The organism is Roseovarius gahaiensis (assembly GCF_011601345.1).
Classification (GTDB): domain Bacteria; phylum Pseudomonadota; class Alphaproteobacteria; order Rhodobacterales; family Rhodobacteraceae; genus Roseovarius; species Roseovarius gahaiensis.
Map to the genome: position 1 here is coordinate 1 of NZ_JAAORB010000023.1, position 46,085 is coordinate 46,085.

Sequence of the window (46,085 nt, forward strand, 5' to 3'; positions counted from 1 at the left end):
ATGCGCCCTTCACGCCCAACCCCAAAGTGGCCTAATTTTGCGCCGCCCTTTGGTCGGGTTTTACTCCGCCGTTGACAACTAAAGCATTCACACGCCAAACAACGTGATATGGATCAAAGAATTCTGTATCTGGAATGTGGAATATTGCCGCTGAATTGAAGGAAACCCGATGCGATTGACGACTCGAACGAACTTGGCCGCGCGTGTCTTGATGTTCTGCGCGACCAATGATGGCCAACTGGTGCGGACCTCGGACATCGCAAACCGCTGCAATGCCTCGATCAATCACGTTGCGCGGGTTGTCCAGCAATTGCAGGTCGAAGGCTATCTAGAAACTCTTCGCGGGCGGACGGGTGGCATACGCTTGGCCAAACCGGCCAGCCGGATTTCGATTGGCGAGGTGTTTCGGATTTTTGAAACCGAAATCCCCTTTGCAGAGTGCTTCGATACAGAGCGCAACACATGCCCGTTGGCAGATACTTGCCGCCTCAGATCCTATGTCAGTCGCGCGCTTGAAGCCTTTTATCACGAGCTGGACATGGTCACCCTTGACGATCTGGTGGTTGGCAATTGCGGGTTGATGGAACTGCTTTCAATGAAGCCCACGTTCCCCGGTGCGTTTGCTGAGTGCAGCACACAGTGAACCAATCAGGCCAAAGGCCGGTTGCAAGCCCGGCAATACCCCCCAAGCCGTAAAAACAGGCGGGTCAGGCCCCGTCGCGCTTCCAGCGGTGCATCACGTCACCGCCCACGGCGCGGCTTTCGACCAAGCGGAACCGATGCGCGGCCTGCAACCGGTCAAGCCCCATCGCGCCGACACCGGGCAGCCCTTCGGCCCCGATAGCCAGACCGGCGGTAAAGCCCACCAGCTCATCCACCAGCCCCGCCCGCAGCAACGACGCCGCCAAGGCGCCGCCGCCTTCGCAGAACACGCGCGTCAGCCCTTGGTGCCCAAGGTTTTCCAGCACCGAGGCGATATCCAACTGCTGGCCCACCAAATCACATGCGATGCGGGCAGCGCCCACACCGTCCCATGCTTCGGCCAGTGCCGCATCCGGGTTGGGCCCATGGCACAGCCACAACGGCACATCACGCGCGCTGCGCGCCAATTGCGACATCAGCGGCACATCCAACCGGCGTGAGACAACCACACGCACCGGCTGTCGCACCGGGCCGTGACCGCGCACCGTCAGCATCGGGTCATCCGCCCGCGCCGTGCCCGCCCCGACCATCACTGCATCATGACGGGCGCGCAGCCCGTGCACCATGTGCCGCGCCTCGGGGCCGGTGATCCACTGGCTGTGGCCCGTCGCCGTGGCAATCCGTCCATCAAAGGATGTGGCCAGCTTCAGTGTCAGATGCGGGCGACCTGTGACCTCGCGTTGCAAAAACCCGCCCAGATCGGTCATCGCCTGTTCGGCGCACACCCCGGTTGTCACCTCGATGGCAGCGGCGCGCAGGCGTTCGAACCCCTTGCCCGACACCCGCGGATCACTGTCCGAGATCGGCGCGACAACACGCGCCACCCCGGCCGCGATCAACGCATCGGCACAGGGTGGGGTTTTGCCGTGATGGGCGCAGGGCTCAAGGCTGACATAGGCCGTGGCGCCGCGCGCGGCATCGCCCGCCCGCGCCAGCGCTTGGGGTTCAGCATGGGGCCGCCCACCCGGCGCGGTCCAGCCGCGCCCAACGATTCGGCCTTGCTGGACAATCACGCAGCCCACCGCCGGGTTGGGCCAGCACTGGCCCTGCCCCCGCCGCCCCAGTGCAAGCGCAAGGGCCATGAAACGGGCGTCGGCGTCGCGGCTCACTCGTCTTTTGACTTGGCTTCGGCGATGGCCTCGTCGGGGCGCAGTTCGCTTACGAATTTGTCGAAATCATCGGCGGCTTGGAAATTCTTGTAGACGCTGGCAAAGCGCACATAGGCCACGGTATCAATCCGCGCGAGGCTTTCCATCACGATCTCGCCTACGGTTTTCGACGGGATATCCGTCTCGCCCATACTTTCCAGACGGCGCACGATGCCGGAAATCATCTGCTCGATCCGCTCGGGCTCAACCGGGCGCTTTTGCAGCGCGATACGAATGGAGCGTTCCAGCTTGTCACGGTCGAAATCCTCGCGGCGTCCATTGGTTTTCACCACCACCAGATCGCGCAGTTGCACACGCTCATACGTGGTGAATCGCCCGCCACAGGCAGGGCAAAACCGGCGACGCCGGATTGAAACATGTTCCTCGGCGGGCCGGGAATCTTTGACTTGGGTGTCGATATTTCCGCAAAACGGGCAGCGCATCGGCCGTTCCCCTTTTCTTCATCTGCCTCTTGGTTGTGGGTCTGAAGCCCACTTATCCACAGCCACTATAGGACAGCCGCAAGGTTTTGGGTAGAGGGGAATTTCGACCGCAAGATAGGCATGGTGACCCGTGGGGTTTAACTCTCTCGCATAGGGGTTAGGTAGTTCGCAGGTATAGACAAACGAAAGGCCCAACCATGACGGAAAAAACTCTTTTCATCACCGGCGCATCCACCGGCATCGGGGCCGAGACGGCCCGTGCTGCCGCCGCCCGCGGCTGGCGCGTGGCCTTGATGGCGCGCAGCGCCGACAAGCTTGACGCGCTGGTTGAAGAGCTCGGAGCAGACCGCGCCCTTGCCATCGCGGGCGATGTGACCAACTACGACGACCTGACCGCTGCCGTGGACAAAACCACCGAAAATTTCGGCAGCATCGACGCGGTGTTTGCCAATGCCGGGCGCGGCCTTGATGCGGCGGGCATCGCCGAGGGCGACCGCGACGAATGGCGCGCGATGATGGAGATCAACGTCATGGGCGTTCTATGGACAGTCAAAGCCACCTACGACGCGTTGAAAGCCAGCAAGGGCCACCTTGTGTTGACCGGATCGGTCGCTGGCAACATTCACCTGCCCGGCTCGGTCTATGGCGCGTCGAAATGGTTTGTGCACGGCCTTGGCGGCAACCTGAGCGAAGAAATGCGCGAATGGGGCGGGCGCTGCACCGTTATCGCGCCGGGGATGGTCGATACCCCGTTCTTTGAGACGCCCAAACCCGACAAGCTGCAGCCGCGCGATGTGGCTGAAACCGTGGTGTTCGCATTGGAACAGCCCAAACGCGCCGATGTGCGCAAGCTGACAATCATGCCCACCGGCTGACCCTTAGCCCAGATGCGCCGCCACCTGTCGGACGTGCGGCGCATCGCGATGCTCGAACAGATAGATCCCCTGCCAAGTGCCCAGCACAGGCCGACCATCGCTGACCGGAATGCTCAGGCTGACAGGCATCATCGCCGCCTTGATATGAGCGGACATATCATCGGGGCCTTCATAGGTATGGGTGAGATAACCCATCGACGGGTCGGTCGTGGGCGGCACCAGCCGGGCAAAATAATTGCGCAGATCGGTCCGCACCTCGGGATCGGCGTTTTCCTGTATCAGCAAACTGGCCGAGGTATGGCGGACAAACAACGTCAGCAGCCCTAGGTGCACGCCCGCCTGCGCCACCCACGCGGTGACGTCGCCGGTAAATTCATACAGGCCCTGCCCGCGCGTTGCGATGGTGAATGTGGTTTGCTCTGTGCCCAACGCGGCCCCCGGTGCAAAAGCTTACGACCCGACTTTGACACGCGCCACTACAGGCCCGCCAGCGGTGGCGACCCTAGCGAAAGAGGCGCTCGCCCTGTTCGTCGATGACCTGCTTGGCCTTGCGCAAGGAAAACGCCTGCGCCTCGTCCAACGACCGCACTACATCCGCGCGCAGCAGGTGGTGGCGCTTGACCTCGCCATCAATCTCTTTCTCGATCACCGCGCCAATGCGATAGCCATCGGCATCCGATTGCGGCGCCGGGGTAATGCGGAATCCATTGTAGGATTCCGCCTCGACCTCGGGGGCCTTGCCCGCCTTGGATTTTCCACCGAAAAGCTTTGAAAACAGGGACATATCAGGCTCTATTGATCCAGGAAACTACGCAGTTTCCGGCTACGGCTGGGGTGTTTCAGCTTGCGCAGCGCCTTGGCCTCGATCTGGCGGATACGTTCGCGCGTGACGCTGAACTGCTGGCCCACTTCCTCAAGCGTGTGATCGGTGTTCATCCCGATGCCAAAGCGCATCCGCAGCACGCGCTCTTCGCGCGGGGTCAGCGAGGACAGAACCCGCGTCGTGGTTTCCTTGAGGTTGTCCTGAATGGCGCTATCCAGCGGCAGGACAACGTTTTTATCCTCGATGAAATCACCAAGCTGGCTGTCTTCCTCGTCGCCAATCGGCGTTTCCAGCGAAATCGGCTCTTTGGCGATTTTCATCACCTTGCGAACCTTTTCCAGCGGCATTTGCAGCTTTTCGGCCAGTTCTTCGGGCGTGGGTTCGCGGCCGATCTCGTGCAGCATTTGGCGGCCCGTGCGCACCAGCTTGTTGATCGTTTCGATCATATGCACCGGAATACGGATGGTGCGCGCCTGATCGGCGATCGACCGGGTGATGGCCTGCCGGATCCACCATGTTGCATAGGTGCTGAACTTGTAGCCCCGGCGATATTCGAACTTGTCCACCGCCTTCATCAGGCCGATATTGCCTTCCTGAATAAGATCAAGGAATTGCAGGCCACGGTTCGTGTATTTCTTGGCGATCGAGATGACCAGCCGCAGGTTGGCTTCGACCATTTCCTTCTTGGCCAGACGGGCCTCTTTCTCGCCCTTCTGCACCTGGCTGACGATGCGGCGGAATTCGCTGATATCCAGCCCGACATACTGGCCCACCTGCGCCATGTCGGCGCGCAATTCGGCCACTTTGTCGGGGTTGCGTTCCATGAACATCTGCCAGCCCCGGCCCGATTTGGCGGCCATATCTTCCAGCCAGTTGGGGTCCAATTCACGCCCGCGGTATTCGTCGATAAATTCGCGACGGTTGATGCGGGCCTGATCAGCCAACTTCACCATGGCGCTGTCGATCTGCATGATCCGGCGGTTGATACCATAAAGCTGGTCAATCAGCGCCTCGATACGATTGTTGTGCAAATGCAGAGAGTTCACCAGCTCTACTATTTCCGAGCGTAGCTTTTGATAGGTCGCTTCCTGCGTGTCGCTGAATCGGCCATCCTCGTTCAAGGTGGCCGAAATCCGGCTGTCTTGCATCTCACTGAGCATTTCGTAATCGGTTGCGATCCGATCCAGCGTTTCCAGCACACGCGGTTTCAACGCCGCCTCCATGGCCGCAAGGCTCATGTTGGCTTGTTCGTCCTCGTCGTCGTCTTCGTCTTTCGCAATCGGATTGCCATCGGCATCCAGTTCCGGCTGCTCATCGCTTTTGCTGTCCGCCGGGGGGCTGGTGACGTTGGCCGCCTCGACAACCGGTGCGCCCTCTTCGCCTTCTTCGCCCATCTGGTCGCCAAAGGTGGTTTCAAGGTCGATCACATCGCGCAACAGGATGTCTTCGCCCAGCAATTCGTCGCGCCAGATCGTGATGGCCTGAAAGGTCAGCGGGCTTTCGCACAGGCCCGCGATCATCGTGTTGCGACCGGCCTCGATGCGTTTGGCGATGGCGATCTCGCCTTCGCGGCTCAGCAACTCGACGCTGCCCATCTCGCGCAAGTACATGCGCACCGGGTCGTCGGTACGATCCAGTTTTTCGCCGCTGCCTGCGCCGAGGGTCAGCTCCCCCTTGCGGCCCACTTCGGCCACGGCGGTCGATTTCTGATCGTCTTCCTCGGCCTCGTCATCTTCGATGATATTGATGCCCATTTCACTCAGCATCGACATCACGTCTTCGATCTGCTCGCTGCCCACCTGATCCGGCGGCAACACCTTGTTCAGCTGATCATAAGTGATGTAGCCCTTTTCGCGCGCTTCCGCGATCATCTTCTTGACCGCCGCTTGCGACATGTCCAAAGACAGCTCCGTTTCCTGTTCTTCCGGCTTTTGGTCGTCGGTGTCTTTGGCGGCCATGAACGTCTCCTGCGCAGTGGGCGGTCGGGCGATTCGGATTGTCCGAATCATTACCGTCTTAAAGTGATTCGAAAACCCGTTTACCCTGTTTTCTTTATCTATTCCTCACCAAACCGCAATCAACGGGTCGGTTTGGTGTATCTTATCGTTTCCAAGAGCGCATCGAATTGCTCGCGCTCGTCGCGGCTGATTCGTGCGCCATTCTCGGCCAAGTCGTATTCAGCCTGATCCTCGGTCTGGTTGCGTAGGGCGCGTTGACGCTCTTCCGCCGCTTGTCCCAAACGCCATGTCAAAGCCTCGTCAGCCCACCCGGCCAAATCCTCTGCGGCCTCGCTGACCTCGGCACTCCAGCCCCGCTCGGCAGACAGCTTGGCCAGTTCCGCCGCAATCGTCATGCGCGCCACCTCGACATCGCCGGGACGGCGCACCGGGGGCGCAAGCGCGACATGGGGCAAGCGCAGCAGGTTTTCAAGGGCATGCGTGCCAAGCGCCTCTTCGATGCGGGTGCGCAGTGTGTCGGCCCCGGCGGTGGCGTGGCGCAAAATCAAATCGCGCAGCCTTGCATGCTCGGGGTCGGCGCAGGTCATCATCTCGATAGGTGCTTCAAACTCTTCGAAAACTTCGGGCGTGCACACCAAAGAGGCCAAAATCGCCGCCTCCCGCAGGCGAATTTGCGCCGCATCATCGGCGGCCACCAAAAGCGATGACTTGGTCGATGGCATCGCCGTCGGGATCGGCTGCCACTTGCCGCCCTTGTTCCATTTCGCAGCACCGGGTTTGAACGTGTCGCGGCGCGGGCTGAACAACTGCCACCGCATTTCCTTGAGCGCTTGCCCATAGTGGCCGCGGATCGAGGGATCACGGATCAGTTTGATCTTTTCGCGCAGCGCCTTGTCCAAGGCGGCCTTACGCTCGGGGCTGTCGTACACATGCCCCTCGGTCTCGCGCTGCCACAGCAATTGCACCATCGGCAAGGCATCGTCCAACAGCGCTTGCACCGCACTTGCCCCTTTGGCGCGCAACAAATCATCCGGGTCTTGGCCTTCGGGCATGATGGCAAAGCGCAGTGATTTGCCCGCCTCCAACAACGGCAACGCGATATCAATCACCCGATACGCCGCCCGCAAACCGGCGGTATCGCCATCTAGCGCGATGATCGGTTCATCGGCGATGCGCCACAGCATCTGCAATTGATGTTCGGTCACCGCCGTGCCAAGCGGCGCAACCGACGCCCCGAACCCCGCAAGCGCCAAGGCGATCACGTCCATATACCCCTCGGCCACGATCAGTGGCTGGCCTTTTCCCGCCGCCTCGCGCGCGGGGCCGTGGTGATAGAGCGTGCGGGATTTGTCGAAAAGCTCGGTCTCGGGCGAGTTCAGGTATTTCGCATTATCGTTTGGATCCATCGCACGCCCACCAAAGGCGATGCAACGCCCGCGCGGATCGCGGATCGGAAACATGATCCGGTTGCGGAAGGTATCATAGGGCCGCCCGCCCTTAAGGCTGGGCTTGGCCAACCCGCAGGCCATGATCAAATCGTCTTCGACGCCCTTGGCCTTCAGATGGTCCCACAGGCCCTGCCACCCATCCGGCGCAAACCCGATCTCGAACCGCGCGCAGGCGGTTTCATCCAGCCCGCGGCCTGTCAGATAATCCCGTGCCACGGCCCCCGCGCCGGTTTGCAATTGCAAACGGAAATGACCCACGGCCATATCCATCACCTCGGCCAGTTGCGTGCGGCGGTCGGCCTTTTGCTGGGCTTGCGGGTCGCGTTCGGGCATGGGCATGCCCGCCTCTTGCGCCAGAATGCGCACCGCTTCCATGAAATCCACATTCTCGGTCTCGCGCACGAACCCGATCGCGTCGCCTTTGGCGTGACAGCCAAAGCAGTAATAAAACCCCTTGCGGTCATCGACGTGGAAGCTGGCGGTTTTTTCCTGATGGAACGGGCACGGCGCCCACAGGTCGCCCTTGCCCTGATTGGACTTGCGACTGTCCCACATGACCTTGCGGCCCACCACTTGGGCAAGCGAGGTGCGGGTGCGCAGTTCGTCCAGGAATCCAGGGGGCAGGCTCATACGTTAGTATATGAGCAAAGCACCGTCCCGAGACAAGAGCCAGCGCCACCGATCACTGCGCGAGGCACTGCTCTTTGTAGGCGACGGCAACCGCATCGGTCAGCTGGTCTTCGGGCAAAGTGTAAACCCAATCGACAATCGGCTGAACCGCGCCCGTGTAGGCGCTGTCGGTGTCCATTGTGTCACGCACCGTGCTTGCGGCATCCTGCGCTGAGGCCCCATCGGCGCGCGCGGTTACGGCGTCATCGACAATCATAGCGGTATTTTCGCATAAATCTTGCTTGTCCTGCGCAGTAATAGGGGTGGCAGCAATAAGAGCGACGGCAATGGCGGCAAGGCGTGTCATTTGGACCTCGATGAAATATTTGTTCACGCCAAACCTAAAGGCGCGGTCTGAAATTTAAAGCCCTTTCAAAGGGGAAAGGCCCGGGCACGCCGTCACGATGGCGCACGCAGGCCAAAACGCGACGCGGGCCTGTTCAAAGCCCAAGCGCCCGATAGCTGGACGCGACCTTTTCGATCGAGACCAGATACGCCGCCGTGCGCAGATCGCGACAATCCTCGCGCCCGTGCCAGACCTCGCGCATGGATTGGTAGGCGGTGCGCATCGTGTCATCCAAGCCTGAGCGCACCAACTCCAACTCATCCGCGCCGCGCAGGTATTTCTGCTTGAATCCTGGCGACATCGTCCAGGCGTCGCCTAGATGGTCATCCAGTTTTTCCAGCTCCCGCACAATCAATTCGTGACGCGCTTCTTCCTGACGACGCCCCATCCGGCCAAAGCGGATATGGCTCAGGTTTTTGACCCACTCGAAATACGACACCGTCACACCGCCTGCGTTGGCATACATATCGGGAATGATCACCGTGCCCTTGTTCCGCAGGATTTCATCCGCCCCGGCTGTGACCGGGCCATTCGCCGCCTCGATGATCAGGGGGGCTTGGATACGGTCGGCGTTGTCCATATTGATCACCCCCTCCAATGCGGCGGGGATCAGGATATCGCACTCTTGCTCAAGATATTTCGCGCCATCGGCAATATATTTGCCGGACGGATAGCCATCCACCCCGCCATGCTTGGCGATCCAGTTGCGCAAGTCTTCGACATCCAGACCATCCGGATCGTAAAGCCCGCCGTCGCGTTCGATTACCGCCGTGATCTTGCAACCATCTTCATCGCTCAGGAATTTTGCGGCGTGATATCCCACATTGCCCAGCCCCTGCACAATCACCCTCTTGCCGTCCAGTGACCCGCTCAATCCAGCGGCCGCGATATCGTCGGGATGGCGGAAAAATTCGCGCAACGCGTATTGCACACCACGGCCAGTGGCCTCAGTCCGGCCCTGAATGCCGCCTGCATTCACTGGCTTGCCGGTCACGCAGGCGCGCGCGTTGATATCGGTGGTATTCATACGCCGGTACTGGTCAGCGATCCATGCCATTTCCCGCTCACCGGTGCCCATGTCGGGGGCCGGCACATTCTGGCTGGGATGGATCAGGTCGCGCTTGGCCAACTCATAGGCAAAACGGCGCGTGATGCGCTCCAACTCGTGCTCGTCCCATTCGCGCGGATCGACACACAGCCCGCCTTTCGAGCCGCCAAACGGAGCCTCGACCAGCGCGCATTTATAGGTCATCAACGCCGCCAGCGCCTCGACCTCATCCTGATTGACCTCCAGCGCATAGCGGATACCGCCCTTGACCGGTTCCATATGCTCGGAATGAACGCTGCGATATCCTACGAAGGTCTGCATCTGGCCGCGCAGTCGCACACCAAACCGCACCGTGTATGTCGCGTTGCAGACGCGGATCTTTTCCTCCATCCCCGGCGGCAGATCCATCAGCGCGACCGCACGGTTGAACATCAGGTCCACGCTTTCGCGAAAGGTCGGTTCTTTGGTGGCTGTCATCATGCGTCTCCCATTTACACACCGGTCAGGGCCGGTATTTTTGGCCGTGTCCGCGTTGCATACACGTATCTTCGCATGGTTAATGCCTGCGACAATTTTGTCCACCCATAGCGCCCGAAACTTAAGCACAAGTTAAATATAACGCCCCGCCGCACGTTGGATGACTCTGTGTCGCCCCTCTTCATTCGGCGTGTTGTGCCGATTGTCCGCAAGTTGCGCACAATCCATCAAAACCACCAGGTATTTTAATAAAAAAGGCTATTAATCAGCAGGTTAGAAACACAATCATGCCTTATTTTCGCCACGTCATTCGTTAATAAAACCTGTATAAGAGTCCGATTACCGGGATCAGTGCGCCCGAAAGGTGTGACCATGAAACACGTCCTTATGCCTCATGACGCCATGCGCAAATCAATTGCGCTCACGTTTGAAAAACTTAACGCCCGCTGCGCACATCGCGCACGTCGGTTCCGCACCGACGAGTCCGGGGCGGTGGTGGCTTTAGCCTTGTTCATCTTCATTTTCATGTTGGCTGTCGCTGGTCTGGGGATCGACCTGATGCGCCACGAAATGAAACGGACCCACCTGCAAGCCACGCTGGACAGTGCCGTGCTGGCCGCCGCCGGCACCAAGATCAAGGATGGCTCGAACAGTCCTGAAAACGACCTCCAACAGGTGATCAAGGACTACTTCGAGGCCGCGCAAATCGGTGGCTACCTTCAGGATTTCAATGACGACGACATCAAGATTGGCGATGGCAAGACCGAGGCTTTGGCAAGCGCCAAGCTGGAAATGGATACCTACCTGATGCGCCTTTCCGGCGTCGACACGTTGACAGCGTGGGCCACCACGCAAGCCGCGATCTTGGCCGAAACGCTTGAGATCGTCATGGTGCTTGACGTGTCGGGCTCGATGGAGGGAGAGCGCCTGACCGAACTCAAGAAAGCCGCCAAGAAATTTGTCACGACCGTGCTGGACAACTCGAACGGGATCGTGTCGTTTTCCGTGGTTCCATTCAATTCCAATGTCGTGCCCCCGCGCGAGATTTACGACAACCTGAAAGTGGCAGAACGGCACACCTATTCAACCTGCCTTGTGTTCCAAAGCGACGGTTTCAAAAATACCGCCATCGACCCCAATCAAACTTATGCGCAAAAAATCTTCACCTCGATGGACCGCAGCGGCTGGCACGAGGTGGATTTTGGCGAAGTGGGCCGTGAAAAAGAACCCGGTGAATATGTCGACCATCGTGAGGACACGTCCTATAACCGGTCATGCCATAATGACGAACGGTTCGAGATTTTGCCCTATGCAACAACCGAAGGGGCGGTGCATGACAAGATCGAGATGCTGACAGCGGCTGGCGGCACCTCGGGTGACATGGGCATGAAATGGGCCAGCGCCCTGCTTGATCCGGCCTTCCGCCCGGTTGTCAATGAGATGGGCAAGCTGCGCGTTAAGACGGACAGCGACGGCAACATCATGCGCGATGAAGACGGTAACGAAATAACCTATTCGCAGATCAGCAATGATCTTTTGGGCCTGCCCAAGGATTACCCGTCGAAAAATGACAGTGGACAAACCAACAACAACAAGATCATCGTGATGATGGGGGATGGGGTGAATGGCTGGGAGGTATCGCTGAAAGACCCGGCCAACATCTTGTCAAATCCTGACTATGCGTCAGACGTGAATTGGGATTATCGCGGCCCCGGCTCGACCCTGCACCGCGTGCGCTACTACGAGACCGAATTCAAAATCGCCCGGTTGGTCCGCTCGAACGGCCAGATCGTCCAATCGTCGAACGATCCTTCGGTGTGCGGCAAGGCTGTCTATCAATACTGGTATGGCTACCGGTATTACTACGGTGAATGGGAATGCGAGTATGAGGTGACCGAAAACGAGAAAACCGGCTATTACTTCTACGCCTCTCAAAAATCCAACAAGTATTACGACCCCGATCGCGACACGTATTTTTCAAGCCGCGATGCTGCGTTCCCGTATCTCGTGAAAGATCAAAACGGTCAGGAAATCGACGTCCAACTGGACTGGGAAGAAACCTGGGGCCTTGTCACCCCATGGCGCTACGCGCAAATCACCGGCGACTGGGGTCCGTATAATGAATATAACCCCAACAGCAGCTCAACCATCTCTGGCTACACCAAAGAAAACCGCATGACCGACATTTGCAGCGAGGCCAAGGAAAAGGGCGTTATAGTCTATACAATCGCCTTCGAGATGGGCGAAACAGACGGCAGCAACGCCAGCGCCTTGTCGTCCTGCGCGTCGTCGTCGGAAAACAGTTTTGCAGCGTCGCTTGATGGCAGCGTAGCGGGCGCCGACGGCACCGCCCGCACCATCGAAGAAGTGTTCGAAGTGATCGCCGCTTCGGTCAAAAAGTTGAGCTTGCGCCAATGATACGGTTCATCAAATCCCGCATCGCGCGCATGCGCGGCGAAGAATCGGGAGCAGCTAGTGTCGAGTTCGTTCTAGTGTTTCCAGTGTTCTTCATGTTCATGGTCTTTTCGGTCGAGTTAGGAATGATCACGCTTCGGCATGCGCTTCTGGAACGCGGCCTTGACCTGACGGTGCGCGGCATACGTCTCACGACTGGGGAAGATTGGCAGCATGACGACATCAAGGCCGGATTGTGCCAGGTCTCACTTCTGGGACCAGCCTGCATGAATGATCTCAAAATTGAGATGAAAAAGACCGACATTCGCAACTTCAGCGGCCTGGATCCAGTGGCGGACTGCACCGACCGCTCGGAAACGGCGGCACCGGTCTATAAATTCACCAACGGAGACAGCAACGAATTGATGCTGATCCGGGCCTGCCTGAAATATGATCCACTGTTCCCTGATGCCGTTTTTGGAAAGGTGATCAACAAGGACACCAGAGGACAAGGCATGATCGTATCGGTCTCGGCCTTTGTACAGGAACCTGATGAAGAATGGGAAAGCGACGCGGAAATTGCAGCGGGAGGTTCAGGATGATTTGGCTGAAAAAGCGCCTGTCGCAATTCCGCGACGACACCAGCGGCAATGTCACCGTCGAAACCCTGATCATCATCCCGATCCTGTTCTGCGCAGTCACGCTGACATGGGAATTTTTCGAACTGCATCGTTTTAAAAGCGTGCGGGAAAAGGCCAGCTATGTTGTCGTCGACATGATCTCACGCGAGCAGAACGGCATCGACACCATCTATCTGGACAACACGCTGTCCCTGTATGACGAAGTCGTCCGGCAATCCGGCAACAATCAGCTTCGCGTCAGTTCGATCATGTTTCGCGACAATGATCCCGACATTGACACGGATTACGAGTATATCGTTTTGTGGTCTGAGGTGCGCGGCGAAGGACCGATACAGCCCATAAAAACCAGCGAGATCAAGGATGGGGCCGATTTCATCCCCAGCATGGCGGATCAAAGCACCCTGATCATGATCCAGACGCTCTCGCACTATCAGCCAGCTTTCAAAGTCGGTCTGGGGGCAAATGTGCCGATTGACACTCACGTGTTCACCAGCCCGCGCTTCGTGGCGCAGGTGAACTGTTCGGATTGCAGCTAACTGGCTAGGGCTCGACTACGTGAACAGCCCCGCGCCTTATTGCCGCTCTTGCATCACGGCGGACAGGATTTCGGCCATCGCCTTGGCTTGATGGCCGGGTGTCACACCACCGACCCCCAACCGGCGCCCCAACCGCCACCATAGGCCCGGCTCCCAGCGTTTCGGGCCGGTTTTCGCGTCACGTTTCAGCACCAGGGTAAATCCGTTCGACGGTTTAAAGGCGAACGCCCCGCGTTCGATTGCTTCGACATCGGCCACATTCACCAGCACTTCGCCGGTGGAACTGCGCAGCGCGTCTCGCGTCAACTCTAACCGGTTGCCGGTTGCCCTGCGCATCCGGTCGGTCAACCACAGCGCGCCAAGCCCCAAGGCCAACAAGAACACGACCCAGCCCGGGTTCGACGGGGGCCGCAGCAAGGCCACGCAAATTGCCGTGACGCCCAGCACAAGGACCGACCCGACGCCGATCACCCGCCGTGGCGGCGACGCCGCGACAATCGCCAAAACCTCGTCTTTCATCGCTCTCTCCCTTTTCGCAGCGGCTTAGCCCGAAACCGCCGCCGATGCGAGTGGCTTTGTGAATTGCAAGCATCGCCGATTTTCACACAAATTCGCACAGCCCCGGTTCGCCCTGCCACAGACACGGCCATTGCGCAAAACCGTCGCAACAATATCTACATGTGGCGAAAGGAGATCCCTAATGTCCCTCAGACCCACGCTGGAAACCCGGCTTGCCCAACCCACGATGGAGGGCGCAGGCGTTCATTTGCACCGCGCCTTCGGCTTTCACAATCCGTCCGAACTGGACCCGTTCCTGCTATTTGACGATTTCCGAAACGAAGACCCGGCCAAGTTCGAAGCCGGTTTTCCGTGGCATCCGCATCGCGGGATCGAAACCATTACCTACGTCCTGTCCGGCTCGGTCGATCACGGCGACAGCCTTGGCAACACCGGAACCTTGGGCGCGGGCGATGTGCAATGGATGACCGCCGGGTCGGGTATCTTGCATCAGGAAATGCCCCACGGCAACGCGCAGGGCCAAATGCACGGCTTTCAGCTGTGGGCCAACCTGCCCTCCTCTCTGAAAATGACCGCGCCGCGCTATCAGGATGTCAAATCACCCGACATTCCTGAAATCACCGATGACGATGGCACCACCGTGCGCGTGATCGTGGGCGAATTCTGGGGCAAGCGCGGCCCGGTGGATGGCATCGCCGCCGATCCGCAATACCTTGATATCTCGGTGCCGCCGGGGGTGAAAAAGACATTCCGCATCGACACCTACCGCCGCGCATTCGCCTACGTGTTCGAAGGGGCCGGTGCCTTTGCCGATGCCAGCCAACCCGCCGGTGTGCTGCTGGAAAAAGAGGTGGCCGGCGAAGAGGTCAACATTCGTGACCTGTCCGGCGACCGCACGCTGATCCGCTTTGGCACCGGCGACGAGGTGACCGTGCAAGCTGGCGAACAGGGCATCCGCTTTTTGTTGGTGTCGGGCGCGCCCATTCAGGAACCTGTCGCATGGCACGGCCCGATCGTGATGAACACGACCGCAGAACTGCAACAGGCCATGGCCGATCTGCGCAACGGCACCTTCATCAAGCCCGCGCATTAGAATTGTAGCATCGGGCCGGTATTAGTCCGGCCCGAAGGCGGCCCGCAACTCTTGCGTCACCTGCTCCATCCGGTCTGCAGGCAATTGTGGCGGGATCGAATAGCCCTCGGGCCCGTCCTGTAGATAGGCTTGCGATGTCACGTCATGGACATCGTGCATAGGCACCACATGGGCATGCGCATGCGGCACATGAATGCCAGTATAAAACAGCGATACCCGCTCGACGCCGTAAATCGTTTTCATCCGCCGCGCCAAGGCCTGTGCGCAGGTGGTAATCCGCGTCGCCAAATCCTCGGGCAGATCCTCGAACCAGACGTGATGCGCTTTCGGGATGATCAACGCATGGCCCGCCCGGATCGGATGCAAATCCAGAAACGCCAGAATCTCGTCGTCTTCATATAGCCGATGGGCGGGCAACTCCGCCTTGGCAATCCGGCAAAACAGGCAAGTCTCGGTCATGGGATGGTCTTTCGTGTGATGATTGGTAGCAAGGGCACCGCCGCCGTTCAGCCTTGGCGCATTTCGGAGCAATCGCAAGCGGATCATGCGGCCACGGCTTTGCGCACCATGCCCCAGTAAATCTCTTCAACCTCCGGCAAGCTCAGCCGCCCTTCGTCGCGAAACCATGTGTTCACCCCGGTCAGCATGGCAATCACAGCCATCGCAGCAATCTTTGGCTCGGCCACATCAAATCTGCCTTCGGTCACGCCGCGCCGCAGGATGTCTTCAAGCTGATCTTCGTAACACCGCCTAAGCCCCTCGATGATCTCGAAATTCTCAGGGGTCAGATTGCGCAACTCCATGTAGGACACGAACACCGCTTCGGGCCGGTCATGATGAAACCGGATGTGAAACCGGGTGAACTGTTCCAAAGCGGCCAGCGGATCATCTGGCTGGGCACAGGCCGCGCGGGCCTGCAACAGATCATCCATATGCCCCCGCAACAGATCAAACAGCAGGCTTTGCTTGTCGGGTGTGTAATTGTAAAGCGCGCCCGCCTGAACACCGACCTCGCCTGCAATTTGCCGCATGGAAACGGCCGCATAGCCGTTTTGGGCAAACAGCCGCAACGCCGCCTCGCGCACACGCGGCCCGGTGATGTCAGAGTGGGATCCTTGGGTTCTGGCCATGCTTCAGAATTAACTGAACATATGTTCAGATCAAAGCCCCTGCTTGCCCCCCGGTGCCAAAAAGTGGCAAGAGGGAAACAACACCGCCCACCAAGGTTTACCGATCATGCGCCCCGGCAGCTTTGCTTTCCTGATCCTACCGGCCCTTCTGGCCGCGTCCTGCACGCAGTTTCCCGTGATCGAAGATCGGGTCGGCGAAGATGTGCGCGACGCGCCTTACATGGATCTGGTGCCCGTCGAAACTCTGCGCGCGGGTGTGCCCGCCACGCAGGTCACAGACACGGATATAACCGCCGTCGAGGCCCGCATCGCCCGCCTGCGCGCCCGCGCAGCCCGCCTCAGCGGCGCGGTGGTCGACAGCCAGACACGCGCGCGAATGTCCCAAGGCGTCGACTAACCGCATTGCCCGCGCAAAACCCGCGTTGCAAGGCCTGCACGAACCCGTTACATCGCCCGTCAACACCTGCCGACATGCGACAATTGGAGACCGATATGACAAAACCGCTGCGCCTTGGGATCGCCGGACTGGGCACTGTCGGCACCGGTGTCGTCAAGATTGTCCGCCAAAAAGCCGATCTGCTGGCGGCCCGCGCGGGGCGCCCGGTGGCCATCAGCGCCGTGTCAGCGCGCACCCGCGACAAGGATCGCGGCGTTTCCCTGTCCGATTACACATGGGAAGACGACCCCGTGGCCTTGGCCACCCGCGATGATGTGGATGTTTTCGTGGAATTGATGGGCGGCAGCGACGGCCCCGCCAAGGCCGCAACCGAGGCGGCGATTACCGCAGGCAAGGACGTTGTGACCGCCAACAAGGCGATGTTGGCCCATCATGGTCAGGCTTTGGCCACTGCTGCGGAAACCGCTGGCCGTGTGCTGCGCTTCGAAGCTGCCGTTGCCGGTGGCATTCCGGTGGTGAAGGCGCTGACCGAAGGGTTGGCCGGCAACGATGTCACCCGCGTCATGGGCGTGATGAACGGCACCTGCAATTATATCCTGACCCGGATGCAGGCCACCGGCCAAGGCTATAACGCCTTGTTCGAAGAGGCCGACAAACTGGGCTATCTTGAAGCCGACCCCAACCTTGACGTTGGCGGCATCGACGCAGGGCACAAGCTGGCGCTGTTGTCGTCGATCGCGTTTGGCACGCAGGTGAATTTCAACGACGTCGAACTGGAAGGCATCCAGTCGATCACGCTGGAAGACATAAAGCACGCCGCCGATATGGGCTATCGCATCAAATTGCTGGGCGTGGCACAGCTGACCGGCCGCGGGCTTGAACAGCGCATGTCGCCCTGTCTGGTGCCGGAAAGCAGCCCCTTGGGTCAGCTTGAAGGTGGCACCAACATGGTCGTGCTGGAAGGGGACATGGTCGAACAGATCGTCCTGCGTGGCCCCGGCGCGGGCGAAGGCCCCACCGCCAGCGCAGTGATGAGCGATGTGATGGACATCGCGCGCGGCATCCGCGTGTCCACCTTCGGCCAGCCCGCCAGCGGCCTGCAACAGGCCACGGCGGCCCGCGCATCCACGCCCGCACCTTTCTATCTGCGCATGGATCTTGAAGATAAACCCGGCGCTTTGGCCAAGGTGGCCACAGTTCTGGGCGATGCAGGCATTTCGATTGACCGGATGCGCCAGTATCGCCACGACGACACCACGGCCCCGGTCCTGATCGTCACCCACAAAACCACCCGCACCGCGCTCGACAGCGCATTGGACGCCATGGGCAAACTTGACGTCATGGCATCAAGCCCCGTCGCCCTGCGGATCGAAACCGTATAAGATGTAACCCAGACTTGTGCCAAACCAATCCGGTCGCTATTGCTGGGCAGGTTTGAAAAGACCGAAAACACCAAGGATTTACCATGACATCCCCCACTGATTTCAATGACCGTTCGCTGTCTCTGGGCTTGGCCCGTGTGTCCGAAGCCGCCGCACTGGCCTGTGCCGACCTGATTGGTCGCGGGGATGAAAAAGCCGCCGATCAGGCCGCCGTGAACGCGATGCGCGAACAGCTGAACCTGCTGGCCATTCAAGGCGTGGTTGTGATCGGCGAAGGCGAACGCGACGAAGCGCCGATGCTGTATATCGGTGAAGAAGTGGGCAGCGGCGATGGCCCCGGCGTGGATATCGCGCTGGACCCGCTGGAAGGCACCACGCTGACCGCCAAGGCGATGCCGAACGCGCTGACCGTGATCTCGATGGCGCCGCGCGGCACCATGCTGCACGCGCCCGACGTGTATATGGACAAGCTGGCCATCGGCCCCGGCTATCCCCAAGACGTCGTCTCGCTTGACATGAGCCCGCGTGAACGGGTCGAGGCATTGGCCAAGGCGAAAGGCTGCAAGCCCTCCGAGATCACCGTGTGCATTCTGGAGCGTCCTCGCCATCAGGACATGATCACCGATGTGCGCAGCACCGGCGCTGCGGTCTACCTGATCAGCGATGGCGATGTGGCGGGTGTCATGCACTGCGCCGAACCCGAAATGACCGGCATCGACATGTATATGGGCGCAGGCGGCGCCCCCGAAGGCGTGCTGGCCGCCGGTGCGCTGAAATGTATGGGCGGGCAGATGTGGGGCCGCCTGTTGTTCCGCAACGACGACGAAAAGGGCCGCGCCGCCAAGGCGGGCATCACCGATCTGGATCGCATCTATGCCCGCGACGACATGGTGACCAGCGATGTGATCATCGCCGCCACCGGCGTCACCGACGGCTCGGTCGTGTCGGGGATCAAACGCCGCCCGGCCTATGTGGAAACCGAAACCATCCTGATGCGGTCGAAAACCGGGTCGTTGCGCCGGATGATCTATCGCAGCCCGCTTCGTTAAGCGCGCGGAGGGCGCGGTGACAGACGCCTACCTTGGGATTGAAACCTCGCTCAGTGCTCGGCGGTGGATCGGCCCCGGTGCCGACGTGGAACGTCTGGCCGAGGCGATGGCGCAATCCACCGCCCTGCCCCGCCCGCTGTGCCAGACCCTTGCCCGCCTTGGCGTGCCCGAAGCAGAGGCCGAGGCCTATTTGGCCCCGCAACTGCGCGACCTGCTGCCCGATCCGCGCAGCCTGAAGGATATGGAGCCCGCCGCCGCGCGGTTTTTGCGCGCGGTGGCTGAAAACCAGCGGATCGCGATCTTTGCCGATTACGATGTCGATGGCGGCACCTCGGCCGCTTTGCTGATCGACTGGCTGCGCCAGATGGGCCTGACGGCCACGCTGTATATCCCCGACCGGATCGACGAGGGCTATGGCCCCAATGAGCCTGCGATGGCCGATCTGGCCGCGCGCCATGATCTGATCATCTGTGTCGATTGCGGCACGCTCAGCCATGATGCGATTGCCGCCGCCAAAGGGGCGGATGTGATCATCCTTGATCACCACCTTGGCGGTGAAACCCTGCCCGATGCCTTGGCCGTGGTGAACCCCAACCGGCAGGACGAACCCGGCGATCTGGCCCACCTTTGCGCCGCGGCTGTGGTGTTCTTGATGCTGGTCGAAGCAGGCCGGCAATTGCGCGCGGCAGGCCAAAACGGCCCGAACCTGATGGGCCTACTGGATTTGGTGGCCTTGGCCACGGTGGCCGATGTCGCACCGCTAAAAGGAGTCAACCGCGCGTTCGTGCGCCAAGGTCTGCGGATCATGGCGCATCGTGACAGGCCGGGGCTTGTGGCGCTTGGCGATGTGGCACGGCTGGACAGCGCACCTGCGGCCTATCATCTTGGGTTTGTTCTAGGGCCGCGTATCAATGCGGGCGGTCGTATCGGCAAGGCCGATCTGGGCGCGCGCCTGCTGGCCACCCGCGACCCTTCGGAAGCGCGGGCGCTGGCCGAACGACTGGATCAGCTCAACACCGACCGCCGCGAGGTCGAGGCCGCCGTGCGCGCCGCCGCACTGGAACAGGCCGAGGCGCGCGGGCTGGACGCCCCGTTGGTCTGGGCGGCTGGCGAAGGCTGGCATCCGGGCGTCGTGGGTATCGTCGCCTCGCGCCTCAAGGAACTGACCAACCGGCCAGCAATTGTGATCGGTCTGGACGGGGACGAAGGCAAAGGCTCGGGGCGGTCCGTGTCCGGGGTCGATCTGGGTGCGTCGATTCAGCGGCTGGCCGCCGAGGGGCTGCTGATCAAGGGCGGCGGGCACCGCATGGCGGCGGGCCTGACCGTGGCGCGCGATCAACTGGACGCCGCCATGGCCCGTCTGGCCGACCTTCTGGCGCGTCAGGGCGCGGGCCTTGCTGGCCCCGCTGATTTGCGGCTGGATGGGGTGCTGATGCCCGGGGCCGCCAGTGTCGAACTGGTCGAACAGATCGAGGCCGCAGGCCCCTTTGGCGCGGGCGCACCGGGGCCGCGCTATGTGTTTCCCGACATGGCCATAGGGTTTGCAAAACGCGTCGGCGAGTCGCATCTGAAACTGCGCTTCGGCGACGGTCTGTCAGGGCAACTTGACGCGATCTCTTTCGGCGCGTTCGACGGCCCACTGGGCCCGGCGTTGGAAAATCACGGTGGCGCGCGATTCCATTTGGCCGGACGTCTGGACATCAACACATGGGGCGGACATAAAACCGTGCAATTGCGCCTAGAAGACGCCGCCAAAGCCAGCGCCTGACCAAAGCTGTGCAGATAATATTCAAGGTTTCTCGGACATTTATAGCCACGTCCCCACCCAAAGACGCCCCGCACGCACTTTTTTGCAAAATGCCTCTTGCGTCGGGGCCGGGTTTTTTCTAGTTAGCGTCTCACGCCACGGTATGGCCCGTTCGTCTATCGGTTAGGACGCCAGGTTTTCAACCTGGAAAGAGGGGTTCGATTCCCCTACGGGCTACCACTTATCCCTGCTAAGTATTTGACCATTTAAGGGACGCTTGTACCTATCCCCCAATAAATCTCCCAGTCCGACATGGCTTCTGCCGGAACAATATGAATGACAGCGTGACCGCGCCCCGGTATTGTTACCACGAAGTCATTGGGACAACGTTTAATTCAAGATGCCGATAATTGTAGTGACACGAAAAGCGGCCCTCCTGTGTATCACGATGCTTGGCTGCCTGCCGGGGTCGGTTGCAAATTCGGAAACACCTTGCTCCAACGCAAAAGAACCGCGTATCGCAGCAGCTTGTTCATGCGATGAATACCTAGCGGCTCTCGGTGTCGTTGTCGCGTCCGCTAAGGTGTATTGGATTCGAGAGGAGAGTGATCTCTTTCGCAGCGCGCTCGCAGGCTTTGAGAGCCAGAAGCGCCGCTTCTCCATCGTGGCCGGAAGCCGCGCATACGCTTTATTGATGCAGCCATCGCCTATTGCACCAGGTGAAGTTTCAAACAGCACCATGCTTCAGATAACGTTGCAAGGTCGGGAGGGTGATGAAGGCGTGATTGCCTTGGCCCAAGCACTAATGGAAAATACGGATGCAGAACCGATCCGGCAAGGTTTGATTCAGTACAAGCGCCGCGACTGGCCAAGCTCAGATTTGGTGACCAAATACTTCGAAGGATATGAGGAAATGATGGTCAAAGCATGTCGAGAAGACTTCAACGCCAATTGAGCAATGGAATTTCCTTTTTGACCGGAGACACGCTATGCAAGACCTTGAATTGGAACGCGCCATCGAAATTGCTGTCTCTGCTCATCGCGGGCAGACCGACAAGGCGGGCCAGCCCTACATTCTCCACCCGCTTCGCGTGATGTTGGCCTGCGAGAGCGATGTCGCCCGAATCGTCGCGGTCCTGCACGATGTAATCGAGGATACAGACTGGGCACCCGATGCCCTGCGCGCCGAAGGTGCCTCGGATGAAATCATCGCCGCACTGGATACGGTGACGCGTCGCCATGACGAAACCTATTCCGAATTCATCGAGCGCGCCTCACGAAACGAAATCGGGCGCGCAGTGAAGATTGCCGACATTCACGACAACCTGGACCTATCGCGGATCGCCCAGCCCACCCAGGCAGATTTTGCGCGAATGGATCGCTACCGCGCCGCCTTGCGACACTTGGGCGGTCAACTATCCAAACTTGCAGACGATTGACCGGATAGACTCTGCAGCCACTCGGCCCATAGCTTGCGCTGCGCAGCAGTGATCCGTTCGCGGTGCTTGGGCGTTTGGGGGCCAGTGCTCAGACCACCGTGAAATCTGCATCTTTTCTTGCACGGCAGAGCTTTCTCCTTGGACGAGGTGCCCTTGCGGGTACGAGCGCCGTAAATGACGGTGCGCGCGTGCACTTTATCTTCAAAGCCGAATAGCCCCCACCCCGCGCTATTTGGTTATCACGGTTTATGCAGGGTCAGAGTGTTTCTTTTCCCAAGGACACAGCGCCACCCAAACAGTGATTGTGTTAGGGCTTTCGCCAGTCCCCGCCAGATTTACGCCCGTGATCCGCCGATAAAGCCGAGTCTTGGCTTCCAACCCAGACGTCGGCACCGTGTCAGAGACCGCAACAGCCAAAACCCCATAGAAAAACGCTATGACCCAACCGGTGCGGCTGTTGTCGCCTTGTCGTCTGCTTCACTTGGCAGTAACAATTGCGCAATCCAAGGAGGGAGGAATTTCAATGTCTATTTTCCGTACATTAGCCACCGCAGGTGCATTCGCAACGCTTGCCATGCCAGCCATAGCACAAACCGAGATCAAACTAGGCTATGCATTGGCCCCCGACAGCCACTACGGCGTGGCCGCCAACAAATTCGAAGAGGTCGTTCTGGCCGAAACCGGGGATGACTTCACCTTTCGGCATTTCCCGTCGTCTGGTTTGGGCGGTGAGCGCGAGGTGATCGAAGGCTTGCAGATCGGCACAATCGAGGCGACGATCGTGTCTTCGGGCACTTTGGCGAATTTCGTGCCCGACACCGGGGTGTTCGACATCCCCTTTCTGTTTCGGGATCTGGGCCATGCCCGCCGGACATTGGACGGCCCCATCGGCCAAGACATCCTGGCCAAGTTTGACGCGGTGGGCCTGAAAGCTTTGGCATGGGGCGAACAGGGCTTTCGCCACATCACCAACAACCGCAACCAGATCGAAGGCCCCGAAGACGTCCAAGGCCTGAAACTGCGTACCATGGAAAACCCGGTGCACCTGTCGGCGTTCAACGCCATGGGTGCGGCCCCCACCCCGATGGCCTGGCCCGAGGTGATCTCGTCGCTGCAACAGGGCGTGATCGACGGGCAGGAAAACCCGCTGTCTGTGATCGTGTCCGTCAAGCTGGACGAGGTTCAGGAATACCTGACCCTGTCGGGCCATGTGTATTCCCCGGCGATGCTGCTGGTCTCGAAACCGTTCTGGGACGGGCTGAGCGACGATCAGAAGGCCGCCATGGAAAAAGCCGCGTCCGAGGCCGTGACCGCCATGCGCGGTTTTGTGGATGATGTTGAAACATCCGGTGTGGAAACCTTGAAAGAACGCGGCATGAAAGTGGGCGAGCTGTCTGCCGAACAAAAAGCCGAGTTCCAGGCCGCGATCCAATCGGCGTATGAGGGCTACTACGAGACCTACGACAAGGCCCTGATCGACGCCATCGTCGCAACCGAGTAAACCCGGACACAACCAAATGCGGCCGATGCCAAAAGGTGCCGGCCGCCTGCCATCAAGGGACACCGTGCAAAAACTTGAACGCATTTTCGTGGCGCTGAACGGGTGGGCGCTGATCGTCATGTTATCGGCGATGGCGCTGATCGTGGGCACGAATGTGGCGCTGCGCTATTTCACGGCCAATTCGCTGCCATGGGCCGATGAAGCGGCGCGTTATCTGATGATCTGGATGACCTTTGGCGGTGCCGGTTTGGCGCTGCGGGTGGGCGGCCATGTGGCGATCACTAATCTGCACGACACGCTTCCAACCTTCGCACAAAGGGCGCTGCGCGCCGCGATCGTTGTGGTGTTGCTGGGCTTTTTCGCCTTCATGGTGTGGGTCGGCTGGACCTATGCACAGCGGATGCAATACCAGATGAGCCCCGCCCTGCGCCTGCCGTTTCTTTACGTCTATCTGGCGATGCCGGTGGGCTTTAGCTTGCTGATCGCACATCTTTTGCTGATCACCAAACCCTTTGTCATGGCCGGGGCCTACAAGCCGCGACATGATGGCGACGCCGAAGACGATAGCCTGCCGGGGGCGGCCAATGGCTGAAATCCTTTTTCCCGCTCTGTTCATCTTGTTGGCACTTGGTCTGCCCGTGGCCTTTGCCATGGCAATATCGGTGTTTCTGGCGCTCAGTTTCGGCTCAAGCTATCCGCACCTTGTGGTCGTGAAGGAAATGTTTGCCGGGCTTGACAGTTTCCCGTTGCTGGCCGTGCCGTTTTTCATTCTAGCGTCCGAGATCATGACAGGCGGTGCTGTCACGCAGGCCCTTTTACGGTTGGCGCAATCGCTGGTCGGCCATCTGCGCGGCGGCTTGGGCCACGCCAATATCGTCAGTTCGGCAATGTTCGCGGGCATATCGGGCAGTGCGCTGGCCGATGCCGCCGGGCCGGGTGCGATGATGATCCGGATGATGGAAAAGGGCGGCTATGACAAAGGCTATGCCGGGGCGCTGACCATCTCAAGTGCGGTGGTCGGGCCGATCATCCCACCGTCGATCACCATGATCATCTATGCCATGCAGGACCAAAATGTATCGGTCGGGTCGTTGTTCATGGCCGGTATCTTGCCGGGGCTGTTGATCACCGCCCTGATGCTGGCCGCCAACGCAAGAATGAGCCACCGGCGCGGCTATGCCAGTGGCGCGGCGCGCCCGCCGCTGGCGCAGATCGCGCGCATCGCGCTTTATGCGCTTCCGGCGCTGTTTTTGATCGTTCTGATCGTGGGCGGCATCCGCTTTGGCATATTCACCCCGACCGAGGCCTCGGTGCTTGCGGTGTTTTATGCGCTGTTCGCGGGCTTATTCATCTATCGCTCACTCAAGCTCCGCGACCTGCCGGGCATCGTGCTGAAGGCAGCGCTGACCTCGGCTGCGGTGCTGCTGATCCTTGGGGCGGCGCGGGCCTTTGCTTGGGTGCTGATCATCGAAGGGGTGCCGCAATTTCTGGCGGAAACCATCATCGCATGGGATCTGTCGCCCATCGTGTTTTTGCTGGCGGTCAACCTTCTGTTGCTGGCCTTCGGGCTGTTCATGGACCCGCTGCCGGGGGTGATGATCCTTGTGCCGATCCTTGCCCCGATCAGCTATTCCTTGGGCATCGACCCCAACCATTTTGCCATCGTCGTGATCGTCAACTTGACCATGGGCCTTGCCACGCCGCCTGTCGGCAGCTTGATCTTTGTGGTGTCGTCTACCGTTCGGCTGCGGCCCTCAACCCTGATCCGGGAAATGCCCCCGTTCTTCATGGCGCTGATGTTGGCGCTTTTGGCGATCACCTTTGTGCCTGTCCTGTCGACATGGTTCCCCGCTGTCAGTGGATTTTAACCATGACGAAGCCCAATCACACACCGCGCACCGCGCTGTCCGTCATCCTCGAAGAGCTCGCCCCAATTAGCGGCCTGTCAGTGCTGGATGTCGGCTGCGGTGCCGGCGGCCTGTGCGCACCGCTTGAAAACGCCGGGGCCATTTGGCGCGGGGTTGATCCCTTCCCAACCGACCAAAATGACCAGATCGACACCGCCCCGGCACAGGCCATGCCCTATGACGATGCACAGTTCGACGCGGCCATTTGCGTCAACGCCCTGCACCACGTCCCGGTTTCGGCCATGCCGGGTGCGCTTGGCGAAATCGCCCGTGTGCTGCGCCCCGGCGGGCGGTTGGTGGTGATCGAACCCAAGGCCAGTGGCCCGCTAAGCCAGGTGATCGCGGTGATTGATGACGAAACCGACATTCGCACCGCCGCGCAAGATGCGATGGACAGCACAGCCGCCCTGACCCAGACAAAGGCCTATGACTATCCACGCGCAGAACGCTATGCCGATTTTCAAGCCTTCTGCGACAGCCTGACCGCCGTTGACCCTGCCCGTGCCGCGCAGATCGCCACACAGCATGAGGCCCTCAACCGGGCGTTTTTGCAGCACGCTACCCGCGAGGGCGCAGGTTTCACCCTGTCACAACCGATGTCCTTGCGCGTCTTCACACCCGCCATAGTGCGTCACGGCTGAACCCCAAGAAATTCATATGGCTTCAGCCATGGCAATATAGCCACCCTATACCCTACATCGAAAACCTATATTTCCCCTCTGGTGCCCCTGCACACTAAATTGGTCAGGACATGTATCCAAACGACCCCAAAGAGGTTTGAATGAATTTCCTGAACGACGAGTATCAAGATATCCGCGACGGCGTGAAATCCCTATGTGCGCAGTTCCCACCCGAGTATCACCGCAAGGTTGACGACGAACGCGCCTACCCCGAGGAATTTGTCGATGCCCTGACGCGCGAAGGCTGGATGGCGGCGCTGATCCCCGAAGAATATGGCGGGTCGGGCCTTGGGTTGGTCGAAGCCAGTATCATCATGGAAGAGATCAACCGCGCCGGCGGCAATTCTGGCGCGTGCCATGGCCAGATGTATAACATGACCACCTTGGTCCGCCACGGATCGGAGGAACAGCGCCAGCGTATCCTGCCGAAGCTGGCCAGCGGCGAATTGCGCCTGCAATCCATGGGCGTGACCGAACCCACCACCGGCACCGATACGACACAGCTCAAGACCACCGCCGTCAAGAAAGGCGACCGCTACGTCGTCAACGGCCAAAAGGTCTGGATCAGCCGGGTGCAGCATTCCGATCTGATGATCCTTCTGGCCCGCACCACGCCGCTGTCCGAGGTCAAAAAGAAATCCGAAGGGCTGTCGATCTTTCTGGTCGATATCAAAGAGGCGATGCAAAACGGGATGCAGGTGAAACCCATCCCCAACATGGTCAACCACGAAACCAACGAACTGTTTTTCGACAATCTGGAAATCCCCGAGGAAAACCTGATCGGCGAAGAGGGCAAGGGCTTCAAATACATCATGACGGGGCTGAACGCCGAGCGCGCCCTGATCGCCGCCGAATGTATTGGTGATGGCTATTGGTTCACCGACAAGGTGACTGCCTATGTCAGCGAACGGCAGGTCTTTGGGCGGCCCATCGGGCAAAATCAGGGCGTGCAATTCCCGATTGCCGAGGCCTACATCGAAGTGCAGGCCGCAGACCTGATACGCTATAAGGCCTGTGCGCTTTATGATGCGGGCCAGCCCTGCGGCACCGAAGCGAACATGGCGAAATACCTTGCCGCCAAGGCCAGTTGGGAAGCGGCAAACGCCTGCCTACAGTTCCATGGTGGCTTTGGCTTTGCCTCGGAATACGATGTCGAACGCAAGTTCCGCGAGACCCGCCTGTATCAAGTGGCACCGATTTCAACCAATCTGATCCTGTCTTACGTGGCCGAGCATGTTCTTGGCCTGCCGAGGTCGTTCTGATGCGCGCGCTTGAGGGTCTTTCAGTCGTCGCCATCGAACAGGCTGTCGCCGCGCCCTTTGCCTCGGCCCGGCTGGCGGATGCAGGGGCGCATGTCACAAAGGTGGAACGCCCCGAAGGCGATTTCGCCCGCGGCTATGATGACGTAGCCAAAGGCCAATCCAGTTATTTTGTCTGGCTGAACCGGGGCAAGGACAGCGTCACGCTGGACCTGTCGTCGGAGGATGGGAAATCCGCGCTGGCCGATCTTGTGGCCAACGCCGATGTGCTGATCCAGAACCTCAAACCCGGCGCGCTGACCCGCCTTGGGTTTGATCTTGAGCGGCTGCATTCCGAAAATCCCCGGCTGATTTCCTGTTCGATCTCGGGGTATGGGGAAGACGGCCCTCTGGCGGATCGCAAGGCGTATGACCTGTTGATTCAGGCCGAAAGCGGGCTGTGTTCGATCACCGGCGGCCCGTCCGAACCCGCCCGCGTTGGTGTGTCCTTGGTGGATATCGCCACCGGGGCCACCGCACACGCCGCCATTCTAGAAGCGTTGATCCGGCGCGGCACCACCGGCCAAGGCGCGCGCATCTCGGTGTCGATGTTCGACGTCATGGCCGATTGGCTGACGGTGCCGCTTTTGAACCACGAGGGCGGCAACAGCCCGCAGCGCATCGGCCTCGCGCATCCGTCCATCGCACCTTACGGCGTGTTCCAACCCAAGACCGGCGCACCGATCCTGATTTCTGTGCAAAGCGACCGGGAATGGCGTGTGCTGTGCCGCGACTTCGTCGGCGACGAGGCGCTTGGCACCGACCCGCGCTTTGCCACCAACGTCGCGCGCGTTCAAAACCGTGATCAGACCGACGCCATCGTCGCCAAGGCCTTTGCCCAATATGATGCCCCAGAGGCGGCCGAGCGGCTGGAAAACTGTAAAATCGCCTTGGCCACGGTCAACGATATGGCCGGGCTATCGGACCATCCACAACTGCGCCGGATCACCGTCGACAGCCCCAATGGCCCGGTGTCTTATCCGGCCCCCGGCGCGCTGTTCGTGGGCGAGCAGCGGGATTACGGCCCGATCCCTGCGCTGAACACCGCCAAAGATTAGACATTGCTGGACAGGTCCGGCCAATCCGTGCTGCACTGGTCACCATACGTCACCGTCGGCCTGCCCTGTCCAGCAAGCCTGCCCTGTCCAGCAAACCGGAGCCCCGCATGAGCCATCGCCCCACACCGGAACCGCGCACGGCGTTCGCGCATTTCTGCCCGATCAGCACCCGCTGGATGGACAACGACGCCTATCTGCACGTCAATAACGTGGCCTATTATTCGTTCTTCGACACGGCGGTGAACGAATATCTGATCCGGGGCGGTGTGCTTGACATACGGCGCAGTACGGTTACCGGATTGGTGGCCCATTCGGAATGCAATTACTTCAGCCCCGTCGCCTTTCCCGAAGCGATCGAGGTGGGCCTGCGCGTGGGCCGCTTGGGGCGCAGCAGCGTCACCTATGAATTGGGCGTGTTCCGCGACGGGACCGACAGCGCCGCCGCGCAGGGACGCTTTGTGCATGTCTATGTGGATCGCGAAACCAGCCGCCCTGTCACCATTCCCGACGATATGCGCAGCCTTCTGGAACGGCTGGTCATGCCCGGCGGCGAAACAGATTAACCAAAGGCCCCCGATGACCCGCACCATCACCGAAGCGCACTTGATCGACAGCATCACCGACGCGCTGCAATATGTCTCATATTACCACACGCCGGATTTCGTGCAGGCCATGGTCCGCGCTTACGAGGTGGAACAAAGTGCCTCGGCCCGCAACGCCATTCGCCAGATCCTGATCAATTCGCGCATGGCTGCCATCGGCCACCGCCCGATCTGTCAGGACACCGGCAGCGCCAATGTGTTTCTCAAGGTCGGGGTGCAGGCCCCGATCGACTGGCAGCGCGCCCCGCAGGAGTTGATCGACGAGGCCACGCGCCGCGCCTATGACTTTGCCGCCAACCCGTTGCGCGCGTCGATTGTCGCCGATCCGTTGGGCGCGCGCCGCAACACGCGCGACAACACCCCGGCGATGATCCAGACCGAACTGGTGGCCGGTGACAAGGTATCGGTGACCGTATCCGCCAAGGGCGGCGGGTCGGAAAACAAAACCAAATTCACCGTTTTGAACCCATCGGATTCCGTGGCCGATTGGGTTGTGGATACGGTTTCGAAACTGGGCGCGGGCTGGTGTCCTCCGGGCATCATCGGCTTGGGCGTCGGTGGCAGCGTCGACAAGGCGATGGCGATGGCCAAAGAGGCACTGAACGACCCGCTGGACATGACCGACCTGCAAGCGCGCGGCGCGCAATCGGCAGAAGAAGAATTGCGGCTGGAGCTTTATGAGCGGATCAACGCCCTTGGCATTGGGGCACAGGGGCTTGGCGGGTTGGTCACGGCGCTTGACGTGAAGGTCAACAGCTTTCCCACCCATGCGGCGTCTTTGCCCGTGGCCTTGATTCCCAATTGCGCGGCCACACGGCATGTGCATTTCACGCTTGATGGCAGTGGCCCGGCACAATTCACCCCGCCTGATCTGTCGCTCTGGCCCGATCTGGGTGATGCGGGCATGGTTGATGGGCGGCGCGTGGATCTGGACGCGTTGGATGACACGCTGCTGCACTCGCTGTCACCGGGCGACACGCTGTTGTTGTCGGGCACGCTGTATACCGGGCGCGATGCTGCGCATCGACGGATGCTTGACGATTTGGCCAAGGGCACTCCCCTACCCGTCGATCTGAAGGGCCGCGCGATTTATTACGTTGGCCCGGTTGATGCCGTGGGGGACGAGGTGATCGGCCCCGCCGGGCCCACCACGTCAACCCGGATGGACAAGTTCACCGAGCCTTTGCTGCAGGCGTCGGGCCTGAAAATGATGATCGGCAAGGCCGAACGCGGCGCGCAGGCGATTGCGGCCATCAAGGATCACGGCGCGGTCTACCTGATCGCCGTGGGCGGCGCGGCCTATCTGGTGTCCAAAGCCATCCAAAGCGCCCGCCCCGTCGCCTATCAAGACCTTGGGATGGAGGCGATTTATGAGATCGAGGTCAAGGACATGCCGGTAACCGTTGCGGTCGACACCCAAGGCGCGTCAATCCACACCAGCGGCCCCCGCCAATGGGCGCGCAGCCGGTGACATGCGAAGGCTTCCGCAATGCGGATAAGTCGCAGGGTGCAGTAAAAAACAGGCTTGATCAAAATCGCCGCAATAATTGGTAAAAGCTTGGGGCAGAACAGAGCGCCATGCAGTAAGCGGAATTTGCAAACAACGCAGGGCTCGGGCGCTGAAAATTCACTTACGGGCGTTGAACTGTCGCATGGGGTCGGAATAGCACCGAAGGTGCCCGGCCCCTCGCCAGACCGCCCCCCGGGCTGGCGATTTGGTGAGGCTGGGGGCTTCGATCATTTCTATTTCGGATTTGGCTGGCATAAAGTGCGTCTGAACAGCCGTGCGGTCGCCATCCCGCGGTCTGGCAAGGGGCCGACTTTAACGACAGTTCAAAGCTGGTTGCGGTCATGTTAACTCAGGTAAAAAGGGCCAACTCCGTCCCCCAAGGCGCGCCCGCAATACGGACGCGCCTTGGAGAAGAGCATTGGCTTTAGGCGATCAGATGGTGCGCCCGCCATCCACCTCAAGCACGACGCCGGTGATGAAATCAGCCTCGTCCGACGCAAGGTAAAGCGCCGCATTGGCGATGTCGCGCGGTTGCGACATGCGGCCCATCGGAATGGTCGAGATGAATTTCTCGCGGTTCTCGGGGGTATCGGGCACACCCATGAACTGTTCCAGCAGCGCGGTCGCGCCCATCACAGGCGCGATGCAGTTGACGCGGATGTTGTCGGGGGCCAGCTCAACCGCCAGTGACCGGCTCATCAGGTTCACCGCGCCTTTGGACGAGTTGTACCATGTCAGCCCCGGACGCGGGCGGATACCCGCAGTCGAGCCAACATTCAGCATCACGCCGCCGCCGGATTTGCGCCACAGCGGCACGCAGACCTTGGTCATGTGAAAGATCGACAACACGTTGATGTCATAAATCTTGCGAAAGGTCGCCTCGTCGGTGTCCATCAGCGGGCTGTTGGGATTGGTCCAGCCTGCATTGTTCACCACGATATCAAGGCCGCCGAAGGCTTCAACCGTGGCGTCAACGGCGGTTTGCACCTGATCGCCCTCGGACACATCGCAGGTGACGGCAATGGCGTTTTCGCCCAATTCCTCGGCCACGGCCTTGGCACCTTCGCCGTTCAGATCGACCACAGCCACCTTGGCGCCCTCGCGGATATAGGTTTCGGCAATCCCCTTGCCAAACCCCGAGGCCGCGCCGGTCACCAAAGTGCGTTTTCCTTCAAGTCTCATTGTTCAAGTTCCCTTTATGCGTCTGTCACTCCGGCCCAGTTCAGCCGTGGTTGTTGATGATCGTCTTGATGTGCGAAAATTCGTGCAGCGCGGCAAAACCCTTCTCGCGGCCATGGCCGGATTTGCGGATGCCGCCGAACGGCAATTCGACACCGCCCCCGGCCCCATAGCCATTGATGAACACCTGCCCGCAATGCATCGCCTTCGACACGCGCTGTTGTCGCCCGCCATCGCGGGTCCAGATGGCTGCGACCAGCCCGTATTCGGTATCGTTAGCAATCTTTACCGCCTCGGCCTCATCCTCGAACGGGATGATGCACAGCACCGGGCCAAACACTTCTTCCTGCGCAATACGCGCCTGCGGATCGCACGGACCAAAGACGGCGGGGGCCACATAATAGCCGCCCTCGGGCGCGTCCTGCCGCACGGTGCCACGCGCCATCAGCGGCGCGTCAGCCTCGGCGATATAGGTTTCAACGCGCTTTTTCTGCTTGGCCGAGATCAACGGCCCCAAAACCGCATCTTCCCCCGATCCCGAGGCGGCAATCCCCTTGAACCGCTCGGACAGCGCGGCCACGACATCATCATAAATGCCGCGCTGCACCAACACACGGGTGCCTGCCGAGCAGGTCTGCCCGCCATTCTGGATCACAGCATTCACCAGCACCGGCAAAGCGGCCTCAAGATCGGCATCGTCAAATACGATCTGCGGCGACTTGCCGCCCAGTTCCAGCGTGCAGCCGATAAAGTTCTTGGCCGCTGCCGTCTGGATGATCACCCCCACCTCGGGCGAGCCGGTGAAGGAAATGAAGTCGATCCCCTTGTGGTCGGCCAGCGCCTGCCCGGCCACGTTGCCGCGGCCCGTAACAATGTTGATCACGCCGGGCGGAAACCCGACCTCAAGCGCCAATTGCGCAATGCGCAGCGCCGTCAGGCAGGCATCTTCGGCGGGTTTCATAACGGTGGCGTTGCCCATGGCCAGTGCGGGGGCAACCGACCGGCCGAACATCTGCGCCGGGTAGTTCCAAGGGATGATATGACCTGTCACGCCAAGCGGTTCGCGATGCACCTCGACGTTGTAGCCGTTCAGAAACGGGATCACCTCGCCATGCACCTTGTCGGCAGCGCCGCCGTAATATTCGAAATAGCGCGCCGTCACTTTCATGTCGGCCCGCGCCTGATTGATCGGCTTGCCGTTGTCGCGGGTTTCAAGCTGCGCCAGATCTTCGACATGCTCAAGAATCAACTCGGACAGGCGGATCATCAGGCGGCCGCGCTCGGCGGCGGTCAGGGTGGACCATTCGCCGCCGTCATAGGCCGCGCGCGCCGCCGCCACAGCCGCGTCGATATCAGCGGCATCACTGTCGGCGATCTGCGCGAAGGGCTGGCCGTCGATCGGGGAGACGACATCCATCGTCTTGCCCGAGACCGCCGGCACCCATTCATTGCCGATCAGGTTCAAGGGATCGGGAATAACCAAAGCTGTCATCGTGTCAGCGTCCTTCATGCATGTGTTCCTTCAGGTTCAAGTGACCCTTCCTCGATCTCGCCGCGTTCGATCACAAGCGTGCGGTCGGCAAAGCCGCGCAACAAGGCAGGGTTGGATTCTGTAATCATCAGCGTGACCGACCGGTCCGTGTCGCGCAGAGTCCGCAGCGCCTCGGCATAGCGTTGCGCCAAGGCCGGGGCCAAACCCTGAAACGGCTCGTCCAGCATGATCAGCTTGGTGCCCAGCATCAGCGCACGCGCCAAGGCCACCATCTTGCCCTGCCCGCCCGACACGGTGCCACCGGGGCGGCCCGCCATTTCACGCAGTTCCGGCAGCACGGTATAGGCCCGGTCCAGCCGTTTTTCGGTTTCCGCCTTGTCCAATCGCGCCGCCTGCGCCGGTAGCAGGATGTTTTCCTCAACCGTGAAAGCCGAGAACAAGCGCCGATCCTCGGGCGCATAGCCGATCCCAAGGCCGGGGCGTTTTGGCGGGTGCAGCGCATTGATGGGCTGCCCTTCGAACACGATCTCGCCCGTGGTCTTGGTGAACCCCATGATGGTGCGCAGCAGCGTTGTCTTACCCGCGCCATTACGGCCAATCAGCGCCACGGTTTGCGCCTGTTCGATCTTGAAATTCAGGTTGCGCAGGATCGGAATAATCCCGATCGAGGCATTCACATTGCGCAGTTCAAGCATTACGCCACCTCTCCGATCACGTCCCGGATCACGTCCGGGTGCTCCAGAATTTCAGCAGGCGTGCCGCGCAACTGCACGTCGCCACTGTTCCACACCGCCACCTCGTCGGCGTAGTTTTCAACGATACCCATGTCATGCTCGACAAAAACCGAGGTGACTTGGGCTTCTTTCAGCGCCCCGATCAGGATTTCCATGATCTTGTGCTTTTCCGACGAGGCCACGCCCGAGGTCGGCTCGTCCATCAACAGCAGCTTGGGTTTCAACGCCAAGGCCACAGCGATGTCGATCAGCTTGCGCTGACCTTCCGAAAGCTCGACCACCAGCGTATCAGCGGCATCGGCACAGCCGACCATCTCCAGCAGGTGCAGCATTTCGGCACGTTCCGGAATCGAATGCATGTCCATCACCGTTTTGCGCAGCTTATCCCGCGCCGACACCGCGATCAGAAGGTTTTCCAGCGCCGTATGCTCGGTGAACAATTGCGGGATCTGAAAGGCGCGCGCCACGCCCTTGTCGACAATCTTGCGCGGCGGCAACGGGGTGATGTCACGGCCTTCGAAAAACACCTGCCCCTGACTGGGCTTCAGCCACCCGGTACAGATATTCAAAAAGGTCGTCTTGCCCGCGCCGTTTGGCCCGATGATGGCAAGGTTGCGGCCCGCGTGGATTTTCAGCGATACGTTGTCGGCGGCGGTGACACCGCCGAACTTGATCACAAGGTTGCGGGTTTCCAAAAGGGCGTCGCTCATTTCCCGCCTCCTGTCTTGTCATGGCTGCGTTTGAACAGCGATTGAAGAATGCCGATCAGGCCGCCGGGGGCGAACAGGATGATCACCAGCAAGAAGCCACCAAGGATCATTTGCCACACGTCACCGGCATAAACCGACGCATAGGTGCGCACGGCCTCGTAAATCAGTGCGCCAAGGAACGCGCCTTGCACCGATCCAGAACCGCCCAGAACGGCGATGAACACCATCTCGGCCGACCGCACCCACCAGACGTATTCGGGTGTGACAACGCCTTGCGCCATGCCCATCATCACGCCGCCCACGCCACACAGCGCCGCCGACAAAAGATAGCCCGACAAAAGCGCCCGCTTGGGCGAGATGCCAAGATATTCCAGCCGGGTTTCATTGGTCTTGATCGTCTGGAACAACTGGCCCACCGGCGAATTGAACCAGCGCATCGTGTACCAGCCCAACCCGATCATCAGCGCCACCAGCATGTAATACAACACCAAGCCAAAGTCGGTGTGGTTCATGGCCGAGCCAAACACGTTGGGCCGTTCCAGCCGGATGCCATCCGCGCCGCCGGTGTAGTGATAGAACTTTTCAAGAATCGACCAGAAGATCATCGAAAACGCTAAGTTCAGCATCCCGAAAAAGATCCCGCGATACCGCACCACGAACAGGCCGACGAACAACCCGGCGACAGTGGCCCCGATCCCACCGGCCAGCAGCACGATCAGAATATCCATGCCCGGCATTGCCGCCATCAGGAATGCGCCCGCATAGGCCGCGATCCCGAAATACAGCGCATGACCAAACGACACTTGGCCCGCGCGCAGCAAGACGGTCACCCCCAGAACGCCGAGGCCTTTGGCCATGGCAAAGGTGAACAACAGTTTCATCGACGGCGCTGCAATGGGCACGGCCATGACCACTAGGATCACAACGAGCCACAACAGCGACAGAGGGCTTTTCATCACAGAATGTCCCTTTCCGGGTTCGGATATGGTGGTGGCGGTTTTGCTTTTGTGCGTGCTCATACCGGGCCTCAAATCTTGCGCGCCGACGGGGTGCCGAACAGACCCTCGGGCCGAACCAGAAGCACCACGACCATGATCAGATAGGGCACCAGCACCGAGAATTCGGGATACAGGTAAACGGCAAAAGATCGCCCCAACCCGATCATCAGCGCGGTCAGGGCCGCGCCCTCGATCTGGCCCAGCCCGGCGGTGGCGACCACCGCAAAGGACAGCACGATCATATCCGCGCCCATGCCCGGCAGAATGGATGTTGTCGGCGAGGCCAAAGCACCGCCCAACCCGGCCAGAACCGCGCCGATGATAAAGGTGAACAAGAACACCTTGTCAGCATCCACGCCGATGGATTGCGCCGCTTCGCGATCTTCCGTGGTGGCGGTGATCAGCTTACCCGTAAGGGTGTGGCGCAGGAAAAACCGCATGCCCAACAACAGCGTCACCGCGATAAGGGGCAACAAGATTAGCTGATAGACCGTATAGGTAACACCAAAGACGCTGATATTGCCCAAGGCCTGCAGGGCGGACGAGTCGAAATACGGCCGTGTGCCCCAGACAAGGCGCTGCACATCCTCAAGGATCATGAACACCGCGAAGGTCACCAGCAATTGCAGCACCTCGGATTTGTCGTAGATCCGTCGCAGCAGGAAATATTCCAGCGGGCCACCGATCAAGACACCGACCAGAACCGCCGAAACAAGCATCAAAGGAAAGGCCAAGATCGGGGCGAAACCAAGCGCCAGAACCCACCCTGTGAGGGTCACCGTGGTGTAAGCGCCGATTGCATAAAGCGAGCCGTGCGCGACGTTCAAGATGCGCATCACCCCAAAGATCAGGGTCAGGCCCAGCGCCACGATGAAAACAAGCGCGGCATAGGCCACACCATCGAACAAGGCCAAAAGGAAAATCGCGAGATTCATGTTGTTATCCGGGTGCTAAAGGCACGAAGAGGGCACATTGTGCGCCCTCTTCGGCAGTTTCGGGACAGGCGATCAGTTGTCGTACTGATCCACCGTGACACTTTCCACCATGCTCGCATCCAGTGTCTGAACCCATTCAAGCGAGTTTTCACCCACCGGGGTGGTCAGCTCGTCACCGTCAAAGATCATGATGTTTTCCATCGTGGCGAACGGGTAATCCCCGGTCTGCACGCTGGTGCCCAGCAACTGATCTTCGATCCCCTGATTGTCTTCACGGATCGTAACTTCGCGGCCCAAACCTTGGAATGTCAGGCCCTCCAGTGCAGCCAAAAGCTGATCTTCGCTGGGCCAGTCGACGCCATTGTCTTCGATGGCCTTGTCATAAGCCGCCGTCAGCGCGGCAATCGCTTGGCTTGCGTGGAACACCGGGTAAACCGAAACTTCACCGGTTTTTTCCTCGTACTGGCTCATGAACGCCTGAAAGTCTTCGTCATCGCGGCGATCAGGATGCAGGAAATAGTGATCCCCGCGTCCACCAACGATATGCCCATCGGTCAGCGCCGAGCCCAACCTCTCAAGCGAGGATTCCGCCAGCGGCAGCACGAAGGTCGAGCTGTTGAGCAACCCGCGCTGCGAGGCTTGCTGCACGAAGGTGTCCAAATCCCCGCCCCATGACGTCGACAGAATTACGTCGGGTTGCAACGCCTGCAAGCGCGAGATTTCGGTGGAAAAGTCGGGCGACCCGAACTTGGGAAAGAATTCCGCCAAAACCTCGACATCAGGCTTCATCGCCTTCAGTGCGGTGCTGAAAATATCCCAGCTGTCGCGACCCCACGCATAGTCTTGGTTCACCACGGCAATGGTTTTGAAATCCGGGTTGGTTTTCAGCAAATACAGCACCGTCGCCAGCATTTCCGGTGTGGCGTTGGCCTGTGTGCGGAACACGTATTGATAATCGTTTTCCTCGAAAATGCGCTGCGTGCCGCAATCCCACATCAGGTTGGGCACCTGAAGGTCTTCGGCCAGCGGCGCGATGGTCTGGCAGTTGCCCGACGAGATTGAGGCCAACATGACCTCGGCAGAGCCCGATTCCACCATCCGGCGATATTCAGATGTCAGCGCTTCTGCGCCTGCACCCTCGTCGATAAAGGTGATGTCGATCGGAACACCGTTGATGCCACCCTCAGCATTGATGTTTTCAACCAGAATTTCAGCCGCGTTGCGGGCTGGCACACCAAACACCGATGCCGGGCCTGTCAGGAATGTTGTCATCCCGACATTCAGGCTTTCGGGTTTGTCCGCCGCGATTGCCATCACCGGCAATGCGCCGGCCACCATCGCCGCCACGGTGCGTTTTACGAATCTGTTTGTCATTGGTCTTACCTCCCTTTGATGCGATCCATCAGCGGATCGCGATTGGATTTATGATCATCTGCACGGACCCTTCGATGCGGGCCTGCCCCAGGACGAACAGAAACTCGTTCACCCCGTCCGCGGCCAATTCTCGCGTGTCCATGTTTTCAAGAATGTAGATGCCGTTTTCCGGTTGCAGAATCTGGTGCGCCCGAAAGGCTTGGCCCTCTTCCTCGGCCGGGACAACCTCCATGCCCCAAGTGTCGGCACCAACGGCCATTACACCGATGTCGGCCAGATACTCGGCGCCGCTGACGCCAACCCCCGGCTCTGCTGCAGCGAACCGCGCAGGGTCGGCGTTGTCGCCATCCAACAAGTCCATCCAGTTGGAATGAAACAGCACAACATCCCCCTCGCGCAAATCAACGCTTTGGGCGTCAGCCGCCGCTTTGATGTCTTCCTCGGTGTAGGCCACGCCCTCTTCAACCATCTCGGTGCCAAAGTGACGGGTCATGTCCAACATCACACCGCGCCCGACAAGACCGGGCAGGTTGTTCAGCCCCAACTCTGTCAGGCCCGAAGCAGGCGCGAAATCGTCATAGGTGCGGCCACCGTAATAGACATGGTCGATCCCGGAATGGCCCAACCCGTCGATTTGCGAGCCGATGCCAAGCCACCCCATGAAAATGTCGTCGTTATAAGTGAAATTGTTTTCACCAAGACCGCTGTTGCCGTTTTGACCGGGCTGCAAAATGGTTACCGACAAACTGCGCGGCGGAAACGCGGGCGTATCCGGCCCCACCTCCATGCCAAGGCTGTACACCTTGCCTTCAGTCACCAAACCGGTCGCAGCCTTGATCCGCTCGGTCGTCATCAGATTTGCCGCGCCAAGCTGATCGTCCTCCCCCCATTTGCCATCGGCTGATACAAATACAGGGGTTGCAGCCAGACAGGCCGCTAACGCAAGTGCGTTTCTTTTGCTGTGATTTTTCATGATCAGGCCCCTCCCAAAGCCAGACATCTAAACCGTAGACCTTTAGGCAAAGCCTCGGCCAATAACTTAGCGCTATTCCAGCGATAAGTTTTTCCTATTGCTGAACATGCCTGAGCCCTTGTATCCTATGGCCGTTCTCGTGTTTGGTCAGGAGCCAAGCCTTGTAGCCCCCGGACCACCCGTCACACTGGACCACAGGGGCAACGCACAAGAGAAACGCGTCAGCTAAGGAAAGCATATCATGAAAATTCAAGCCGCCGTACTGGAACGCGAAAATATCAAAAGCGATTTCGAAAAGAACAAGGCCCTGACAGTGCGAGAGGTGCAGCTTGATGCACCCGGCCGCGGCGAAGTGATGATCCGCATTGCAGCGGCGGGGGTATGCCATTCCGACCTGTCAGTCATCAACGGCACGCGTCCGCGCCCGGTGCCGATGGTTCTGGGCCACGAAGCGTCGGGCATTGTCGAAGAGGTTGGCCCCGGCATCGACGATCTTGCGCCCGGCGATCATGTGGTGTGCATCTTTGCGCCGGGCTGCGGCACCTGCCTGCCCTGTTCCGAGGGCCGCCCTGCCCTGTGCACCCGCGCCGCCAAGCATCATGGCGTGGGTGAATTGATGACGGGACACCGCCGCCTGTCGATGGACGGTGCCCCCGTGCATCACCATGTCGGGGTCTCGGCCTTTGCCACGCATGCGGTTTTGGCCCGCCAGTCGCTGGTCAAGGTCGAAGCCGATATTCCCACGCATATCTCGGCGCTGTTTTCCTGTGCCATGCTGACTGGTGCGGGGGCGGTGTTCAACACCGCCAAGGTGACACCGGGCAGCAAGGTGGCCGTGGTGGGCCTAGGTGGCGTCGGCCTGTCGGCCGTTCTTGGCGCGGTGGCGGCCGGGGCCGGTCAGGTCGTGGTGGTCGATCCGTTTGCCTCAAAACTCGACACCGCGATGGACATGGGCGCCACCCACGCCGTGACCGCCGATGAGCATACCACCGAAGCGGTTCGTGATATCACCGGCGGTGGCGTGGATTATGCGATTGAACTGGCCGGATCGGTCAAGGCGCTGGAAACCGCCTATGATTGCACCTGCCGAGGCGGCACCACCATCACGGCGGGCCTGCCCCATCCCGACGCGCGCATGTCGCTGAACGCGCTGAAACTGGTGGCCGAGGAACGCGCGCTGAAAGGCAGCTATATCGGCTCTTGCGTGCCACAGCGCGACCTGCCACGGATGTTCTCGCTGCACCAGCAGGGCAAGCTACCCGTCGAAAAGATGTTGACGCACCGATTGGCGCTTGACCAGATCAACCTTGCGATGGACCAGCTGGATGACGGCACTGCCATCCGGCAGGTCATCGAATTCAATTGACAGGCCAGACAATGGACATCAAACACCTGCGCTATTTCCTTGCCGTGGCCGAAGCGCCGTCTATCTCGGCGGCGGCGCAGGCCATTGGCGTGGCGCAACCGTCGTTGTCGCAACACCTGCACCGCATGGAGCAAGAACTATCGGTCAAACTGGTGGAACGGTCGGCGCGTGGCACGGTGCTGACCGACGAGGGGCGCATCCTGCTGGATCACGCGCGCGGCATCTGCGACAGCCTTGACCGCTGCATTGAAGACATGCGTGAACGCGGTGGCACTGTCAGTGGCCGCGTGGTGTTTGGCATGCCACCATCGTGTTCGATGATCATGTCGGTGCCGCTGGCCGAAACCGTGCGGCTGGAATTGCCCGACGTGCGGCTGCGCGCCGTCGAAGCCATGAGCGGCTATCTGGAAAACTGGCTGCTCGATGGCACGCTCGACATCGGGTTTCTCTATGATCTCAAAAACAACGGGCAATTGCGCGGCACCCATGTGATGGACGAGGAACTGTATTTCTACTCGGCCCCCGACGCGTGGCCGCTGGAAACACCCCCCGGCACGCCGGTGCCCCTGCGCGCCTTGGAGAAACTGGATCTGGTGCTGCCTTCGAACGGCTTGCGCAACCAGATCGAAGCCTATTGCAAACGCCACGATGTGCGCCTGAACGTGGTGGTTGAAATGGACGCGATGACCCAGATCAAGGAACTGGTCGCGCGCGGTTCGGGCTATACCATCTTTGCGCCGGTGGCCGCTCAGGATTTCGTGCAGCGCAACGATCTGATCCGCGCGCCCATCGTCGAGCCGACCATGACACGCCCGGTCTACCTTGTGAAAAGCCCCGCACGCGTGATGACCCGTGCCTGTCTTGCGGTCGAAGACATGACCCTTGATGTCGCCCGCGAACTGGTCAGCCGCGGCCTTTGGGAAGGCAAACTTCACATTTAACCGCCGTCGTGGGCGACCATGGCACCCATCACTGGCGCGCGTCCGAATTCTGCGGCATGCTGGCCCCACCCGGACAGGAGCTTGCCATGCTGCGCGCCTTCATTCTTGCCCTTGTGACAATCGCCATCCTGCCCTTGTCTGCCGCCGCGCAGGATCGCGCCCACATCGAACAGCAGTTTCGCGCATGGCTGGATCAAACGGTCTGGCCCCGCGCCCGCGCCAAGGGCGTCGACCGCGCCACTTTTGACACCGCCTTTTCAGGTGTCACGCTGAATTGGGATCTGCCCGATCTGGTGCCGCCGGGCCAACCCCGCCAAACCCCCAAGGCGCAACGGCAATCCGAATTCGGCGCCCCCGCGAACTACTTCGCCGCAGGCAACCTGCGCGCCGCCACCGCCACCGGACGCACCATGGCCAAGCGCCACGCCGCCACATTGGCCCGCGTGGAACGCGCCACCGGGGTGCCGGGGCGCATTGTGTTGGGCATCTGGGGCCGCGAAAGCGCCTATGGCCGCGCCGCAATCCCGCACAACGCCTTTCAAGTGTTGGGCACCAAGGGATTCATGAGCACCCGCGCGCCCTATTTCACCGATGAACTGATCGCCGCGCTGCAAATCGCCCAAGCGGGCCATGCGCCCGGCAGTGCCATGAAAAGCAGTTGGGCAGGCGCGCTTGGCCAGCCGCAATTCATGCCGTCGAACTTTCTGAAATACGCCGCCGATGGCGATGGCGACGGGCGCGAAGATATCTGGCGCTCTGAGGCCGACACGATGGCCTCGATCGCGACCTATCTGGCGCGCCACGGCTGGGTGACGGGCCGCGATTGGGGGTTCGAGGTGACAGTGCCACCGCAAGTCTCCTGCACGCTGGAAGGCCCCGATCAGGGCCGCGCGATCGCCAAGTGGGCGGCCATGGGCATCAAGCGGGTCTCGGGGCGGCCCTTTCCCGCGCATGAGCGGCGCGGCGAAGGCTATCTGCTGATGCCGGCGGGCCGGCATGGCCCGGCCTTTATCGTAACGCCCAATTTCTACGTGCTGAAAGACTATAACATGAGCGATCTTTACGCACTGTTCGTGGGGCATGTGGGTGACCGCATCCAATTCGGCAGCGGTGATTTTGCAGGCCGTTGGGGCAGTGTCGGGCGCATGTACCGCTCGGATATCGCGGCGATGCAGCGCGCTTTGATCGGCATGGGGCATGACGTGGGCGGCGCGGACGGGTTGCCGGGCTTCAAGACACGCCGTTCGATTGGCCGCTGGCAAGAGGCCTCGGGTCAGGCCGCCACCTGCTTTCCGACCAAGGCGATGACACAGGCCCTCAGCCGCTAGGCCGGGCGCAGCCGCCCCGCCGCAAGGGCCGACAGCGCCACCATCACCGCCGCCGTGCCCAAGGTCAGCGCCAGACCGCCCATTTGATAGGTCAGGCCAGACAGCACCGTGCCCATCAACCGCCCGCCCGCGTTGGCCATGTAGTAAAACCCCACATCCATTGTCACCCGCTCGTCGCGGGTAAACGCGAGGATCAGGTAGGAATGCAGCGAGGAATTGACCGCGAAAATCGCACCAAAGACCAACAAGCCCACGACCAAAAGCGCCGTCAGCCACGTCGCGGGCTGTGGCGCAAACCCGACCGCCAAGGCCAAGATCCCCGGCACCACGCAGAGCGCCAAGGCCCAGCCCCGCGCCGTCGCGATCAATTGGCCCTCGTCGCGGTTGGCTGCGCGCAGCACACGCGGTGCGGCGGCCTGCACCGCTCCGTAAAGGATGATCCATACAGCCATGAAACTGCCGATCATGAAAAATGCCGCGCGGTTCCCGGCCTCGGACCCATCCGACAGCACAGCATAGAAATAGATTGGAATGCCCACCACGAACCACACATCACGCGCCCCGAACAAGAACACCCGCGCCGCCGATAGCCAGTTGACATTGGCCGAGTCCGAGAACACCTCGGAAAACTTTGCACCCTTGCGCCCGCGCGGCAGGCCCGGCGGCATGGCAAATACCACCGCCAGCAAGATCACCGCCAACACGGCGGCCATGGCCCAGACCGCGCCGACAAACCCAAGGCTGGCCAGCAACGCAGCACCCAGCAGGAACCCAACGCCCTTAACGGCGTTCTTCGATCCGGTCAGCACCGCAACCCAACGAAACAGCCCCGCCCCGTCGCGCGGGGCCAGCAGCTTGACCGCCGATTTCGATGACATCTTGGCCAAGTCCTTGGCCACGCCCGATGCGCCCTGCACACACATCACAAACGCCACCGACGCGCCCACGGCCCAACTGGGGTCAAGCTGCGCCAACGCCAGCAGCGCCGCCACCTGTATCGCCAACCCGGCATAAAGCGTCGCCGTCAGGCCAAAGCGCGCGGCAATCCAGCCCGCCGACAGGTTGGTGACCATCCCGGCGATTTCATACAGAACAAACAGATAGGCCAGTTGGATTGGGGTAAAGCCCAGCGTGTGAAAATGCAGCAGCACCAGCATACGCAGCGAACCATCGGTCAGCATGAAGGCCCAATAGGTCGCCGTGACCGCAATGTAGGCCGAAAGCCCCTCGGGACGCGCCTGTGCCGTCACAAGCTGCCCCCGACCATCAGCGCAACATCAACCAGCCGATGCGCATAGCCCATCTCATTGTCATACCACGCATAAATCTTGAGCTGCGTGCCGTTGATCACCATGGTCGAAGGCGCATCGACGATGCTGGACCGCGTGTCGTTGGTGTAATCGGCACTGACCAGCGGGCGCTCTTCATAGCCCAGAATACCCTTGAGCGGCCCCTCGGCGGCGGCTTTGAACAGGGCGTTCACCTCTTCTGCGGTGGTCGCGCGGTCCAGCTCGAACACGCAATCGGTGATCGAGGCATTCAGCAACGGCACCCGCACCGCATGGCCATTCAGACGGCCTGTCAGTTCAGGATAGATCAAGGTGATCGCCGTGGCGCTACCGGTGGTCGTGGGGATTAGCGAATTCAGCGCCGAGCGCGCCCGACGCATATCCTTGGCAGGGCGATCCACGATTGTCTGGGTGTTGGTCACGTCATGAATTGTCGTGATTGATCCGTGCTTTATGCCCAGCTCTTCATGGATCACCTTTACAACCGGCGCCAGACAATTCGTGGTGCAACTGGCCGCGGTCACGATCCGATGCTGATCTGAGTCATAGGTTTGATCATTCACACCGTAAACGATATTGGCCGTCGGCCTGTCCTTGACCGGGGCCGAGACAACCACTTTCTTGACGCCAGCGTCGAAATACGGGGCCAGCTTGGCCTCGGTCTTGTAAACGCCCGTGCAATCAATCACCACATCCACACCGTCCAGCGGCAACTCTGACAGATCGCGCGTGCCGATGAACGGCAGGCGCACCCCGTCGATGATCACCGCGTCCGCGTCATGCGAAAACGCGGCATCCCAACGGCCATGCACCGTGTCGAATTCCAGCAGATGGGCATGCATTTCCGCGTCGCCCACCGCATCGTTGATCCACGCCAACTGCGCGCCGCGCTCCAGCAAGGGCTTCAGCGCCAGCTTGCCCACCCGGCCAAGGCCGTTCACTGCGTAAACGGTCATTGCGACACCTGTTGTTCATCGCGGGCGATATCATCCACCGCGCGTTGCAACGACAACCGGTCCAACGCGTCCAAAGGCAGATTTACAAAGGCGCTGATCCGGTTGAGCAACGTCCCGTAGGCCTGTTGAAAAGCCAGCCCTTTCTGGGCGTCGGTGCCGTCGGCCGCAACCGGATCAGGCATGCCCCAATGGGCGCTGACAGGTTGCCCGTCCCATGCCGGACATTCCTCGTTCGCGGCCTGATCACAAACGGTAAACACGAAATCCAGTTGCGGCGCGTCAGGGCCTTGAAATTCGCTTTGGTTCTTGGCCCGCAAGACACCGATATCATGCCCCTTATCCTGCAAAACCTGCAGGGCAAACGGGTTCAACTTGGAATAGGGATGCGTGCCCGCCGAGAAGGCGTTGAAGCGATCGTCACCCAGTTTGCGCAGGATGGATTCGGCAAAAATTGACCGGGCGGAATTGCCAGTGCAAATAAACAAAACGTTGTATTTCCGGTTGTCCATGGTCTGAGATCCTTGTTCGGAAAACAATGATAGGGGCGCGCAGATATCCGGGCGCCCGCGGCAACACTCGTTCAACAGGAAATCGAAAGTCTGTCGCACCCCGGTCATATCCGGTGCGTATCGCAATGAGGTGCCCACGCGATCCTGCGTGATCAACCCCGCCTGCAACAGCGCCGAAAGATAGGCTGACAAGGTGCTGGGTTTCAGATCAAGGGCTTGCGCCACCTCCCCGGCGGCAACGCGGTCCGGATAGCGGCGCATCAAAAGCCGAAAAATGGCCAACCGTTGCGGATGACCCAATGTGGCGAGACGAGAGGCGACTTCTATTTCCATATTTCGTGAATATTGGAAATATAGGCGAGTCGCAATCTCTCAATTGCAATTAAGACCGCAAATAATTGGCCGGAGTTATTGTCAAATCTGGTGTTTGAGGGTTCTCGGTCATGCGGCGATCTGGTCTGTGGTTGTGGCTTCAATTCCG

At 60.3% G+C, this 46,085-nt stretch carries 46 protein-coding genes and 1 tRNA gene; 24 read left to right on the forward strand and 23 right to left on the reverse strand.

Annotation, left to right across the window (positions count from 1 at the left end; genetic code table 11):
* Positions 1-169 precede the first annotated feature (169 nt).
* Positions 170-643 (forward strand): RrF2 family transcriptional regulator, encoded by a 474-nt coding sequence (locus HAT86_RS11130; RefSeq protein WP_167197375.1) that lies wholly within the window; start codon positions 170-172, stop codon positions 641-643.
* 64 nt (positions 644-707) lie between these two features.
* On the opposite strand, the gene ribD is transcribed toward HAT86_RS11130, so the two are convergent.
* Together ribD and nrdR are read right to left on the reverse strand one after the other, a co-directional pair.
* Positions 708-1,784 carry a bifunctional diaminohydroxyphosphoribosylaminopyrimidine deaminase/5-amino-6-(5-phosphoribosylamino)uracil reductase RibD gene (ribD, locus tag HAT86_RS11135; protein WP_167197509.1) on the reverse strand — a complete coding sequence of 359 codons (1,077 nt, stop codon included), beginning with the start codon at positions 1,782-1,784 and terminating at the stop codon, positions 708-710.
* Positions 1,785-1,807: 23 nt separating this feature from the next.
* Complete coding sequence (gene nrdR, locus HAT86_RS11140; protein ID WP_167197378.1) at positions 1,808-2,293, reverse strand: transcriptional regulator NrdR; 486 nt, start codon at positions 2,291-2,293, stop codon at positions 1,808-1,810.
* A 197-nt stretch (positions 2,294-2,490) separates the two neighbouring features.
* Between nrdR and HAT86_RS11145 the strand changes: the two genes are divergently transcribed.
* Positions 2,491-3,168 (forward strand): SDR family oxidoreductase, encoded by a 678-nt coding sequence (locus HAT86_RS11145; protein ID WP_167197381.1) that lies wholly within the window; start codon positions 2,491-2,493, stop codon positions 3,166-3,168.
* Between the two features lie 3 nt (positions 3,169-3,171).
* On the opposite strand, the gene HAT86_RS11150 is transcribed toward HAT86_RS11145, so the two are convergent.
* From HAT86_RS11150 to HAT86_RS11175, 6 genes are all read right to left on the reverse strand, one after another.
* Entirely contained in the window at positions 3,172-3,597 is a 426-nt protein-coding gene (locus tag HAT86_RS11150) for a secondary thiamine-phosphate synthase enzyme YjbQ (protein ID WP_167197384.1), read from the reverse strand.
* Positions 3,598-3,670: 73 nt separating this feature from the next.
* The gene (locus HAT86_RS11155) at positions 3,671-3,952 is read right to left on the reverse strand and encodes an HlyU family transcriptional regulator (protein WP_167197387.1); all 282 of its coding nucleotides are present in this window, start codon (positions 3,950-3,952) and stop codon (positions 3,671-3,673) included.
* Positions 3,953-3,960: 8 nt separating this feature from the next.
* Positions 3,961-5,949, reverse strand: a complete 1,989-nt coding sequence (gene rpoD, locus HAT86_RS11160) for an RNA polymerase sigma factor RpoD (protein WP_167197390.1) — start codon at positions 5,947-5,949, stop codon at positions 3,961-3,963.
* Positions 5,950-6,068: 119 nt separating this feature from the next.
* Positions 6,069-8,027: a DNA primase gene (dnaG, locus tag HAT86_RS11165; protein WP_167197393.1), complete on the reverse strand. Its 1,959-nt coding sequence runs from the start codon at positions 8,025-8,027 to the stop codon at positions 6,069-6,071.
* A 52-nt stretch (positions 8,028-8,079) separates the two neighbouring features.
* Positions 8,080-8,373: a hypothetical protein gene (locus tag HAT86_RS11170; protein ID WP_167197396.1), complete on the reverse strand. Its 294-nt coding sequence runs from the start codon at positions 8,371-8,373 to the stop codon at positions 8,080-8,082.
* A gap of 133 nt (positions 8,374-8,506) precedes the next feature.
* A complete protein-coding gene (locus tag HAT86_RS11175) occupies positions 8,507-9,937 on the reverse strand; it encodes a Glu/Leu/Phe/Val family dehydrogenase (protein ID WP_167197399.1) in 1,431 nt (476 codons plus the stop codon).
* Positions 9,938-10,309: 372 nt separating this feature from the next.
* On the opposite strand from HAT86_RS11175, the gene HAT86_RS11180 reads away from it, so the two are divergent.
* From HAT86_RS11180 to HAT86_RS11190, 3 genes are read left to right on the forward strand one after another with little or no spacing between them, the layout of a single operon-like run.
* Positions 10,310-12,355 carry a pilus assembly protein TadG-related protein gene (locus HAT86_RS11180; protein ID WP_167197402.1) on the forward strand — a complete coding sequence of 682 codons (2,046 nt, stop codon included), beginning with the start codon at positions 10,310-10,312 and terminating at the stop codon, positions 12,353-12,355.
* Positions 12,352-12,933 carry a TadE/TadG family type IV pilus assembly protein gene (locus HAT86_RS11185; protein ID WP_167197405.1) on the forward strand — a complete coding sequence of 194 codons (582 nt, stop codon included), beginning with the start codon at positions 12,352-12,354 and terminating at the stop codon, positions 12,931-12,933. The genes HAT86_RS11180 and HAT86_RS11185 overlap by 4 nt, the downstream gene beginning before the upstream one ends.
* Positions 12,930-13,508 (forward strand): TadE/TadG family type IV pilus assembly protein, encoded by a 579-nt coding sequence (locus HAT86_RS11190; protein ID WP_167197409.1) that lies wholly within the window; start codon positions 12,930-12,932, stop codon positions 13,506-13,508. The genes HAT86_RS11185 and HAT86_RS11190 overlap by 4 nt, the downstream gene beginning before the upstream one ends.
* A 36-nt stretch (positions 13,509-13,544) precedes the next feature.
* On the opposite strand, the gene HAT86_RS11195 is transcribed toward HAT86_RS11190, so the two are convergent.
* Positions 13,545-14,027: a hypothetical protein gene (locus tag HAT86_RS11195; protein WP_167197412.1), complete on the reverse strand. Its 483-nt coding sequence runs from the start codon at positions 14,025-14,027 to the stop codon at positions 13,545-13,547.
* Between the two features lie 181 nt (positions 14,028-14,208).
* Here HAT86_RS11195 and HAT86_RS11200 point away from each other — a divergent pair, with 181 nt between their 5' ends.
* Positions 14,209-15,120 carry a pirin family protein gene (locus HAT86_RS11200; RefSeq protein ID WP_167197415.1) on the forward strand — a complete coding sequence of 304 codons (912 nt, stop codon included), beginning with the start codon at positions 14,209-14,211 and terminating at the stop codon, positions 15,118-15,120.
* Between the two features lie 21 nt (positions 15,121-15,141).
* Here HAT86_RS11200 and HAT86_RS11205 read toward each other — a convergent pair whose 3' ends face one another.
* Together HAT86_RS11205 and HAT86_RS11210 are read right to left on the reverse strand one after the other, a co-directional pair.
* Positions 15,142-15,579 carry an HIT family protein gene (locus HAT86_RS11205; RefSeq protein WP_167197418.1) on the reverse strand — a complete coding sequence of 146 codons (438 nt, stop codon included), beginning with the start codon at positions 15,577-15,579 and terminating at the stop codon, positions 15,142-15,144.
* A gap of 83 nt (positions 15,580-15,662) precedes the next feature.
* Complete coding sequence (locus tag HAT86_RS11210) at positions 15,663-16,250, reverse strand: TetR/AcrR family transcriptional regulator (RefSeq protein WP_167197421.1); 588 nt, start codon at positions 16,248-16,250, stop codon at positions 15,663-15,665.
* 106 nt (positions 16,251-16,356) lie between these two features.
* On the opposite strand from HAT86_RS11210, the gene HAT86_RS11215 reads away from it, so the two are divergent.
* From HAT86_RS11215 to HAT86_RS11245, 7 genes are all read left to right on the forward strand, one after another.
* Positions 16,357-16,647 carry a hypothetical protein gene (locus HAT86_RS11215; RefSeq protein WP_167197424.1) on the forward strand — a complete coding sequence of 97 codons (291 nt, stop codon included), beginning with the start codon at positions 16,357-16,359 and terminating at the stop codon, positions 16,645-16,647.
* Positions 16,648-16,742: 95 nt separating this feature from the next.
* A complete protein-coding gene (locus tag HAT86_RS11220; RefSeq protein WP_167197427.1) occupies positions 16,743-18,029 on the forward strand; it encodes a homoserine dehydrogenase in 1,287 nt (428 codons plus the stop codon).
* 83 nt (positions 18,030-18,112) lie between these two features.
* On the forward strand, positions 18,113-19,078 hold the full coding sequence (gene glpX / locus HAT86_RS11225; RefSeq protein WP_167197431.1) for a class II fructose-bisphosphatase: 966 nt from the start codon (positions 18,113-18,115) through the stop codon (positions 19,076-19,078).
* A 16-nt stretch (positions 19,079-19,094) separates the two neighbouring features.
* A complete protein-coding gene (recJ, locus tag HAT86_RS11230) occupies positions 19,095-20,846 on the forward strand; it encodes a single-stranded-DNA-specific exonuclease RecJ (protein WP_167197434.1) in 1,752 nt (583 codons plus the stop codon).
* Positions 20,847-20,990: 144 nt separating this feature from the next.
* Positions 20,991-21,065 (forward strand) — tRNA-Glu (locus tag HAT86_RS11235).
* 175 nt (positions 21,066-21,240) lie between these two features.
* Positions 21,241-21,780, forward strand: coding sequence for a hypothetical protein (locus HAT86_RS11240; protein WP_167197437.1), 540 nt, complete (start codon positions 21,241-21,243; stop codon positions 21,778-21,780).
* 34 nt (positions 21,781-21,814) lie between these two features.
* A complete protein-coding gene (locus tag HAT86_RS11245; protein WP_167197440.1) occupies positions 21,815-22,264 on the forward strand; it encodes a GTP pyrophosphokinase in 450 nt (149 codons plus the stop codon).
* Here HAT86_RS11245 and HAT86_RS17105 read toward each other — a convergent pair.
* Entirely contained in the window at positions 22,237-22,458 is a 222-nt protein-coding gene (locus tag HAT86_RS17105) for an HGGxSTG domain-containing protein (RefSeq protein ID WP_408015023.1), read from the reverse strand. The two genes, HAT86_RS11245 and HAT86_RS17105, sit on opposite strands and share 28 nt — an antisense overlap.
* Positions 22,459-22,787: 329 nt before the next feature.
* Here HAT86_RS17105 and HAT86_RS11250 point away from each other — a divergent pair, with 329 nt between their 5' ends.
* From HAT86_RS11250 to HAT86_RS11285, 8 genes are all read left to right on the forward strand, one after another.
* The gene (locus HAT86_RS11250; RefSeq protein WP_167197443.1) at positions 22,788-23,765 is read left to right on the forward strand and encodes a TRAP transporter substrate-binding protein; all 978 of its coding nucleotides are present in this window, start codon (positions 22,788-22,790) and stop codon (positions 23,763-23,765) included.
* A 64-nt stretch (positions 23,766-23,829) separates the two neighbouring features.
* Entirely contained in the window at positions 23,830-24,357 is a 528-nt protein-coding gene (locus HAT86_RS11255; protein WP_167197446.1) for a TRAP transporter small permease, read from the forward strand.
* Positions 24,350-25,633 (forward strand): TRAP transporter large permease, encoded by a 1,284-nt coding sequence (locus HAT86_RS11260; RefSeq protein WP_167197449.1) that lies wholly within the window; start codon positions 24,350-24,352, stop codon positions 25,631-25,633. The genes HAT86_RS11255 and HAT86_RS11260 overlap by 8 nt, the downstream gene beginning before the upstream one ends.
* Before the next feature lie 2 nt (positions 25,634-25,635).
* Positions 25,636-26,313 (forward strand): class I SAM-dependent methyltransferase, encoded by a 678-nt coding sequence (locus HAT86_RS11265; RefSeq protein ID WP_167197453.1) that lies wholly within the window; start codon positions 25,636-25,638, stop codon positions 26,311-26,313.
* Between the two features lie 140 nt (positions 26,314-26,453).
* Positions 26,454-27,614 (forward strand): acyl-CoA dehydrogenase family protein, encoded by a 1,161-nt coding sequence (locus tag HAT86_RS11270; protein WP_167197456.1) that lies wholly within the window; start codon positions 26,454-26,456, stop codon positions 27,612-27,614.
* Complete coding sequence (locus tag HAT86_RS11275; protein WP_167197459.1) at positions 27,614-28,708, forward strand: CaiB/BaiF CoA transferase family protein; 1,095 nt, start codon at positions 27,614-27,616, stop codon at positions 28,706-28,708. Before HAT86_RS11270 ends, HAT86_RS11275 begins: the two co-directional genes overlap by 1 nt.
* Positions 28,709-28,815: 107 nt before the next feature.
* Positions 28,816-29,271, forward strand: a complete 456-nt coding sequence (locus tag HAT86_RS11280; RefSeq protein ID WP_167197462.1) for an acyl-CoA thioesterase — start codon at positions 28,816-28,818, stop codon at positions 29,269-29,271.
* A gap of 13 nt (positions 29,272-29,284) precedes the next feature.
* The gene (locus tag HAT86_RS11285) at positions 29,285-30,781 is read left to right on the forward strand and encodes a fumarate hydratase (protein WP_167197465.1); all 1,497 of its coding nucleotides are present in this window, start codon (positions 29,285-29,287) and stop codon (positions 30,779-30,781) included.
* A 471-nt stretch (positions 30,782-31,252) separates the two neighbouring features.
* Here HAT86_RS11285 and HAT86_RS11290 read toward each other — a convergent pair whose 3' ends face one another.
* The 8 genes from HAT86_RS11290 to HAT86_RS11325 form a co-directional block, all read right to left on the reverse strand.
* A complete protein-coding gene (locus HAT86_RS11290) occupies positions 31,253-32,002 on the reverse strand; it encodes an SDR family oxidoreductase (protein ID WP_167197468.1) in 750 nt (249 codons plus the stop codon).
* Between the two features lie 40 nt (positions 32,003-32,042).
* Complete coding sequence (locus tag HAT86_RS11295) at positions 32,043-33,509, reverse strand: aldehyde dehydrogenase family protein (protein WP_167197472.1); 1,467 nt, start codon at positions 33,507-33,509, stop codon at positions 32,043-32,045.
* Complete coding sequence (locus HAT86_RS11300; protein ID WP_167197475.1) at positions 33,506-34,186, reverse strand: ABC transporter ATP-binding protein; 681 nt, start codon at positions 34,184-34,186, stop codon at positions 33,506-33,508. The genes HAT86_RS11295 and HAT86_RS11300 overlap by 4 nt, the downstream gene beginning before the upstream one ends.
* Complete coding sequence (locus HAT86_RS11305) at positions 34,186-34,935, reverse strand: ABC transporter ATP-binding protein (protein ID WP_167197478.1); 750 nt, start codon at positions 34,933-34,935, stop codon at positions 34,186-34,188. The genes HAT86_RS11300 and HAT86_RS11305 overlap by 1 nt, the downstream gene beginning before the upstream one ends.
* Positions 34,932-35,891: a branched-chain amino acid ABC transporter permease gene (locus HAT86_RS11310; RefSeq protein ID WP_167197481.1), complete on the reverse strand. Its 960-nt coding sequence runs from the start codon at positions 35,889-35,891 to the stop codon at positions 34,932-34,934. Before HAT86_RS11310 ends, HAT86_RS11305 begins: the two co-directional genes overlap by 4 nt.
* Positions 35,892-35,962: 71 nt before the next feature.
* Positions 35,963-36,868: a branched-chain amino acid ABC transporter permease gene (locus tag HAT86_RS11315; protein ID WP_167197484.1), complete on the reverse strand. Its 906-nt coding sequence runs from the start codon at positions 36,866-36,868 to the stop codon at positions 35,963-35,965.
* Positions 36,869-36,940: 72 nt separating this feature from the next.
* The gene (locus HAT86_RS11320) at positions 36,941-38,242 is read right to left on the reverse strand and encodes an ABC transporter substrate-binding protein (RefSeq protein ID WP_167197487.1); all 1,302 of its coding nucleotides are present in this window, start codon (positions 38,240-38,242) and stop codon (positions 36,941-36,943) included.
* Between the two features lie 28 nt (positions 38,243-38,270).
* Positions 38,271-39,215 carry a cyclase family protein gene (locus tag HAT86_RS11325; RefSeq protein ID WP_231125890.1) on the reverse strand — a complete coding sequence of 315 codons (945 nt, stop codon included), beginning with the start codon at positions 39,213-39,215 and terminating at the stop codon, positions 38,271-38,273.
* A 241-nt stretch (positions 39,216-39,456) separates the two neighbouring features.
* On the opposite strand from HAT86_RS11325, the gene HAT86_RS11330 reads away from it, so the two are divergent.
* The 3 genes from HAT86_RS11330 (at position 39,457) to HAT86_RS11340 (ending at position 42,850) form a co-directional block, all read left to right on the forward strand.
* Positions 39,457-40,581: a zinc-binding dehydrogenase gene (locus HAT86_RS11330; RefSeq protein WP_167197493.1), complete on the forward strand. Its 1,125-nt coding sequence runs from the start codon at positions 39,457-39,459 to the stop codon at positions 40,579-40,581.
* Between the two features lie 11 nt (positions 40,582-40,592).
* A complete protein-coding gene (locus HAT86_RS11335) occupies positions 40,593-41,522 on the forward strand; it encodes a LysR family transcriptional regulator (RefSeq protein WP_167197496.1) in 930 nt (309 codons plus the stop codon).
* Between the two features lie 86 nt (positions 41,523-41,608).
* On the forward strand, positions 41,609-42,850 hold the full coding sequence (locus HAT86_RS11340; RefSeq protein ID WP_167197512.1) for a lytic murein transglycosylase: 1,242 nt from the start codon (positions 41,609-41,611) through the stop codon (positions 42,848-42,850).
* Here HAT86_RS11340 and arsJ read toward each other — a convergent pair.
* From arsJ to HAT86_RS11355, 3 genes are read right to left on the reverse strand one after another with little or no spacing between them, the layout of a single operon-like run.
* Positions 42,847-44,100 carry an organoarsenical effux MFS transporter ArsJ gene (arsJ, locus tag HAT86_RS11345; protein ID WP_167197499.1) on the reverse strand — a complete coding sequence of 418 codons (1,254 nt, stop codon included), beginning with the start codon at positions 44,098-44,100 and terminating at the stop codon, positions 42,847-42,849. The two genes, HAT86_RS11340 and arsJ, sit on opposite strands and share 4 nt — an antisense overlap.
* On the reverse strand, positions 44,097-45,095 hold the full coding sequence (locus HAT86_RS11350) for an ArsJ-associated glyceraldehyde-3-phosphate dehydrogenase (RefSeq protein ID WP_167197503.1): 999 nt from the start codon (positions 45,093-45,095) through the stop codon (positions 44,097-44,099). Before HAT86_RS11350 ends, arsJ begins: the two co-directional genes overlap by 4 nt.
* Positions 45,092-45,937, reverse strand: coding sequence for an arsenate reductase/protein-tyrosine-phosphatase family protein (locus HAT86_RS11355; RefSeq protein ID WP_167197506.1), 846 nt, complete (start codon positions 45,935-45,937; stop codon positions 45,092-45,094). The genes HAT86_RS11350 and HAT86_RS11355 overlap by 4 nt, the downstream gene beginning before the upstream one ends.
* Between the last annotated feature and the right edge of the window lie 148 nt (positions 45,938-46,085).

Coding starts and splice junctions, on each gene's coding strand:
- HAT86_RS11195 (WP_167197412.1), bottom strand. CDS start 14,027: ATGAAAGACGAGGTTTTGGCGATTGTCGCGGCGTCGCCGCCACGGCGG.
- HAT86_RS11265 (WP_167197453.1), top strand. CDS start 25,636: ATGACGAAGCCCAATCACACACCGCGCACCGCGCTGTCCGTCATCCTC.
- HAT86_RS11175 (WP_167197399.1), bottom strand. CDS start 9,937: ATGACAGCCACCAAAGAACCGACCTTTCGCGAAAGCGTGGACCTGATG.
- HAT86_RS11245 (WP_167197440.1), top strand. CDS start 21,815: ATGCAAGACCTTGAATTGGAACGCGCCATCGAAATTGCTGTCTCTGCT.
- HAT86_RS11315 (WP_167197484.1), bottom strand. CDS start 36,868: ATGAATCTCGCGATTTTCCTTTTGGCCTTGTTCGATGGTGTGGCCTAT.
- HAT86_RS11300 (WP_167197475.1), bottom strand. CDS start 34,186: ATGCTTGAACTGCGCAATGTGAATGCCTCGATCGGGATTATTCCGATC.
- HAT86_RS11280 (WP_167197462.1), top strand. CDS start 28,816: ATGAGCCATCGCCCCACACCGGAACCGCGCACGGCGTTCGCGCATTTC.
- HAT86_RS11270 (WP_167197456.1), top strand. CDS start 26,454: ATGAATTTCCTGAACGACGAGTATCAAGATATCCGCGACGGCGTGAAA.
- rpoD (WP_167197390.1), bottom strand. CDS start 5,949: ATGGCCGCCAAAGACACCGACGACCAAAAGCCGGAAGAACAGGAAACG.
- nrdR (WP_167197378.1), bottom strand. CDS start 2,293: ATGCGCTGCCCGTTTTGCGGAAATATCGACACCCAAGTCAAAGATTCC.
- HAT86_RS11310 (WP_167197481.1), bottom strand. CDS start 35,891: ATGAAAAGCCCTCTGTCGCTGTTGTGGCTCGTTGTGATCCTAGTGGTC.
- dnaG (WP_167197393.1), bottom strand. CDS start 8,027: ATGAGCCTGCCCCCTGGATTCCTGGACGAACTGCGCACCCGCACCTCG.
- glpX (WP_167197431.1), top strand. CDS start 18,113: ATGACATCCCCCACTGATTTCAATGACCGTTCGCTGTCTCTGGGCTTG.
- HAT86_RS11335 (WP_167197496.1), top strand. CDS start 40,593: ATGGACATCAAACACCTGCGCTATTTCCTTGCCGTGGCCGAAGCGCCG.
- HAT86_RS11130 (WP_167197375.1), top strand. CDS start 170: ATGCGATTGACGACTCGAACGAACTTGGCCGCGCGTGTCTTGATGTTC.
- HAT86_RS11260 (WP_167197449.1), top strand. CDS start 24,350: ATGGCTGAAATCCTTTTTCCCGCTCTGTTCATCTTGTTGGCACTTGGT.
- HAT86_RS11215 (WP_167197424.1), top strand. CDS start 16,357: ATGCGCCCCGGCAGCTTTGCTTTCCTGATCCTACCGGCCCTTCTGGCC.
- HAT86_RS11285 (WP_167197465.1), top strand. CDS start 29,285: ATGACCCGCACCATCACCGAAGCGCACTTGATCGACAGCATCACCGAC.
- HAT86_RS11190 (WP_167197409.1), top strand. CDS start 12,930: ATGATTTGGCTGAAAAAGCGCCTGTCGCAATTCCGCGACGACACCAGC.
- HAT86_RS11290 (WP_167197468.1), bottom strand. CDS start 32,002: ATGAGACTTGAAGGAAAACGCACTTTGGTGACCGGCGCGGCCTCGGGG.
- HAT86_RS11325 (WP_231125890.1), bottom strand. CDS start 39,215: ATGAAAAATCACAGCAAAAGAAACGCACTTGCGTTAGCGGCCTGTCTG.
- HAT86_RS11155 (WP_167197387.1), bottom strand. CDS start 3,952: ATGTCCCTGTTTTCAAAGCTTTTCGGTGGAAAATCCAAGGCGGGCAAG.
- HAT86_RS11180 (WP_167197402.1), top strand. CDS start 10,310: ATGAAACACGTCCTTATGCCTCATGACGCCATGCGCAAATCAATTGCG.
- HAT86_RS11320 (WP_167197487.1), bottom strand. CDS start 38,242: ATGACAAACAGATTCGTAAAACGCACCGTGGCGGCGATGGTGGCCGGC.
- HAT86_RS11330 (WP_167197493.1), top strand. CDS start 39,457: ATGAAAATTCAAGCCGCCGTACTGGAACGCGAAAATATCAAAAGCGAT.
- HAT86_RS11305 (WP_167197478.1), bottom strand. CDS start 34,935: ATGAGCGACGCCCTTTTGGAAACCCGCAACCTTGTGATCAAGTTCGGC.
- HAT86_RS11210 (WP_167197421.1), bottom strand. CDS start 16,250: ATGGCCAGAACCCAAGGATCCCACTCTGACATCACCGGGCCGCGTGTG.
- HAT86_RS11200 (WP_167197415.1), top strand. CDS start 14,209: ATGTCCCTCAGACCCACGCTGGAAACCCGGCTTGCCCAACCCACGATG.
- HAT86_RS11145 (WP_167197381.1), top strand. CDS start 2,491: ATGACGGAAAAAACTCTTTTCATCACCGGCGCATCCACCGGCATCGGG.
- HAT86_RS11275 (WP_167197459.1), top strand. CDS start 27,614: ATGCGCGCGCTTGAGGGTCTTTCAGTCGTCGCCATCGAACAGGCTGTC.
- HAT86_RS11355 (WP_167197506.1), bottom strand. CDS start 45,937: ATGGAAATAGAAGTCGCCTCTCGTCTCGCCACATTGGGTCATCCGCAA.
- HAT86_RS11350 (WP_167197503.1), bottom strand. CDS start 45,095: ATGACCGTTTACGCAGTGAACGGCCTTGGCCGGGTGGGCAAGCTGGCG.
- HAT86_RS11170 (WP_167197396.1), bottom strand. CDS start 8,373: ATGACACGCCTTGCCGCCATTGCCGTCGCTCTTATTGCTGCCACCCCT.
- HAT86_RS11250 (WP_167197443.1), top strand. CDS start 22,788: ATGTCTATTTTCCGTACATTAGCCACCGCAGGTGCATTCGCAACGCTT.
- HAT86_RS11220 (WP_167197427.1), top strand. CDS start 16,743: ATGACAAAACCGCTGCGCCTTGGGATCGCCGGACTGGGCACTGTCGGC.
- HAT86_RS11185 (WP_167197405.1), top strand. CDS start 12,352: ATGATACGGTTCATCAAATCCCGCATCGCGCGCATGCGCGGCGAAGAA.
- HAT86_RS11205 (WP_167197418.1), bottom strand. CDS start 15,579: ATGACCGAGACTTGCCTGTTTTGCCGGATTGCCAAGGCGGAGTTGCCC.
- HAT86_RS11340 (WP_167197512.1), top strand. CDS start 41,609: ATGCTGCGCGCCTTCATTCTTGCCCTTGTGACAATCGCCATCCTGCCC.
- HAT86_RS11295 (WP_167197472.1), bottom strand. CDS start 33,509: ATGAAGGACGCTGACACGATGACAGCTTTGGTTATTCCCGATCCCTTG.
- ribD (WP_167197509.1), bottom strand. CDS start 1,784: ATGGCCCTTGCGCTTGCACTGGGGCGGCGGGGGCAGGGCCAGTGCTGG.